This window comes from Bosea vestrisii (assembly GCF_030144325.1).
In the GTDB taxonomy this organism is placed as follows: Bacteria; Pseudomonadota; Alphaproteobacteria; order Rhizobiales; family Beijerinckiaceae; genus Allobosea; species Allobosea vestrisii_A.
Genome location: NZ_CP126307.1, coordinates 2,360,932 through 2,416,417, shown reverse-complemented (window position 1 = coordinate 2,416,417; position 55,486 = coordinate 2,360,932). Strand labels below are relative to the sequence as shown.

General features: G+C 66.7%; 54 protein-coding genes, 2 tRNA genes and 2 pseudogenes (2 of these 58 running past the window's edge). 33 read left to right on the top strand and 25 right to left on the bottom strand.

Annotated elements, in window-relative coordinates; all coding sequences use genetic code 11:
- On the bottom strand, positions 1-433 hold the 5' portion of the coding sequence (locus QO058_RS12025; protein ID WP_284172874.1) for an SDR family NAD(P)-dependent oxidoreductase. It extends 290 nt beyond the left edge of the window; only the first 433 of its 723 coding nucleotides appear in the window; its start codon is at positions 431-433; the stop codon falls past the left edge of the window.
- Between the two features lie 71 nt (positions 434-504).
- Positions 505-1,119, bottom strand: coding sequence for a pyridoxamine 5'-phosphate oxidase (gene pdxH / locus QO058_RS12020; RefSeq protein ID WP_284172261.1), 615 nt, complete (start codon positions 1,117-1,119; stop codon positions 505-507).
- A 236-nt stretch (positions 1,120-1,355) separates the two neighbouring features.
- On the opposite strand from pdxH, the gene QO058_RS12015 reads away from it, so the two are divergent.
- From QO058_RS12015 to fabI, 3 genes are all read left to right on the top strand, one after another.
- The gene (locus QO058_RS12015) at positions 1,356-1,709 is read left to right on the top strand and encodes an RT0821/Lpp0805 family surface protein (RefSeq protein ID WP_284172260.1); all 354 of its coding nucleotides are present in this window, start codon (positions 1,356-1,358) and stop codon (positions 1,707-1,709) included.
- A gap of 83 nt (positions 1,710-1,792) precedes the next feature.
- Positions 1,793-2,713, top strand: a complete 921-nt coding sequence (locus tag QO058_RS12010; RefSeq protein WP_284172259.1) for a DnaJ C-terminal domain-containing protein — start codon at positions 1,793-1,795, stop codon at positions 2,711-2,713.
- 106 nt (positions 2,714-2,819) lie between these two features.
- Entirely contained in the window at positions 2,820-3,659 is an 840-nt protein-coding gene (fabI, locus tag QO058_RS12005) for an enoyl-ACP reductase FabI (RefSeq protein WP_284172258.1), read from the top strand.
- A gap of 3 nt (positions 3,660-3,662) precedes the next feature.
- Here the strand turns inward: fabI and folK are convergent, their stop codons facing one another.
- From folK to folP, 3 genes are read right to left on the bottom strand one after another with little or no spacing between them, the layout of a single operon-like run.
- Positions 3,663-4,187, bottom strand: coding sequence for a 2-amino-4-hydroxy-6-hydroxymethyldihydropteridine diphosphokinase (gene folK, locus QO058_RS12000; RefSeq protein ID WP_284172256.1), 525 nt, complete (start codon positions 4,185-4,187; stop codon positions 3,663-3,665).
- The gene (gene folB, locus QO058_RS11995) at positions 4,177-4,551 is read right to left on the bottom strand and encodes a dihydroneopterin aldolase (protein ID WP_284172255.1); all 375 of its coding nucleotides are present in this window, start codon (positions 4,549-4,551) and stop codon (positions 4,177-4,179) included. The genes folK and folB overlap by 11 nt, the downstream gene beginning before the upstream one ends.
- Positions 4,548-5,381, bottom strand: a complete 834-nt coding sequence (gene folP / locus QO058_RS11990) for a dihydropteroate synthase (RefSeq protein ID WP_284172253.1) — start codon at positions 5,379-5,381, stop codon at positions 4,548-4,550. The genes folB and folP overlap by 4 nt, the downstream gene beginning before the upstream one ends.
- 135 nt (positions 5,382-5,516) lie before the next feature.
- Between folP and QO058_RS11985 the strand changes: the two genes are divergently transcribed.
- The 5 genes from QO058_RS11985 to ribB all read left to right on the top strand — a co-directional run bounded on the left by QO058_RS11985 (position 5,517) and on the right by ribB (position 13,460).
- Positions 5,517-6,113 (top strand): histidine phosphatase family protein, encoded by a 597-nt coding sequence (locus tag QO058_RS11985; RefSeq protein ID WP_284172251.1) that lies wholly within the window; start codon positions 5,517-5,519, stop codon positions 6,111-6,113.
- A gap of 222 nt (positions 6,114-6,335) precedes the next feature.
- A complete protein-coding gene (locus tag QO058_RS11980) occupies positions 6,336-10,346 on the top strand; it encodes a Pls/PosA family non-ribosomal peptide synthetase (protein WP_284172250.1) in 4,011 nt (1,336 codons plus the stop codon).
- A gap of 70 nt (positions 10,347-10,416) precedes the next feature.
- A complete protein-coding gene (locus QO058_RS11975) occupies positions 10,417-10,812 on the top strand; it encodes a hypothetical protein (protein ID WP_284172248.1) in 396 nt (131 codons plus the stop codon).
- Between the two features lie 74 nt (positions 10,813-10,886).
- Positions 10,887-12,005: a chorismate synthase gene (gene aroC / locus QO058_RS11970; RefSeq protein ID WP_284172247.1), complete on the top strand. Its 1,119-nt coding sequence runs from the start codon at positions 10,887-10,889 to the stop codon at positions 12,003-12,005.
- 168 nt (positions 12,006-12,173) lie between these two features.
- Positions 12,174-13,460: a 3,4-dihydroxy-2-butanone-4-phosphate synthase gene (gene ribB / locus QO058_RS11965; protein WP_284172246.1), complete on the top strand. Its 1,287-nt coding sequence runs from the start codon at positions 12,174-12,176 to the stop codon at positions 13,458-13,460.
- A gap of 3 nt (positions 13,461-13,463) precedes the next feature.
- On the opposite strand, the gene QO058_RS11960 is transcribed toward ribB, so the two are convergent.
- Entirely contained in the window at positions 13,464-14,393 is a 930-nt protein-coding gene (locus QO058_RS11960) for a histone deacetylase family protein (RefSeq protein WP_284172245.1), read from the bottom strand.
- Between the two features lie 232 nt (positions 14,394-14,625).
- Between QO058_RS11960 and QO058_RS11955 the strand changes: the two genes are divergently transcribed.
- The gene (locus QO058_RS11955; RefSeq protein ID WP_284172244.1) at positions 14,626-15,222 is read left to right on the top strand and encodes a L,D-transpeptidase; all 597 of its coding nucleotides are present in this window, start codon (positions 14,626-14,628) and stop codon (positions 15,220-15,222) included.
- A 24-nt stretch (positions 15,223-15,246) separates the two neighbouring features.
- Here QO058_RS11955 and QO058_RS11950 read toward each other — a convergent pair whose 3' ends face one another.
- Entirely contained in the window at positions 15,247-16,155 is a 909-nt protein-coding gene (locus QO058_RS11950; RefSeq protein ID WP_284172243.1) for a metallophosphoesterase, read from the bottom strand.
- A gap of 458 nt (positions 16,156-16,613) precedes the next feature.
- On the bottom strand, positions 16,614-17,996 hold the full coding sequence (locus tag QO058_RS11945; protein ID WP_284172242.1) for an aminotransferase: 1,383 nt from the start codon (positions 17,994-17,996) through the stop codon (positions 16,614-16,616).
- Between the two features lie 358 nt (positions 17,997-18,354).
- Here QO058_RS11945 and QO058_RS11940 point away from each other — a divergent pair, with 358 nt between their 5' ends.
- From QO058_RS11940 to QO058_RS11925, 4 genes are all read left to right on the top strand, one after another.
- Positions 18,355-18,885: a hypothetical protein gene (locus QO058_RS11940; RefSeq protein ID WP_284172241.1), complete on the top strand. Its 531-nt coding sequence runs from the start codon at positions 18,355-18,357 to the stop codon at positions 18,883-18,885.
- A gap of 17 nt (positions 18,886-18,902) precedes the next feature.
- Positions 18,903-19,301 carry a VOC family protein gene (locus tag QO058_RS11935; protein ID WP_284172873.1) on the top strand — a complete coding sequence of 133 codons (399 nt, stop codon included), beginning with the start codon at positions 18,903-18,905 and terminating at the stop codon, positions 19,299-19,301.
- Positions 19,302-19,325: 24 nt separating this feature from the next.
- Positions 19,326-20,354, top strand: coding sequence for a DmpA family aminopeptidase (locus QO058_RS11930; RefSeq protein WP_284172240.1), 1,029 nt, complete (start codon positions 19,326-19,328; stop codon positions 20,352-20,354).
- A gap of 120 nt (positions 20,355-20,474) precedes the next feature.
- Positions 20,475-21,647 carry a GAF domain-containing sensor histidine kinase gene (locus QO058_RS11925; RefSeq protein ID WP_284172239.1) on the top strand — a complete coding sequence of 391 codons (1,173 nt, stop codon included), beginning with the start codon at positions 20,475-20,477 and terminating at the stop codon, positions 21,645-21,647.
- An 11-nt stretch (positions 21,648-21,658) separates the two neighbouring features.
- Here the strand turns inward: QO058_RS11925 and QO058_RS11920 are convergent, their stop codons facing one another.
- The 4 genes and pseudogenes from QO058_RS11920 to QO058_RS11905 all read right to left on the bottom strand — a co-directional run bounded on the left by QO058_RS11920 (position 21,659) and on the right by QO058_RS11905 (position 24,481).
- Positions 21,659-22,327 (bottom strand): amidase family protein, encoded by a 669-nt coding sequence (locus tag QO058_RS11920; RefSeq protein ID WP_284172872.1) that lies wholly within the window; start codon positions 22,325-22,327, stop codon positions 21,659-21,661.
- A 67-nt stretch (positions 22,328-22,394) separates the two neighbouring features.
- A pseudogene (locus QO058_RS11915) lies at positions 22,395-23,114 on the bottom strand (amidase family protein); the annotation flags it as partial.
- A 33-nt stretch (positions 23,115-23,147) separates the two neighbouring features.
- Positions 23,148-23,999, bottom strand: a complete 852-nt coding sequence (locus tag QO058_RS11910; protein ID WP_284172237.1) for a patatin-like phospholipase family protein — start codon at positions 23,997-23,999, stop codon at positions 23,148-23,150.
- Positions 23,999-24,481: a MarR family winged helix-turn-helix transcriptional regulator gene (locus tag QO058_RS11905; RefSeq protein WP_284172235.1), complete on the bottom strand. Its 483-nt coding sequence runs from the start codon at positions 24,479-24,481 to the stop codon at positions 23,999-24,001. The genes QO058_RS11910 and QO058_RS11905 overlap by 1 nt, the downstream gene beginning before the upstream one ends.
- A 117-nt stretch (positions 24,482-24,598) precedes the next feature.
- Between QO058_RS11905 and QO058_RS11900 the strand changes: the two genes are divergently transcribed.
- The 3 genes from QO058_RS11900 (at position 24,599) to QO058_RS11890 (ending at position 27,947) form a co-directional block, all read left to right on the top strand.
- The gene (locus tag QO058_RS11900) at positions 24,599-26,221 is read left to right on the top strand and encodes a long-chain-fatty-acid--CoA ligase (RefSeq protein ID WP_284172234.1); all 1,623 of its coding nucleotides are present in this window, start codon (positions 24,599-24,601) and stop codon (positions 26,219-26,221) included.
- 97 nt (positions 26,222-26,318) lie between these two features.
- The gene (locus tag QO058_RS11895) at positions 26,319-27,068 is read left to right on the top strand and encodes an SDR family NAD(P)-dependent oxidoreductase (RefSeq protein WP_284172232.1); all 750 of its coding nucleotides are present in this window, start codon (positions 26,319-26,321) and stop codon (positions 27,066-27,068) included.
- 93 nt (positions 27,069-27,161) lie between these two features.
- Positions 27,162-27,947: a bestrophin-like domain gene (locus tag QO058_RS11890; RefSeq protein ID WP_284172231.1), complete on the top strand. Its 786-nt coding sequence runs from the start codon at positions 27,162-27,164 to the stop codon at positions 27,945-27,947.
- Between the two features lie 49 nt (positions 27,948-27,996).
- Here QO058_RS11890 and QO058_RS11885 read toward each other — a convergent pair.
- A pseudogene (locus QO058_RS11885) lies at positions 27,997-28,853 on the bottom strand (LysR substrate-binding domain-containing protein).
- Positions 28,854-28,988: 135 nt separating this feature from the next.
- On the opposite strand from QO058_RS11885, the gene ilvD reads away from it, so the two are divergent.
- From ilvD to QO058_RS11870, 3 genes are read left to right on the top strand one after another with little or no spacing between them, the layout of a single operon-like run.
- The gene (gene ilvD / locus QO058_RS11880) at positions 28,989-30,830 is read left to right on the top strand and encodes a dihydroxy-acid dehydratase (protein WP_284172230.1); all 1,842 of its coding nucleotides are present in this window, start codon (positions 28,989-28,991) and stop codon (positions 30,828-30,830) included.
- Between the two features lie 26 nt (positions 30,831-30,856).
- Positions 30,857-31,762, top strand: coding sequence for a DMT family transporter (locus QO058_RS11875; protein ID WP_284172229.1), 906 nt, complete (start codon positions 30,857-30,859; stop codon positions 31,760-31,762).
- A gap of 5 nt (positions 31,763-31,767) precedes the next feature.
- A complete protein-coding gene (locus QO058_RS11870; RefSeq protein WP_284172228.1) occupies positions 31,768-32,544 on the top strand; it encodes a DUF1499 domain-containing protein in 777 nt (258 codons plus the stop codon).
- 3 nt (positions 32,545-32,547) lie between these two features.
- On the opposite strand, the gene QO058_RS11865 is transcribed toward QO058_RS11870, so the two are convergent.
- Positions 32,548-33,489, bottom strand: a complete 942-nt coding sequence (locus tag QO058_RS11865; RefSeq protein WP_284172227.1) for an MBL fold metallo-hydrolase — start codon at positions 33,487-33,489, stop codon at positions 32,548-32,550.
- A gap of 107 nt (positions 33,490-33,596) precedes the next feature.
- Here QO058_RS11865 and QO058_RS11860 point away from each other — a divergent pair, with 107 nt between their 5' ends.
- Complete coding sequence (locus tag QO058_RS11860; protein WP_284172226.1) at positions 33,597-34,223, top strand: biotin transporter BioY; 627 nt, start codon at positions 33,597-33,599, stop codon at positions 34,221-34,223.
- A gap of 79 nt (positions 34,224-34,302) precedes the next feature.
- Here QO058_RS11860 and QO058_RS11855 read toward each other — a convergent pair whose 3' ends face one another.
- The gene (locus tag QO058_RS11855) at positions 34,303-34,446 is read right to left on the bottom strand and encodes a hypothetical protein (protein WP_284172225.1); all 144 of its coding nucleotides are present in this window, start codon (positions 34,444-34,446) and stop codon (positions 34,303-34,305) included.
- Between the two features lie 311 nt (positions 34,447-34,757).
- On the opposite strand from QO058_RS11855, the gene QO058_RS11850 reads away from it, so the two are divergent.
- Positions 34,758-35,075, top strand: a complete 318-nt coding sequence (locus QO058_RS11850) for a hypothetical protein (protein WP_284172223.1) — start codon at positions 34,758-34,760, stop codon at positions 35,073-35,075.
- Positions 35,068-36,528 carry a methyl-accepting chemotaxis protein gene (locus tag QO058_RS11845; RefSeq protein ID WP_284172222.1) on the top strand — a complete coding sequence of 487 codons (1,461 nt, stop codon included), beginning with the start codon at positions 35,068-35,070 and terminating at the stop codon, positions 36,526-36,528. Before QO058_RS11850 ends, QO058_RS11845 begins: the two co-directional genes overlap by 8 nt.
- 135 nt (positions 36,529-36,663) lie before the next feature.
- Here the strand turns inward: QO058_RS11845 and QO058_RS11840 are convergent.
- Positions 36,664-36,740: transfer RNA gene (locus tag QO058_RS11840), tRNA-Pro, on the bottom strand.
- A gap of 182 nt (positions 36,741-36,922) precedes the next feature.
- On the opposite strand from QO058_RS11840, the gene QO058_RS11835 reads away from it, so the two are divergent.
- Positions 36,923-36,997, top strand: a tRNA-Gln gene (locus QO058_RS11835).
- 5 nt (positions 36,998-37,002) lie between these two features.
- Here QO058_RS11835 and QO058_RS11830 read toward each other — a convergent pair.
- The 8 genes from QO058_RS11830 to QO058_RS11795 all read right to left on the bottom strand — a co-directional run bounded on the left by QO058_RS11830 (position 37,003) and on the right by QO058_RS11795 (position 43,931).
- Complete coding sequence (locus QO058_RS11830; RefSeq protein ID WP_284172221.1) at positions 37,003-37,296, bottom strand: hypothetical protein; 294 nt, start codon at positions 37,294-37,296, stop codon at positions 37,003-37,005.
- A gap of 128 nt (positions 37,297-37,424) precedes the next feature.
- On the bottom strand, positions 37,425-38,438 hold the full coding sequence (locus QO058_RS11825) for a hydroxyacid dehydrogenase (protein WP_284172219.1): 1,014 nt from the start codon (positions 38,436-38,438) through the stop codon (positions 37,425-37,427).
- Positions 38,435-39,301 (bottom strand): sugar phosphate isomerase/epimerase family protein, encoded by an 867-nt coding sequence (locus QO058_RS11820; RefSeq protein WP_284172217.1) that lies wholly within the window; start codon positions 39,299-39,301, stop codon positions 38,435-38,437. The genes QO058_RS11825 and QO058_RS11820 overlap by 4 nt, the downstream gene beginning before the upstream one ends.
- A gap of 9 nt (positions 39,302-39,310) precedes the next feature.
- On the bottom strand, positions 39,311-40,279 hold the full coding sequence (locus tag QO058_RS11815; RefSeq protein WP_284172215.1) for a Gfo/Idh/MocA family protein: 969 nt from the start codon (positions 40,277-40,279) through the stop codon (positions 39,311-39,313).
- Between the two features lie 11 nt (positions 40,280-40,290).
- Entirely contained in the window at positions 40,291-41,145 is an 855-nt protein-coding gene (locus QO058_RS11810; protein WP_284172213.1) for a carbohydrate ABC transporter permease, read from the bottom strand.
- Positions 41,138-42,028, bottom strand: a complete 891-nt coding sequence (locus tag QO058_RS11805; protein WP_284172212.1) for a carbohydrate ABC transporter permease — start codon at positions 42,026-42,028, stop codon at positions 41,138-41,140. The genes QO058_RS11810 and QO058_RS11805 overlap by 8 nt, the downstream gene beginning before the upstream one ends.
- A gap of 148 nt (positions 42,029-42,176) precedes the next feature.
- The gene (locus tag QO058_RS11800; protein ID WP_284172210.1) at positions 42,177-43,112 is read right to left on the bottom strand and encodes a dihydrodipicolinate synthase family protein; all 936 of its coding nucleotides are present in this window, start codon (positions 43,110-43,112) and stop codon (positions 42,177-42,179) included.
- A 15-nt stretch (positions 43,113-43,127) separates the two neighbouring features.
- Positions 43,128-43,931 (bottom strand): IclR family transcriptional regulator, encoded by an 804-nt coding sequence (locus QO058_RS11795; protein ID WP_284172209.1) that lies wholly within the window; start codon positions 43,929-43,931, stop codon positions 43,128-43,130.
- 340 nt (positions 43,932-44,271) lie between these two features.
- On the opposite strand from QO058_RS11795, the gene QO058_RS11790 reads away from it, so the two are divergent.
- The 10 genes from QO058_RS11790 (at position 44,272) to QO058_RS11745 (ending at position 54,812) form a co-directional block, all read left to right on the top strand.
- On the top strand, positions 44,272-45,438 hold the full coding sequence (locus tag QO058_RS11790; RefSeq protein WP_284172208.1) for an ABC transporter substrate-binding protein: 1,167 nt from the start codon (positions 44,272-44,274) through the stop codon (positions 45,436-45,438).
- A gap of 16 nt (positions 45,439-45,454) precedes the next feature.
- Positions 45,455-47,062, top strand: a complete 1,608-nt coding sequence (locus tag QO058_RS11785) for a GMC family oxidoreductase (RefSeq protein WP_284172206.1) — start codon at positions 45,455-45,457, stop codon at positions 47,060-47,062.
- 17 nt (positions 47,063-47,079) lie between these two features.
- Positions 47,080-47,823: an SDR family NAD(P)-dependent oxidoreductase gene (locus QO058_RS11780; protein ID WP_284172205.1), complete on the top strand. Its 744-nt coding sequence runs from the start codon at positions 47,080-47,082 to the stop codon at positions 47,821-47,823.
- Positions 47,824-48,170: 347 nt separating this feature from the next.
- Positions 48,171-48,878, top strand: a complete 708-nt coding sequence (locus QO058_RS11775) for a cupin domain-containing protein (RefSeq protein WP_284172203.1) — start codon at positions 48,171-48,173, stop codon at positions 48,876-48,878.
- Positions 48,879-48,914: 36 nt separating this feature from the next.
- Positions 48,915-49,775, top strand: a complete 861-nt coding sequence (locus QO058_RS11770; protein ID WP_284172202.1) for a GNAT family N-acetyltransferase — start codon at positions 48,915-48,917, stop codon at positions 49,773-49,775.
- A gap of 19 nt (positions 49,776-49,794) precedes the next feature.
- On the top strand, positions 49,795-50,721 hold the full coding sequence (locus tag QO058_RS11765; protein WP_284172201.1) for a 2-hydroxyacid dehydrogenase: 927 nt from the start codon (positions 49,795-49,797) through the stop codon (positions 50,719-50,721).
- Positions 50,722-50,733: 12 nt separating this feature from the next.
- Complete coding sequence (locus tag QO058_RS11760) at positions 50,734-52,203, top strand: NAD-dependent succinate-semialdehyde dehydrogenase (RefSeq protein ID WP_284172199.1); 1,470 nt, start codon at positions 50,734-50,736, stop codon at positions 52,201-52,203.
- Positions 52,204-52,353: 150 nt separating this feature from the next.
- Positions 52,354-52,797: a helix-turn-helix domain-containing protein gene (locus QO058_RS11755; protein WP_284172198.1), complete on the top strand. Its 444-nt coding sequence runs from the start codon at positions 52,354-52,356 to the stop codon at positions 52,795-52,797.
- A 9-nt stretch (positions 52,798-52,806) separates the two neighbouring features.
- Entirely contained in the window at positions 52,807-54,201 is a 1,395-nt protein-coding gene (locus QO058_RS11750) for an aminotransferase class III-fold pyridoxal phosphate-dependent enzyme (protein ID WP_284172196.1), read from the top strand.
- 134 nt (positions 54,202-54,335) lie between these two features.
- Positions 54,336-54,812: an Lrp/AsnC family transcriptional regulator gene (locus tag QO058_RS11745; RefSeq protein ID WP_210215008.1), complete on the top strand. Its 477-nt coding sequence runs from the start codon at positions 54,336-54,338 to the stop codon at positions 54,810-54,812.
- Positions 54,813-54,815: 3 nt separating this feature from the next.
- Here the strand turns inward: QO058_RS11745 and QO058_RS11740 are convergent, their stop codons facing one another.
- On the bottom strand, positions 54,816-55,486 hold the 3' portion of the coding sequence (locus QO058_RS11740; RefSeq protein WP_284172194.1) for a GNAT family N-acetyltransferase. The gene runs 193 nt beyond the window's last position; only the last 671 of its 864 coding nucleotides appear in the window; its start codon lies off the right edge, out of view; its stop codon occupies positions 54,816-54,818.

Here is a 55,486-nt window from a genome sequence, read left to right as displayed (position 1 = left end):
GGACGCGCGAGCCGGCGATCGAGGTGACATTGACGATAGCGCCCTTCGCCACGGTCAATTCATCGAGCAGGCCGCGCGCCAGCATGATCGGCGCGAAGAAATTGACCTGGAAGACCTGGTGCCAGTCGTTGAAGGAGGTCGTCGCTGCGCCGAGCCGGCCGCCCTTGGACCCTTTCGGTGAGATGCCGGCATTGTTGACCAACGCGTTGAGCTTGCCGCCCTCGGCGGCGAGGCGCTTCTTGATCTCGGCGATGCCGCGCATCGTGTCCTCGGGGTCGCCGAGATCGATCTGGACATGGTCGTCGGCACCCGACGGCCAGGGGCATTTGTCGGAGAAGGCCTGGCGCGAGCAGGACAGGATGCGCCAGCCGGCCATGGCGAATTGCATCACCGTGGCATGGCCGATTCCGCGACTGGCGCCGGTCAGCAGCATGACCGGACGCTTGCCGGCTTCCGTTTTCGGAAAGTCGAATGTGGGCATGGCCATTGGCGTTGTGACTTTCCTCAGGGGTAGAGCCGCGCCTTCGTCCAGGCTTCGCCCGGGGCGGCGCGGCGGAAGACGATGCGGTCGTGGAGGCGGAAGGCGCCGTCGCGCCAGAATTCGATATACACCGGGGCGATGCGGAAACCGGTCCAATGCGGCGGACGCGGCACCTCGCCGACGCCGAATTTCAACGCATAGCTCGCCACCGCCTTCTCGAGCGCGAACCTGCTCTCGAGCGGCCGCGACTGCTGCGAGGCCCAGGCGCCGATGCGGCTGTCGCGCGGGCGCGACTGGAAATAGGCATCGGCTTCGGCGTCGCTGACGCGGCTGACCGGGCCGCGGATGCGAATCTGCCGGCGCAGGCTCTTCCAGTGGAACAGCGCAGCCGCCTTGGGCTGGCCGTCGAGTTCCTCGCCCTTCTGGCTTTGCGTGTTGGTGTAGAAGACGAAGCCGTCGGGGCTGCGGCCATTCAGCAGGACCATGCGGACATTGGGCAGGCCGTCGGCGTCGACGGTCGAGAGCGCCATGCCGTTGGGGTCGTTCGGCTCGGAGGCCTTGGCCTCTTCCAACCAGCTTTCGAACAGGGCGAAAGGCTCGCCGGCCTCGGTGAAGTCACCGCTCGTTAACGCATTCACGTGCTTAGTCCTCGATAGGTTCAGGAAGCGTTGGGCGAGCGCGATCCGTAATGCGATTTGAGTTGCGAGACATATATAGAGCGTGCGGGCGAGGGAGCCAGAGGCCGTGTGAGCGCAGACCCCTTGCGCGCGCGGTATCGCTCGCCGGTGCGCTGCTGGTCGGGCTCGCAGCGTCGGGCTGTTCGATCTCCTTCCCGATCATGGGCCTGTCGAGCAAGGCTGAGGACGAGGTCGCGATGACGACGGCCTCCGTGCTCCCGGCCAGCCCCAGCGAGGGCAAGAGCCTGCTTGCTGCGCTCGCGCCTGACCTCGGCCCCGAGGATTGGCGCCGGGCCGAGGGCGCGCTGGCGATGGCGCTCGATCCGCAGGGCAATGGCGCGCCGGTCTCCTGGGATAATGCTCAAAGCGGCATGAAGGGAATGTTCACCCCCGTTGGCGGACCGTTCCTGAGATCGGACGAGATCTGCCGCGCCTTCCTGGCTTCGATGAGCCTGCAGACCGGCCCGGTGAAGCTGCAGGGCACCGCCTGCCGGCCGTCAGGCGGCGAATGGGCGGTCAAGGATGCCAAGACCTGGAAAGGCACGGCCTGAGCCTGTTGCCAAGACGCCACAGTCTTCCCATGTAGGAGGCGGTTCCGGTAGGTCGGAACACGAATCCTCCAGGGTGTTTTTGAATGCGTGATCCGTATCAGGTTCTGGGCGTGGCGAAATCGGCCGATGAAGCCGAGATCAAGAAGGCTTATCGCCGCCGCGCCAAGGATCTGCACCCCGACCGCAATCAGAGCGACCCGAAGGCGCAGGAGCGCTTCTCGGAGCTGAACACCGCCTACGAGGTCCTCGGCGATCCCGACAAACGCAAGCAGTTCGATCGCGGCGAGATCGACGCCGAGGGCAAGCCGCGCTTCACCGGCTTCGAGGGCATGGGTGCCGGCCGAGGCGGCGCGCATCAGGGCGGTTTCGAGTTCCATTCCAGCGGCGGCGGGGGGCCATTCGGCCGTGGTGGTGCCGATCCGGGCTTCGACCCCGCCGATATCTTCGGTTCGCTTTTCGGCGACGCTGCCAGGCGCGGCGGACGTGGCCGGGCGAGCCAGCCGCAAAAGCCGCCGGAGCAGAGCTTCACGCTCGAGGTCAACCTGGCCGAAGCGGTCAATGGCGCGATGCGCCGGGTCAAGCTGCCGGGCGGGCGCGAAGTCGAGGTGACGATCCCCGAAGGCGTCGCCGACGGCAAGATCATGCGCCTGCGCGGTCTCGGCCAGACGCATCCGCTCACCGGCGAGACCGGCGACGTGCTGATGACGATCAAGGTCCGGCCCGATCCGCGCTTCACCGTCGACGGCAACAACCTGCGCGCGCGCGTCGCGGTACCGCTGGCGACGGCGGTGCTCGGCGGGCCGATCCATGTGCCGACGCTGGGAGGCGCCGTCGAGATGAATGTGCCGCCGCTGACCGGCACGGCGCGCCAGTTCCGCCTGCGCGGCAAGGGACTGCCGGGCGAGAAGAAGGGCGAGCGCGGGGACCTGTTCGTTTCGATCGACATCGAGATGCCGGCCGAAGACACCGAGCTGACCGCGCTGATGAAAGCACGGGCCGGCTAGAGACCGGCTGAACAGGAATTCGGCAAAGGACGCTTCCACCCTTCGACGGCCTCGGTTATGAGACGACCCGTTCTACTCGCCGGTTCGTCCAGTTCGAAGGTCCCAGATGCCTGAATCCAGCAGCGCCGCCCCGACCGCCAATCTGCTCCGGGGTAAGCGCGGTCTCGTCATGGGTGTCGCCAACAACCGCTCGATCGCCTGGGGCATTGCCAAGGCGGCCGCGGATGCCGGCGCCGAACTGGCCTTTACCTATCAGGGCGATGCGCTGAAGAAGCGGGTCGAGCCGCTGGCGAAACAGCTCGGCGGCCACGTCGTCGGCCATTGCGACGTCACTGACCCCGCTACGATCGATGCGGTCTTCGCCGAGATCGAGACGCTCTGGGGCAAGCTCGACTTCGTCGTCCACTGCATCGCCTTCTCCGACAAGGACGAGCTCACCGGCCGCTATGTCGATACGACCGAGGCGAATTTCTCCAAGTCGCTGCTGATCTCCTGCTATTCCTTCACGGCGATCACCCAGCGCGCCGAGAAGCTGATGCCGGATGGCGGCTCGCTGCTGACGCTGACCTATTACGGCGCCGAGAAATGGATGCCGCATTACAACGTCATGGGCGTCGCCAAGGCGGCGCTGGAATCGAGCGTGCAGTATCTCGCCGCCGACCTCGGCCCCTCGAAGATCAGGGTCAACGCGATCTCGGCCGGGCCGATCAAGACGCTGGCCGCCTCGGGTATCGGAGACTTCCGCTATATCCTGCGCTGGAACGAGTACAACTCGCCGCTGCGCCGCACCGTGACCATCGAGGAAGTCGGCGAGACCGCGGTCTTCCTGGTCTCCGACATGTCGCGCGGCATCACCGGCGAGATCATGCATGTCGATGCCGGCTATCATGTCGTCGGCATGAAGGTGCCGACCGCGCCGGACATCTCGCTCGACAAGGGCGAGTGAGTCTCAGCCCGGCCGAGCTGCCAGCATATCCTTCAGGCGCTGGCTTCCATCAGCGTCACGGCTGACGTCCTGGCTCGCGATCGCCGCCAGGAGCGCCGCTATGCTGCGCGCCCCGATCGTGATCGTCGGTGCAATCTCCGCGAGCGGAGCCAGCACGAAGGCGCGCTCGGCGATGCGTGGATGCGGAACCTGAAGGCCGGGCCGCTCGATCGTCTGCCCGCCATAAGTCAGGATGTCGATGTCGAGTGTGCGCGGCCCCCAGCGCTCGCGCCGCTCGCGGCCGCTCTCGCGCTCGATCGACAGGCAGAGCGCGAGCAGGTCGTCGGCTGACACAGAGGTCTCGATCAGCACCGCCATGTTGCGGAATTCGGGTTGGTCGAGCTTGCCCCAGGGCGCCGTGCGCCAGACCGAGGAGGCGGCCTTCAGCTCCACGGCGGCGTGAGCGCGCAGCCGCGCCAATGCTGCCGCGAAGGCCGCGACCGGATCGCCGAGATTGCCGCCGAGGCCGAGCGTCGCCTCAACGCTCACGCGTGAAATCCAGCTTGATGCCGACCGATTCCATCCGGCCTGGAATCGGCGGAGCGGGCTTTCGCAAAGTGACCGCGACCTTGGTCACCGCCGGATATTCCGCCAGGATCGCCTCGGCCAGCGCCCGCGCGGCCGCTTCCAGCAGCTTGAAGCGCTTGCCGGAGAAGGTCCGTGTGACCAGGCCGACGACCTCGCCATAGTCGACGGTGTCGGCGAGGCTGTCGCTGAGCGAGGAAGCGCGCAGGTCGCAGTCGAGGACGAGGTCCATCGAGAAGCGCTGGCCGAGCCGGCCCTCTTCGGCGAAATGCCCGTGATAGGCGTAGAGGTCGAGCGCCTCGATGAAGATCTGCCCCGTCGCGCTCATCGTGCTTCTCCGATCGCTGCCCAGATTTTCAGCGCGTCGACATGCTCGTCGACGTCATGGGCGCGGATGATGGCGGCGCCTTGGGTGACGCCATAGAGATGCGCGGCGATGCTGGCGGCGACGCGCTCGGCCGGAACCGCCTTGCCGACGACATGGCCGAGCACCGATTTGCGCGAGGCGCCGAGCAGGACCGGGCAGCCGAGCTCGGCGAGCCGGCCGAGCTCCTTCATCAGCAGCAGCGATTGCTCGGCGGTCTTGCCGAAGCGGCCGATGCCGGGATCGACGACGATCTGGCTGCGCGGCACACCGGCTTCAACCGCGATCGCGATCGAGCGTTCGAGGAAGCGCATGACCTCGGCGAGGATGTCGAGCCCCGGATCGACCTCTTCGCGGTTGTGCATCAGGATGATCGGCGCGCCATGGCGGGCCGCGATGCCGGCGATGGAGGGATCGCGCTGCGCACCCCAGACATCGTTGACGATGGAGGCGCCGGCCTTCAGCGCCGCGTCGGCGACCTCGGCCTTGTAGGTGTCGATCGAGATCGGAACATCGCTTTGGGCGGCGATGCCAGTGATCACCGGCAGGACCCGGGCGAGCTCGCTGTCCGCATCGAGGCGGATGTGGTCCGGCCTCGTCGACTCGCCGCCGATATCAACGATGTCGGCGCCCTGCTGCGCCAGTTCCAGCCCGTGCGCGACCGCGACCGCCGGGTCGGCGAAGAGGCCGCCATCGGAAAAGGAATCCGGGGTGACGTTGACCACGCCCATCAGCAGGGGCCTGGCGCCGAGGCTGAGCCTGCGGCCATCGGGCAATGTCAGCGTGGCGTTCATGCGGCGATCGAGCGATGCGAGAGCCTGCCTCTTACACAGGGCGTCGGCGCGCGGCCACCACAAAGCTCACAAGGCAACTCCTGCGGCGCTTTCGTCGCTTTGACGTCGGTGCCGCCAGCGTGCATGAGGCGGGACATGACCGCCTTGACGATTCCCGGCCGCCTCTTCCTCGTCCGCCACGGCGAAACCGACTGGAATCGCGAGGGCCGGTTGCAGGGCGGGAAGGACATCCCGCTCAACGCGCTCGGCCGCATGCAGGCCGAGGAGGCGGCTCGGCGGCTGAAAGAGCTGACGCCGGACTACGCGACGGTGGACTATCTCTGCTCGCCGATGGAGCGGGCGCGGGAGACGATGAGGATCCTGCGCCGCGAGCTCGAGCTGCCGCCGGAGGAGTTCCGCCTCGACGAGCGCCTGCGCGAACTGACCTTCGGTGACTGGGAAGGCTTCACCTGGCGCGAGGTCCGCAAGAGCGAGCGCGAGCTCGCCCAGGCGCGCGAGCGCGACAAATGGGGTTTCGTGCCGCCGGGCGGCGAGAGCTACCGGATGCTGGCCGAGCGGATTCGGCCCGTGCTCGAAGGGCTTGCGCCCGATACGGTGATGGTCAGCCATGGTGGTGTGGCGCGGGCTGTGCTGGCGCTGGTCGGAGCGGTCGGTACAGCGGATGCGGCGCGCGTCGAGATCTGGCAGGGCAAGATCCTGGTGGTCGAGGGCGACAAGGCGACGTGGATGTGACAGTCGGGCGCAAAAGCACGCCGGCGCTTAACCGCATCCCGTCTTCTCGCTTGCCGTTCAGGCGAGGTTCAGCCACATCTTCGATGGTACAGTCGGCTGGTGAGTGCTCGCGCGGCTGCGAGCGTCCGGCCGGAAGACAGGCGGGCGCGTCGTCACGGGGAGACGGCCGGCCGGCATGAAGTGCAGTCCGGGCGCAATCGCCAGGACCTGCGGCGGGGCAGGATGAACGACATCACTACAGTGTCGGCGGGTACCGCCGGTCCAGGCGCGACGGCGCTTGCGATGCTGGCGGGCGAGAAGCGGCCAGAGCTGCTGCGCGACGAGGTGCTCGCCGAGATTTTCGCGGCGAGCGTGTCGGCGCGTCCCGATCACATCGCGATGATCTCCGGCGAACGCCGGCTTAGCTATGCGCAAGTCTGGGCAGAGGCGCAGGCGCAGGCTCGCGGCCTTGCGCTTGCTGGCGTCGGCCCGGGCGACATGGTCGGCCTGTGGATGCCACGCGGCATCGACCTGCTCGTGGCACAGATCGCGATCACGCTGTCTGGCGCAGCCTGGCTGCCCTTCGATGCCGAGGCGCCGGTCGAGCGCATCGCCATCTGCCTGGAGGACGCCAGCGCCAAAGGACTGGTGACGCAGACCGACTGGAAAGTGCGCGCCGCGGCGACGGGCCGCACCGTCTGGTGCCCGCAGCAACTTGCCGAAGCGAGCGACGGCCAGGCGCTGCCGGCGCGGGCGCCGGGCCTCACATCAGATCACCCCGCTTATCTGATCTACACTTCGGGCTCGACCGGCACGCCCAAGGCGATCGTCATCAGCCAGCGCAACATCTGCCATTTCCTGCGCTCGGGGAACGCGCTCTACGGCATGGGGCCGGACGACGTCGTCTTCCAGGGCGCCTCGGTCGCCTTCGACCTGTCGATGGAGGAGATCTGGACGCCTTATCTCGTCGGCGCGACGTTGTTCGTCGCGACACCGCAGATGATGGGCGACGCCGAGAAGCTGCCGTCGATCCTGAACGAGGCCGGAGTCACCGTAATCGACACGGTGCCGACGCTGCTCGGCATCCTGCCGGACGATATCCCGTCGCTGAAGCTGATCCTGCTCGGCGGTGAGGCGCTGCCGCCCGCGATCGTGCAGAAATGGTCGAAGCCGGGCCGGCGCATCTTCAACACCTATGGGCCGACGGAAGCGACGGTGGTCGCGACCGCCGCCTCGGTCGAGCCGGGCGATACGGTGACGATCGGCAGGCCGATCCCGAATTACACCGCCTATATCGTCGACGAGGCGATGACGCTGACCGGCGTCGGCCAGCAGGGCGAATTGCTGATCGGCGGCCCGGGCGTCGCCAAGGGCTACCACCTGCGGCCGGAGCTCACGGCCGAGAAGTTCATCGCCAATCCGTTCGGCGGCTCGGACGATCCGATCCTCTACCGCTCCGGCGATGCCGTCAGCCTCGATGGCGACGGCAACATCGTCTTCCACGGCCGCATCGACGACCAGGTCAAGATCCGCGGCTTCCGCGTCGAGCTCGGCGAGATCGAAACGGCGCTTTCGGACGAGGCCGGCATCGGCCAGGCGGCGGTGGTGCTGCGGACCGATGACGGCATCGAGCGGCTCGTCGCCTTCCTGGTCGGCGAGCCCGGCGTGCAGATCGAGGGCACGGTGCTGCGCGCCTCGCTGCGCGAGAAGCTGCCGCCCTACATGATCCCGGCGCATTTCGAGCCGATAGGCTCGCTGCCGCGCATGGTTTCCGGCAAGGTCGACCGCAAGATGCTGAAGGCGGCGCCCTTGACGGCGCCGGCCGCGACCGGTGAGCAGGAGCCGCCGCGCAACGAGACCGAGGGCGCCCTGCTCGACGCGGCCAAGCGCGTGCTCGGCGCGCAGGCGCTGCCGCTGGAAGCGGACTTCTTCGTCGATCTCGGCGGCCATTCGCTGCTGGCGGCGCGCTTCATTTCGATCGTGCGCGAGACGCCGGCCTATGCCGGCATCACGCTGCAGGACGTCTATGGCGCGCGCACTCTGCGGGCGATGGCGGAACTGCTCGATGCGCGCGGCGTGCGGGCCGAGGAGGATCTCTCCTTCACGCCGCCGCCGCTGCTGCGCCGCTTCCTCTGCGGGCTGGCGCAGGCTGTGGCGCTGCCGATCATTATCAGCCTGTCGACGGCGCAATGGCTCGGCATCTTCGTCAGCTACATGCTGCTCTCCGGCGAAGAATTGTCGGCGATGGCGCAGGTCTTCGCGCTGCTCGGCATCTATGTCGCGATCACCATCATCACCGGGCTCATCTCGATCGGCCTGAAATGGCTGGTGCTCGGCCGGACCAAGCCCGGAACCTACCCGCTCTGGGGCGCCTACTATTTCCGCTGGTGGTTCGCCTCGCGCGTTGCCGGGCTCGTGCACATCAAATGGTTGCAGGGCACGCCGGTGATGCGCTTCTACTGGCGCCTGCTCGGCGCCAGGGTGGGGCGCGACGTCATCATCTCGGATTATGAGGCTGGCGCGATCGACCTCGTCGAGCTCGGCGACGGTACGACGCTGGGCTCGAAGACCACCTTCGCCAATGCCGAGGCAATCGGCGCCGATTTCATCATCGGTCGGATCACGATCGGCAAGGACGTCTATGCCGGCTCCTCGGTCGTGTTTGGCCATGGCTGCACTGTCGGCGACCATGCCGAGATCGGCGATCTGACCGCGATCGGGCCGGGCGCCAAGATCGGCGCGGCCGAGATATGGGACGGCTCGCCGGCGCGCAAGACCGGCATGGTCGATCTCGAGGCGCTGCCGGAGCAGGCACAGGCGAGCGGGCGGCGGCGAACGGCGATGACGCTGTTCTACATCGTCATGTTGATCGCGCTGCCGCCGATCAGCCTTCTGCCGATCTTCCCGGCCTTCTGGCTGTTCGACAAGATCGACGACTGGGTCTCGACCTGGTCCGACATCAGCTATCTCTGGTATCTGCCGATCCTGACCTGGCCGACGGCGATCGGCCTCATCACCATCACCGTCTTCCTGATCGCGGCGCTGCGCTGGGCGATCCTGCCGCGCGTCTCCTCCGGCTCATATTCGATCCATTCCGGCTTCTACGCCCGCAAATGGACGGTGGCGCTGGCGACCGAGGTGACTCTGGAGACACTGTCGTCGCTGTTCGCAACGATCTACATGCGCTTCTGGTACCGGATGATGGGTGCGCGCATTGGCTCCGGCGCCGAGATCTCGACCAATCTGTCGGGGCGCTATGACATCACCGGCATTGGCGCCGGCAACTTCATCGCCGACGAGGTGATCTTCGGCGACGAGGACATGCGGCGCGGCTATATGCGCCTCGACATGACCCGCACCGGCGAGCAGGTCTTCGTCGGCAACGATGCGGTCGTTCCGCCCGGCGCCGTCATCCCCGACCGGGTGCTGATCGGCATCAAGTCGAAACCGCCGGCGAACGAACTGATGAGCGCCGGCGACACCTGGTTCGGCTCGCCGCCGATCAAGCTGCCGACGCGGCAGAAGGTCGATCTCGGTGCCGACTGGACCTACAAGCCCTCGCTCGGCAAGAAGCTGGCGCGCGCCGGCTTCGAGGCGCTGCACACCTCCTTCCCGGCGATGCTGTTCATCACCTTCGGCACCATCGCCGTCGATCTTGTGCTGCAGCAGAAGATATTCGATCGCGACTGGATGGGCTTAGGCCTCGCCTTCATGGGCTGCGCCGTCGTCATCGCCATCACCCAGGCGCTGATCTGCGCGCTGATGAAATGGCTGCTGATGGGCGTCTACAAGCCGGTGATGAAGCCGATGTGGTCGTTCTGGGCGATGCGCACGGAGGCGGTCTCGGTGCTCTACTGGGGCCTCGGCGGCAAGGTGCTGTTCGACTATCTGCGCGGGACGCCGTTCCTGCCCTGGTTCCTGCGCCTGTTCGGCGCGCAATACGGCCAGGGCGTTTGGCTGGATTCAACGGATATCACCGAGTTCGACTGCATCAAGGTCGGCGATTTCTGCACGGTCAACGCCCATTCGGCCCTGCAGACCCATCTCTATGAGGACCGGGTGATGAAGGTCGGCCGCGTCCATCTCGGCAAGGGCGTCTGCGTCGGCGCCGGCGCGACCGTGCTCTACGACACCCATGTCGGCGACTACGCGCAGGTCGGCCTGCTCACGGTGATCATGAAGGGCGAGAACCTGCCGGCGAACACGCGCTGGGAAGGCGCACCCGCGGTGCCGGCAGCGGCCCCGCAGCACTGAACGAAATGCACTTGTACTGCAACCCTTGAGTGCATTAGGTGTCCCGGCCCATCTTGGGCCGGGGGATACCATGACGATCAAGATTTTCGCCGCGCTCGGCATTGCGGCAATTGTGTTAGGCGGTTGCAACGCTGCTCATACGACAACAACGAAGGTCAATACGCCTGTTCTGGCCTACGCATTTACGATGTACACGGACGGATCGTGCTGGGCGTGGGAGCCCCCTGAGGTTTCGATTGAGACGGCGCCGACGCATGGGCGGGTGACCCATGCGCTGGTCAAGCACCCGCTCAAGCTGCCCGGCGACAAATGCGATGGCAAGATCGTCGACTATCGCGTGTCGCTCTACACGCCAAATTCCGGCTTTCGCGGTCAAGATCGTCTGACTTTAAAGTATGACGGCATCCGCAACGATGGCGGTGGACGCTTTGTCACGAGCAAGGACGTCGTCATCGACGTGAAGTGAGCCGGAGCACGGCGGGTTCCGCCATTGCCGAAATGCGGCTAAGAGCCTGACGCGTCATTCGCGTCAGGCTGCTCATGTCTCACAACACCTTCGGCCATCTCTTCCGCGTCACCACCTTCGGCGAGAGCCATGGGCCTGCGATCGGCTGTGTCGTCGATGGCTGCCCGCCGCTGATCCCGCTGAGCGAGGCCGAAATTCAGCGCGACCTCGACAAGCGCCGGCCCGGCCAGTCGCGCTATACGACGCAGCGCCAGGAGCCGGACGCTGTCCGCATCGTCTCCGGCGTCTTCGCCGACGAGACAAGCGGCGAGCAGGTCACCACGGGCACCTCGATCGGGCTGATGATCGACAATGTCGACCAGCGCTCGAAGGACTATTCCGAGATCAAGGACAAGTACCGGCCCGGCCATGCCGATTTCACCTATGACGTGAAATACGGCATCCGCGACTATCGCGGCGGCGGGCGCTCTTCGGCGCGCGAGACGGCGATGCGGGTTGCGGCCGGAGCGATCGCGCGCAAGGTCGTTCCTGGCATGGTGGTTCGCGGTGCGCTGGTCCAGATGGGCCCGCACAAGGTCGATCGCGGCAACTGGGATTGGGATGAGATTTCCCGCAACCCGTTCTTCTGCCCCGATGCCAAGGCAGCCGAGCGCTTCGCCGATTATCTCGATGGCATCCGCAAGTCCGGCTCCTCGATCGGGGCCGTGCTGGAGATCGTCGCCGAAGGCGTGCCGGCGGGCCTGGGCGCGCCGATCTACGGCAAGCTCGACGCCGAGATCGCCGCGGCGCTAATGAGCATCAATGCGGTCAAAGGCGTCGAGATCGGCGAGGGCTTCGCCGCCGCCGAGCTGTCAGGCGAGGAGAATGCCGACGAGATGCGCGCCGGCAATGACGGCAAGCCACTCTTCCTCTCCAACCATGCCGGCGGCATCCTCGGCGGTATCTCGACCGGCCAGCCGATCGTCGCCCGCTTCGCGGTCAAGCCGACCTCGTCGATCCTCTCGCCGCGCGCCACGGTGAACCGCACCGGCGGTGAGACCGAGATGTTCACCAAGGGCCGGCATGACCCCTGCGTCGGCATCCGCGCCGTGCCGGTCGGCGAAGCCATGGTCGCCTGCGTGCTGGCGGATCAGTTCCTGCGCCACCGCGCGCAGGTCGGTGTGGTCGAGCCGCGCTGGCCGTTCGGGCAGTAACAAAAGCGTCATTCTGCGGCTTGTCCCGAGAATCTCGTGACCAGATTGCTGGTTTCCGAGATGGTCGGGTCAAGCCCGACCATGACGAGGCGGGGCACGATTTCAGTCTTACTGAAAAACTTGATCTCCTTCATTGCGAATGAAGCAAGGGCGTATTAGCTTCGCCTCATGAAGCTCGACGCCTGGCTCCAGCAAACCAAGACCGGCCGCAGTGCCTTTGCGCGGCAGGTCGACCTGTCGCCGGCGAGCGTCACAGCGCTCTGCAACGATCCATCCGCCTGGATCTCGCGCGAGAGCGCCGAGCGCATCACTGCCGCGACCGGCGGCGCCGTCACCCCCAACGACTTTCTGGGCCTGCAGAGCCCACGCGAGGCCGCCATGATCGCCAGCAATGTCGCCGAGACCGTCGAAGCCTTCGCTCGTGGCGAGATCGTCATCGTCACCGATGACGACGATCGCGAGAACGAGGGCGATCTCATCGTCGCTGCCTCGCTGTGCACGCCCGAGAAGATGGCCTTCATCATCCGCAACACCTGCGGCATCGTCTGCGCGCCGCTGACGACGGGCGAAGCCCGCCGCCTGCGGCTCGACCCGATGGTTTCGTCCAATGACGCCCCGCTCGGCACCGCCTTCACCATCACGGTCGACGTCAAGCACGGGCTGACCACCGGCATCTCGGCCGAGCAGCGCACCAACACCGTGCGGGCGCTCGCCAACGGCAACATGGGCGCCGCCGATTTCGTCCGGCCGGGCCATGTTTTCCCGCTGATCGCCAAGGATGGCGGCGTGCTGATGCGCTCCGGCCATACCGAGGCCGCTGTCGATCTCTGCAAGCTCGCCAATCTGCCGGCGGTCGGCGTCATCTGCGAACTCGCCAACGATGACGGCACGGTGATGAAGGGCGCGCAGATCACCGCCTTCGCGCAGAAGCACGGGCTCAAGCAGATCACTGTCGCCGACCTGATCGCCTATCGCCAGGCGCGCGAGAAGCTGGTCGAGCGCGTGCATTCCTTCCCGGTCAAGACCGAGTTCGGCGAGATGACCGGGCATGTCTACATCACGCCTTTCGACGACACGCAGCATTTCGCCTTCGTCATGGGCAAGCTCGGCGACGGCGAGAAAATCCCTGCCCGGCTGCACCGCGCCAATGTCGTCGCCGACGTGCTCGGTGGCGCCTCCTCGATCCAGTGCGTGCTGCGCCGCTTCCAGCAGGAGGGCAAAGGCGTGCTGGTCTATCTGCGCGACGGCTCGGCCGGCGTGCCGATCAAGAGTGTCGAGGACGAGGAGGGCTCGGACGCACTGCGCTCGCAGCAATGGCGCGAGGTCGGCCTCGGCGCCCAGATCCTGCGCGATCTCGGCGTCGCCTCGATCGTCAACCTGGCGTCCTCGACCCGCGCCTTCGTCGGCCTCTCCGGCTTCGGCATCGAGATCGCCGAAACCGCGCCGCTGGAGTGAGGCTCAGCCGCGCATCAGCGCGTTGACATGCGCTGCAGCCGATTTCGATAGGCCCTCGAGATCGTAGCCGCCTTCCAGGATCGAGACGACGCGGCCGCCGGCATGGCGGTCGGCGATCTCCATCAGCTTCTGGGTTGCCCAGGCGAAGTCGGTTTCCTTCAGATTGAGGTTGGCGAGCGGGTCGCGCCAATGGGCGTCGAAGCCGGCCGAGATGATGACGAGATCCGGCTGGAAAGCCTCGAGCCGCGGCATGATCGCGCTCTCGAACGCGTCGCGGAAGGCATCGGTCCCGTCACCGGCCCGGAGGGCCGCATTGACGATGGTGCCATGCTCGCCGCGCTCGGAGGGGGCGCCGGTGCCGGGGTAGAGCGGCATCTCATGGGTCGAGGCGTAGAGCACGCTGGCGTCGCCCCAGAAGATTTCCTGCGTACCGTTGCCGTGATGGACGTCCCAGTCGACGATGGCGACGCGCTCGGCGCCATGCTCCCGTTGCGCATGGCGCGCGGCGATGGCGGCGTTGTTGAAGAAGCAGAAGCCCATCGCCCTGTCGGTTTCGGCATGGTGCCCGGGCGGGCGCATGGCGCTGAAGGCGTTGGTCGCACGCCGGGTCATCACCTCGTCGACGGCATGCACGGCAGCGCCGACGCCGTGCATGACTGCAGAGAGCGTGCCCGGCGACATGATCGTGTCGGCGTCGATCTGCACAAGACCCTCCTGCGGAGCGGCCGCAAAGATCGCATCGGCATAAGCGGCGGGGTGGCAGAGCAAGACCTGTGCGAGCGTCCCCTCCGGCGCTTCGACGCGCTGCAGGGCCGTGAAGCGCTCCTCCTCCAGAGCCTGCTCGACGGCGCGGATCCGGTCGGCGCGCTCGGGATGGCCCGGCGGCGTGGCGTGGCGAAGACTGGACGGATGGCTGATCAGAAGCGTGGTCACACCCAGGTCTCCGAAGTCGGGAAGCAAGCCGGATCGTATAGGCTTCAAGCGTGACCATATTGTCACTGCAATGCAGCAAGACGCCAGAGCAAGGTGGGAACTTCATTGCCTCCGAATCATTTGAGCCGTAAGACCGGGTTGCGTTCGATCCGGGCCGTGCCTTGTCGGGTCACCGTTTTTTAACGATGCATTCATCATAACGAGCGTCGTTTCGGCGTCGGCGGTGGAAATCATGAAGCAGACTTTCGTTGCGGTGCTCGGCCTGTCGGTGCTTCTCGGCGCCTGCCAGTACAAGACGGTCCATGCGCCGTCGCTATCGGCACGCGATGCCGAATACATGGCGCTCGTCCCGAATTTCGAGACGCAGATCACGCATCTGCCTTACGAGATCAACGATCCGACCGGCGAGGAGCCCGGCACGATCATCGTCGATACCACCGAGAAGTTCCTCTACTTCGTGCTGCCCAACAAGAAGGCGATCCGCTACGGCGTCGCGACCGGCGACGAGGCCTTCGGCTGGACCGGCACGGCGGTGATGCAGCGCAAGGCGGAATGGCCGCGCTGGACGCCGCCCGCCGAGATGATCGCGCGCTGGCCGCATCTGGCGCCGCGCGCCGGCGGCATGGAGGGCGGGCCGGAGAACCCGCTCGGTGCCCGCGCCCTCTATCTCTACCAGAATGGCAAGGACACGCTCTACCGCATCCACGGCACCAACGAGCCGGAGACGATCGGCCGCTCGGCCTCGTCCGGCTGCATCCGGATGCGCAATATCGACGCGATCGACCTCTACAACCGCGCTGCGGTCGGCGGGAAGGTCATCGTTCGTTGATCGGGTGACGCTGCGGCGTCGCCCTCAGCCCAGTTCGACCAGGACGATTTCCGGCGGCGCGCCCAGCCGGATTGGCATCTTGCTGCTGACGCCGAGCCCGGCCGTGACGATCAGGTTGCGGCCGTTCTCGACAATGTGGCCATAGGCATAGCGGTTGCCGTAGCGCGAGGGCACCACGGGCGACCAGCCGAACAGCCTGACCTGGCCGCCATGGGTGTGCCCCGATAGCGTCAACGCGATACGCGCCGGCGCATGGGCGAAGATGTCCGGCTCGTGCGCCATCAGGATCAGCGGCGCATCGTCGGTGACCATGGCGAGCGTGCTTGCGAGGTCGTCGATGCCGCGGTGCGGGCCACGCATTCCCCGGGGCTGCAGCCAGCGCGGAAAGGCCCACTGATCGCCGAGCCCGGCGAGCCAGATCGGCCCCGCTGCGGTCTCAAGCTTGAGCGCCTTGTTCTCCAGTACCGGAATACCGACGGCGCTCAGCGCCGCGCCGGCCGTGGTCGGGCCGCGGCGCGCGCGCTGGGCGCGCTCGTCATGCCACCAATCGTGATTGCCAAGCACGGCGAAGCAGCCGTTCGGTGCCTGCAAGCGGGCGAGTTCGGTCGCCCATTCGGCCGGCCGCGGATCGCCTGGGCGCCAGTCGCGGCTGGCGACGAAATCGCCGAGTAGCAGGATGAGGTCCGGTTTCAGCAGGTTGGTCTGATCGACGATCTCGCCGACACGCGAAACCGGCATATGCCCACTGCCGACATGGATATCGCTGAGAACGGCGAGCCGCAGCCGCTTGCCCTCCGGCCAGCCGGCCGGCCTGAGCCTGTAGCGGGTCACCCCCTGACGGGTCGGCTCCCAGGCATAGGCGTAGCCGCCGAGCCCGACACTGGACAGAAAAAGACCGGCGAGAGTTTTAAGAACTCTGCGCCGGTCAAGCATGGAGGGTCTCAGTAGGAGGTCGTCGTATCAATCTTCGAAACCATTGCGCAGGAGCGCCGGAACGTCCCTGTGCTGCGAGGTCAACGCGGCTGGGGCCCAGCGGGTTCCCGCCAGGATGGCAGGAATCGCAATCGGGCGAAAGCGCGATGCATAGGCCTCACGTGCGCTGGCATCATGGAAGCTGGCGGAACGGTGCACCTGGTGGCGCGGCTTATGCGTCGACATGATCCTCGGTTTCCAGTTCATCGGGCCGGCGGTTCCTGGCCGCCAGCACCTGCAATGTCGCTGCCGATCGGGTCGGGCCGGCGGCGGCATCATGAAATTCTCGTGACGTTTTCGTCGTCACACCGAGGCTTTGGTCAGCTTTGGCACAGTTTCGCGGGAGGCGGCTGGAAATAGAGGAGCGGGGAACCCTTCTCCCGTGTGGGAGGTGGGATCCCGCGCTCAATTGTTTTCCGTCAGCCCGCGAGCAGGCCTTCCGCCTTGACCCAGTCGAGGGTCCGGCTCAGTGCCCGCTCGTAGCGGTCGAAGAGCTCGTCGATCTCGGCCTCGGTAATCACCAGCGGCGGGCAGAAGGCGACGCGATCGCCGCCAAGCGCGCGCAGGATCAGGCCTTCCTCCTGGGCGAAGCTGGTCGACTTCAGGGCGACGCCCTTCTTGGCCTCGAACTGGGCCTTGCTCGCCTTGTCCTTGACGAACTCGATGCCGCCGATCAGGCCGACGCCGCGCGCCTCGCCGATCAGCGGATGCTCGCCAAGCTTCGTCAGGCGCTGCAGGAATTTCGGCGCGACCTTGCGGACATGCTCGATGATCCTGTCGCGCTGGTAGATTTCCAGTGTCTTGACCGCGACCGCGCAGCCGACCGGATGGCCGGCATAGGTGTTGCCGTGGCCGAAGGTGCCGATCTTCTTGCTCTGGTCGACGAGCACCTCATAGACGGGCTCGTTGATCAGCACGGCGCTGAGCGGGAAATAGGCCGAGGTCAGCGCCTTGGCGCAGGAGAGTGTGTCGGCCTTCATCTTGTAGGTGGTGGTGCCGAACATCTCGCCGGTGCGGCCGAAGCCGGTGATGACCTCGTCGGCGATGAACAGGACGTCGTATTTGGCGAGGACGGCATTGATCGCTTCGAAATAGCCCTCCGGCGGGGTCACCGCACCGCCTGCGCCCATCACCGGCTCGGCGATGAAGGCGGCGACCGTGTCCGGCCCCTCGCGCTGGATCATCTCGTCGAGCTCGGCGGCAAGGCGCGCCGAGAAGTCGAGCTCGCTCTCGCCCGGTTGCGCAAAGCGATAATGATGCGGGCAGGAGGTGTGCAGAATGCCGGGGAGCGGCAGGTCGAAATCGGTGTGGTTGGCTGGCAGGCCGGTCAACGAGGCCGAGGCGACGGTGACGCCGTGGTAGCCCTTCAGCCGGGAGATGATCTTCTTCTTCTTGGGACGGCCGAGCGCATTGTTCATGTACCAGACCAGCTTGACCTGGGTGTCGTTGGCGTCGGAGCCGGAGGCGCCATAGAACACCTTGGAGATCGGCACCGGGGCGATCTCCTTCAGCTTCTCGGCGAGCTCGATCGCCGGGTCGTGGCTGCGGCCGGAGAAGAGATGGGTGAAGGGCAGCTTCTTCAGCTGCTCATAGGCGACCTCGGCCAGCTCCTGGTTGGAATAGCCGAGCGAGGTGCACCAGAGCCCGGCCATGCCCTCGATATAGTCCTTGCCGGTGGTGTCGTAGACGAAGACCCCCTTGCCGCGCTCCAGCACCAGCGGGCCGACTTCGCGATGCGTCGCCAGGTTTGTGTAGGGGTGGACGAGCGTCTCGATATCGCGGACGGCGAGGTTGGTCAGCATTCCCGGCTCCTGCTTTTTATGCGTCGTTTATGCGAGCATAGACCGCGACCTACGCAAGCGCTGAGCGATTTTCCTGCAGATCGGGGCAGAGTCTGGCGCGGGACGGGGCCGGCGCGTCGGAATCTTGAGGCGGCTTTTTTCAGATCCAGTTCTTATCCTGAGGAGCGATCTGCAGGATCGCGTCTCGAAGGATGTTCCAGATGTCTCCGGAGCCTCCTGAACTATCCTTCGAGACGCCGCTTCGCGGCTCCTCAGGATGAGGGCCGATGAAGGATATTCCGCCTGGAACGATTCCAATCATGGCTTGTCAGTCGCGCATCCGATGCGCATGGTGCCGCGCCTTTTCGTGGGGAGCTGCATGATCGATCCCGCCCGCATGGTGAACCAGCCGGCGCCCGGCCGCGATTGCGGCAGCTGCACGCTGTGCTGCAAGGTCTATGACGTGCCAGCGGTGGAGAGCGTCGCCGGCACCTGGTGCAAGCACTGCCTGCCGGGCCGGGGCTGCGGTATCCATGCGACCCGCCCCGATCATTGCCGCGCCTTCTTCTGCCTCTGGATGACGCAAAGCTTCCTCGGACCCGAGTGGAAGCCGGACAAGGCGCGCTTCGTCTTGACCATGGATCCGGCGACCAGCTGGCTGTTCGTCCAGCTTGATCCCGGCGCACCGCAGGCCTGGCGCAAGGAGCCCTATCTCACCCAGCTGCGCCGCTGGGCCGCCGCCGGCAACCGCCCGGTGATCGTCTTCCTCAACAAGTCCGCGACCGCCGTCCTGCCGACGCATGACGTGCAGCTCGGCACGATCGCAGCGGACGAGCGCCTGGTGCTGCGCGAGGAATTAGCCGGCGGGCGACCGCGCCTGACGGTGGCCAAGGTCAGGGCGGCGGCGTGAGCGAGCCGGACCGGCCGATGCTGCACCATCTCTCCCTCGGCGTCGGCGATATCGAACGCGCCGCCGCCTTCTACGATGCCGTGCTTGCGCCGCTCGGTTATGCCCGCGTCTGGAGCGATCTCCGGCCCGGAGAGGCCAATCAGGCCGTCGGTTACGGCGCTCCGGGCGGTGGCGATGGCCTGGCGCTGAAGCATCGCCCGGAGGGGCAGCGGCCGCCGGGACCGGGGTTCCATCTCGCTTTCGCGGCGCCGGGCCGGGGAGCCGTGGACCTATTCCACCGCGCCGCGCTTCAGCATGGCGGGCGCGACAATGGTGTGCCCGGCCTGCGGGCGCATTACGGCTCGCACTATTATGCGGCCTTCATCGTCGATCCCGATGGCCATCACATTGAAGCCGTGTTCAACGCGGCGATCTGATCGGCACCAAGACAGGAGATCATCTTGGGCAAGCGGGCACGCGATTACGGCCTGGTCTGCGGTTCGCTGCCGCCGGGGCCGCTCAACGCGATCACCGATGTCGCCGGCGTCGCCGTGGGCCATCGCACGTTACGCGAGGGCGATGTCCTGACCGGCTTCACCGCGGTGCTGCCGCATCAGGGCGATCTCTTCCGCGAGAAGCTGCGGGCTGGCGTCGAGGTGATCAACGGCTTCGGCAAGAGCGCCGGGGTGATGCAGCTCGCCGAGCTCGGCCAGATCGAGACCCCGCTCCTGCTCGGCAACACCTTCTCCGTCGCTGTAGGTATCGAGGCGCTGGTCGGGCGCGCGCTTGCCAACAATCCGGAGATCGGCCGCACGACCGGAACCGTGAATTCGCTCGTGCTCGAATGCAATGACGGCTTTCTCTCCGACATCCGCGCCCGGCGCCTGACCGTCGCCGATGCGGAAGCGGCGCTCGATACGGCCAGTGGCGGGCCGGTCGAGGAGGGCGCGGTCGGCGCCGGCACCGGCATGAGCGCCTTCGGCTTCAAGGGCGGTATCGGCACGGCATCGCGTCTGATCGCGCTCGACGGCCGCCGCTTCACGCTCGGCGTGCTGGTGCAGGCGAATTTCGGCAATGCCGGCGATCTCATCCTGCCGGATGGCCGCCGTCCGCTGCCGCCAGCTGCGAACCCGGTCCAGCCGCCGGAGCGGGGCTCGATCATCATCGTCCTGGCGACCGATCTGCCGCTGGAGAGCCGTCAGCTCGCGCGCATCGCCCGACGCTGCGGCGCGGGCCTGGCCCGGCTCGGCGCCTTCTGGGGCAATGGCAGCGGCGACATCGCCATCGCCTTTTCGACCGCGAGCCGGATCGCCCATCATGAGGAGGCCGACCTCGCCCCCCTCACCGTGCTCAACGAGAACCGGATCGACCTGCCGTTCCGTGCTGCGGCTGAGGCGACGCAGGAGGCGGTGCTGAACGCGATGCTCGCCGCGCCGGAAACAATGGGGCGAGACGGCAATCGCCGGTCTTCGCTGGCCAATTGTCTTTGACTTGTCCGCACTTCGCCAGAGCCGTCGGTCAGCATATCGTGTAGCCAGGTTGGACCGGGTGTTGTCTTTTGACATAGACGTAAGATCGCCCGTGGGCCGATTGCTGTTTCAATGAGCTCCATGCCGCAGGATTTCTCAGAAGACGTCGCGGCCATCGCATCGATCGCCGCGGTGCCGACCATCCTCGACGTCGTCTGCCGGACGACCGGGATGGGTTTTGCCGCCGTGGCGCGCGTCACCGAGGATCGCTGGGTCGCTTGCGGTGTCCGTGACGAGATCGGGTTCGGGCTTCAGCCCGGCGGCGAGCTCAAGGTCGAAACGACCATCTGTCATGAAATCCGGGAGCATCGCGAAGTCGTCGTCATCGACAATGTCGCGGAAGACCCGATCTATCGCACGCACCACACGCCGCAAATGTACGGCCTCGAGAGCTATATCTCGATGCCGATCATCCTGCCGGATGGCCGGTTCTTCGGCACGTTGTGCGCGATCGATCCCAAGCCCCGCTCGCTCAACAATCCAGCGACGCTGGGCATGTTCAAGCTCTTTGCCGAGCTGATCGCCTTCCATCTCGACGCGCACCAGCAACTGGCAGCGAGCCAGGCGAGCCTGGCCGGCGAGGTCCACAACAGCGAAATCCGCGAGCAGTTCATCGCGGTGCTCGGTCATGATCTGCGCAACCCGGTAGCCTCGGTCTCCGCCGGGTTGAGCATGCTCGACCGTACCGAGGACATCGCGAAAATCCGGTCGCTGACCGGGATGATGCGAAGCAGCCTCATGCGGATGTCCGCGCTGATCGGCGACGTCCTCGACTTCGCACGGGGACGGCTCGGCGGTGGCATCCTGCTCGATCGCAGCGACGAGCCCGGGCTGAAGGCGATGCTCGAGCAGATCGTCGGCGAATTGCGGTCCTCGCATCCTGATCGTGAGGTGCTGAGCGAGTTCGATCTGTCGGGACCGATTGATTGCGACGGCGCACGGATCGCGCAGATGTTGTCGAATCTGGTCGCTAATGGCCTGACGCATGGAGCCGACGATCGCCCCGTCATCGTGCGAGCCCACAACACGCGCAACTCGTTCGAGCTGTCGGTCGCCAATGCCGGCGAGCCGATTCCGCTCGCAATCAGGAAAGAGCTGTTCAAGCCATTCGTCCGCGCCTCGGCCAAGCCGAGCCAGCAGGGACTTGGCCTTGGGCTCTACATCTCCTCTGAAATCGCGAGGGCCCATGGCGGGACGCTCGAGGTCTCCTCTGATGCGGACGAGACCCGGTTCACGTTCCGAATGCCGCTCTGAACGGGCAGCTACTATTTCCCCGGCGACCGGTAGCCAGCGCCGGTTTTCTCCAGCATCGCGCCGACCGCGATCGCCGTCCGATCCTCGCCGAAGGGGGCGATGATCTGCACGCCGATCGGTAGCCCCGCCTGTGACAGCCCGATCGGGGCGGCGAGCGCCGGCAGGTCGGCGCCGGTGGCGAGGCTCGCCCAGCACAGGAAGTCGAGATAGGGGCGTTCCAACCCGTCGATGTCGAGCCGGCGGGCGTGGAAATCGGGCAGATGATCGTGCTTTTGCGCCGCGACCGGCGCGGGCGGGCAGAGCAGCACGTCGTAGTTCTGGAAGAAGCGGGCCCATTGCCGCTTGAGCGCGAGGCGGCGCTGGTGGATCTGCTGATAGAGACCGGGCGTCATTCGGGCGCCGCGGGCCTGCAGCGCCTGATGCGAGAGGTCGCCGGGCGCATATTTCGCCGCTTGCGCCTGGATGCGGGCGCGTACCTTGGGTGGCAGGCCATAGGCGACGACGGCGTGGTTCAGCAACGCATAGACCTCATAGGCTTCGGTGAAACGGAAGCCCGGGCGTGCCGCCTCGTCGATGGTCGCGCCGGCTTCGGCAAGGCGCCGCCCGGCTTCGCGCACCGCGTCCGAGACCTCGCCGGTGACCGGCGCGAACGGCTCCTGCGCCCAGAGCGCGACGCGCAGGCCCTTTGCCTCGGTCTTGCGCGGAGCGGCTAGGGCCCGCGCCAGCGACGTTCGGATCGCGCGGGCCGGTAAGCACCGGCAGGATCAGCGCGAGATCCTCGGCCGCACGGGCGATCGGGCCGGCGACGACGAGATCGGCATTGCGCAAGGTGCGTCGCTCCGGCGGCGGCGGGACCAGCCCCCAGGTCGAGACCAGGCCCCAGCTGGTCTTGAGGCCGAAGACGCCGCAGGCCTGGGCCGGCCAGCGGATCGAGGAGCCGAGATCCGAGCCGAGCTCGAAGGCGCTCATCCCGGTCGCGACCGCGACCGCAGCGCCGCCCGAAGAACCACCAGGCGAATACGCGGCATTCCACGGGTTGTTGGTGATGCCATGGGCCGGGTTGTAGCTCTGGAAGTCGCCGGAGAAGACCGGAACCATGGTCTTGCCGAGGATGATCGCGCCGGCCGCGCGCAGGCGGGCGACGGCGGCCGCGTCCTCGGCCGGAATGCGCTCCTTATAGGCCGGCAGGCCGCCCGAGGAGGGCAGGCCGGCGACGTCGAAGGCGTCCTTGATCGTGATCGGCAGGCCTTCGAGCGGGCGCGCCTCGCCGGCAGCGATGCGCCGGTCCGACTCCGCGGCAAACGCCCGCGCCGCCTCGCGATCCTGCGCGACGATGGCGTTGAGGGACGGGTTCAGTGCATCGATGCGGGCGAAGGTCGCTTCGAGCAGATCGCGGGCGCTGAAGCGACGGGCCAGCAGGTCGGTGCGCAGGCGCGTGGCGGAGGCGGTGAGGTCGATCGAGGGCATGCGCGATCCCGGGTACAGGCGGAGCGTTCCTCCCTAACCCGCCAGACGCTCCCGATCCATCCGCCGCAAGAAATCCTCGCCGTCCCTGACGCCGAGCTCGTAGGCGAAGCGGATGCCGTCCCAGTTGCGGATGGTGAACTGGCTGACCGGGATCACCTGCGAGGGCCGGACATAGGTGCGGTTTTCGACCTGGGGCACCTCGGCGAAGGGGCGCGTCAGCACCACGAGGGTTTGCTCGCCCGCCGCCTCCATCTCGGCGAGCGCCCAGGCCGGGGCGCTGTCGACCAGGCCGCCATCGAGGGCGGCGCGGGCGCCGATCTTGCCCGCCGGCATGAAGGGCGGCACGGCCGCGCTCGCCATCAGCGCATCGACCAGCTGTTCGGGATCGGCGCAGTCGGCGATGCGGATCAGGTCCGGCCGGAAGCCGAGCCTGCGCCCGGCGGTCGGGTGCACCGGGCGACGCAGGCGCTTCTCGAGCTGGTAGGCGCCGATGCCGATGGTGGTTATGACAGGCAGTGGCCAGAAGCGCGGCGGCCGCGAGATCGCGATCAGGAAATCGGCCTGGGCTTTGAGCGCCGCCAGCCGCTCGGGCGTGAACAGCGCCGTGAGCATCTCGCGATACATCTCGGCGACCGGGAACAGCCTGCCACCGCGGCGGAAGGCGGTCCAGTCGACCTCGGAGGTGCGGCCGGCGCAGGCTTCGCGCAGCATGGCGCGCACGGTCGGCCCCAGCCCCAGCGCATTGTAGAGCATGGCCCCGGCGCCGGCGCTGGCGCCGACGATGCGACGGGGCGCAAGGCCGATGCGGGGCGCGACCGTCTCGTAGAAGCCGCCCTGCCAGTAACAGCGGTTGCCGCCGCCGGCATAAGCCAGGCCTGCGAACATCAGCCCTGATCCGCGTCAAGGGCGCGGGCGCGCTCGCGCCAGGCCAGGACCAGCCGGTCGAGTTCGGCGAGATCCGCCGCCGGCAGCTTGCCGAGCGTCTGCGCGACGTAATCGTGCTGCGTCGTCATCCCGGCCTCGGCGAGGCGGCGGCCTTCGGCGGTGAGGTGCATGGCGTAGGAGCGCCGGTCGCCGACGATGGCGCGGCGCTCGACCAGGCCGGCCTGGACGAGGCGGTCGACCAGGCCGGAGACATTGCCCTTGGTGACGTAGAGCCGCTCGGCGAGCTCGCTCTGGCTGATGCCCTCGCGCTCGGTCAGCGTCGAGAGCAGGTCGAATTGCGGGATCGAAAGGCCGAGCTCGCGGATGCGCGCCGTCATCTGGCCGAGCATGCGTTGATGCAGCCGCATGAAGCGGAACCAGACGCGGTCCGGCTCAATGGGCTCCGGGGCGGGGGCTGGGCGCGGCACGGACAAGGCGTTCATCCCTAGATCGTTTAGCTGTAAACTAACTCATCTCCCGATCGGACGCGAGGGCTTTCGCCGCAGGGCGCCCGCTGGCTATGCTGCCAAAAACCGAAGCAGGACGACAGGGAGAAACGCATGCTCGGGCTGATGCAGAATTGGCCGCTGCTGATCCACCGGATCATCGACCACGCGGCGATCCAGCACGGCACCCGCGAGGTCGTCTCCCGCAGCGTCGAAGGGCCGATCCGCCGCACCACCTATGCCGAGATCCGGCAGAGCGCGCTGACGATCGCAAAGCGGCTGACGCGCGAGGGCATCCGCCTCGGCGACCGCGTCGCGACCCTGGCCTGGAACACCGACCGGCATCTGGCGCTCTGGTACGGGATCAGCGGCATCGGCGCGATCACCCACACCGTCAATCCGCGGCTCTTCCCCGAGCAGATCGCCCAGCTGATCAACCATGCCGAGGATCGGTTGCTCTTCCTCGACCTGACCTTCGTTGGGCTGGTCGAGGGCCTGCAGGACAAGCTGCCGACGATCGAGCGCTACATCGTCATGACCGACGCCGCGCATATGCCGGAGACCTCGCTGAGGAACGCCGTCGCCTACGAGGACTGGCTGGCCGAGGCCGACGCCGATTTCGCCTGGGCCGATCTCGACGAGAACACCGCGGCCGGGCTCTGCTACACCTCGGGCACGACCGGCGGGCCCAAGGGCGTGCTCTATTCGCACCGCTCGAACGTGCTGCACGCCATGGCCTGTGCCCAGCCCGACTATATGGGCCTATCGGCGCAGACCGTCGTCTTGCCGGTGGTGCCGCTCTTCCACGCCAATAGCTGGTCGCTGGCTTTTTCGGCACCGATGACCGGGGCGAAGCTGGTCATGCCCGGTGCCAAGCTCGATGGCGCCTCGCTGCTCGATTTGCTCAACGGCGAAGGAGTGACGCTCACCGCGGCGGTGCCGACGGTCTGGCTCGGCCTGCTCCAGCATCTCGAGGCATCAGGCGGCAAGCTCGACACGCTGAAGCGCGTGGTGATCGGCGGCTCGGCCTGCCCGCGGGCGATGACCGAGGCGTTCGAGACGAAATATGGCGTCACCGTCGATCATGCCTGGGGCATGACCGAGATGAGCCCGATCGGCTCGTTCTGCTCGATCAAGCCGGTCTATTCCGAGCTCCAGGGTGACGCGCTCTACGACCTCAAGGTCAAGCAGGGCCATCCGCAGTTCGGCGTCGAGTTTCGCCTGACCGACGATCACGGCACGGAGCTGCCCTGGGATGGCAAGACCTTCGGGCGGCTGAAAGTGCGCGGGCCGGCCGTCGCTGGCGCCTATTACCGCCACGACCAGCCGATCCTCGACGAGCACGGCTTCTTCGACACCGGCGACGTCGCGACCATCGATCCCCATGGCTACATGCAGGTCACCGACCGCTCCAAGGACGTGATCAAGTCCGGCGGCGAATGGATCTCGTCGATCGAGCTCGAAAACCTCGCCATCGGCCATCCCGATGTTGCGGAAGCCGCGGTGATCGGCGTCGCCCATCCGAAATGGGACGAACGGCCGTTGCTGGTGATCGTGCCCAAGCCGGGACGTTCGCCCAGCCGCGAGGAGATGCTCGCCTTCATGACCGGCAAGGTCGCGAAATGGTGGCTGCCTGATGATGTCGTGCTGGTCGAGGCGATCCCGCACACGGCGACGGGCAAGATCCAGAAGACGGCGCTGCGCGAGATGTTCAAGGAGTATCGGCTGCCGGGGTGAGGGGCTGCCATGCGCGGGCAGCGGGCGACGGAACTTGAAGCGAAGCCTTGCGCCGCAGCTATATTGGCTCCGATACATCAATGGGGGAATCGTCCGCATGGCCAAGGAATTCGCCGGCAAGCGCGTGATCGTCATGGGCGGCAGCCGCGGCATCGGGCGTTCGATCGCGCTGGGGTTCGCCGCGCAGGGCGCCGCGGTTTCGATCTGTGCGCGGAGTGCGGGTCCGCTCGAGGCGGCGCGCCGGGAGATCGAGGCACTCGGTGCAACCGCTCATGCGGCCAGCGTCGATCTCGCCGATGCAAAGGCGATCGAGGCCTATGTGCCCGAGGCGGTCAAAGCTCTTGGAGGTCTGGACGTCCTCGTCAACAATGCCTCCGGCTTCGGCCATTCGGATGACGAGGAGGGGTGGGCCGCCTCGCTTACCATCGACATGATGGCGATCGTCCGCGGCAGCCATGCGGCGATCCCCCATATGAAGCCTGGCTCGTCGATCGTAAACATCTCCTCGATCTCGGCTCTGCGGGCTTCATCGCGTTCGGCGCCCTATGGCGCCATCAAGGCGGCGGTGATGCACTACACCGCGAGCCAGGCGAAGATGCTGGCGAAGAAGGGCATAAGGGTGAATGGTGTCGCGCCCGGCTCGATCGAGTTCGCCGGCGGGACGTGGGAAGACCGGAAGACGTCGAACCCCGACCTCTATCAGGCGACCCTGGCTAGCATTCCCTTCGGTCGGATGGGCAAGCCGGAGGAGGTCGCCGAGGTCGTGCTCTTCCTCGCTTCCGACAAGGCCAGCTGGGTCACCGCCCAGACCATTGTCGTTGACGGTGGGCAACTCGTCGGACCCTGACTCCAGTCATCCAGGCAGAGGCAACGATTTGCGTCGCAAAAGCTGAGGCTCACACCGACCGGACCTCACGATAGGCAGAGCCAAGGAGATCCCATGGAATTTCTCCTGGTCTTCGCGTTTCTCGCGCTGTTCAGCGTCAGTGCGCTCGCCGGCATGGCATTGCGGAAGCGTCTGCACGAGCATCACCTGACCAGCGAGAACATGGATTCGATCAGGTTGGTGACCGGCCTGATGGTCACCTTCGCCGCGCTCATCCTCAGCCTGCAACTGTCGACGACGCGGGCGCGTTTCGACGTCACGAGCGGCAACCGCTCCACCTATGCCGCGCGCCTTGCCAATCTCGATCAGTGCCTGCGCCTTTTCAAAGTCGCGGCCGATCCGACCAGGCTGAAACTCCAGCAATACACGGCCGCGGTGATCGCAAGCACATGGCCCCGTGAGGCGGTGCCTGTCGTCGCAGGCATGCCCGATACGCGAGGCATGACCGTTCGCGGCGAGGATCGGAGCCTATCGCGATTGATCAGCGATATCGGCGCGGACGTGGACGCCCTGCCAAACACTGGCCTCGAACATTCCGCGACCCGCTGTCGTGCAGCCTATGCGGATGCCTCATCCGCAAGATGGAACGTCATCGAGGATGCGAACGCGCCATCCGGCGGCTTTTTCGTCGGCATCCTGAGCTTCTGGCTCAGCCTGGTCTTCCTGAGCTTCGGCCTGCAGATCCCGCGCCGCGCTCTCAGCGCCGCCGTCCTGGCGATCGGCGTCTTGTCGGTCTCGAGCATCATGTTCGTGATCGTCGACCTCGACCTGCCGTATCAGGGGGTGTTCCACATCTCCAGCGCAGCGATGCACGAGGCACTCGCCGACATGCTGCGATAGGGGAGATCGTCCAAGAGAGCGTCCCTCCTCCCGTCGCGAGAAGGAGGCTCTATCCCTCCGCTTTGAGCGCTTCGGCCAGAAATCCGGCCAGCGCCCGCACTGCGGGCATCGGGCGCCCCGGCGCCAGGTGCAGCGCGATCTCGGAGGCCGGCAGGGCAGGCAGTTCCTCCGCCGCGCCGAGCAGGCGAAGGCCCTCGCGCGCGGTTCCGGCCTTGACCACGGTCAGCGCCGCGCCGGCGGCCGCGACGGCCTCGACCGCGCCGATGCTGGAGGAGGAGAACAGGATGCGCCAGGGCCGGCCGGCCTCGTTCAGCGCCGCGAGCGCCCATTCGCGATACATGTTCGGCGCCTTGAGCAGCGCGAGCGGCAAGGGGCCGGCCGGGGGAAATCATGCCGGTCGGACCAGGCCCAGGCGGTGCGCTCGGTGCGCAGGACTTCGCCAGTGCCGTCGCCGGCCTTCTGCGTCGCGAGCACGATGTCGAAGGCCTCGCCGAGACTGGCGAGCAGGTCCCGGGTGAAGCCGGTGGTGACCTCGAGCTCGACTTCCGGATGCGAGCGGGCGAAACGAGCCAGAGTCTCGGGCAGGACGATGGTGGCGTAATCGTCCATCACCGCGAGCCGGACCCGGCCGGAGACGCTCTGGGCGCGGACGACGTCGAGCGCCTCGTCATGCAGCGCTACGATGCGGCGGGCGTAGCCGAGGAAATCTTCGCCGGCCCGGGTCAAAAGCACCTCCTGCGGCGAGCGCTGCAGCAGGGTCTGGCCGGCGATCTCCTCGAGCTTTCGCACCTGTGTCGAGATCGTCGACTGGGTGCGGTTCAGGGCCGCTGCAGCGCGGGTGAAGGAGCGCAGCTCGGCGATGGTGACGAAGGAGCGCAGCAGGTCGATGTCGATATTGCGCAGCATTGGCAGGCCTTTCGCGCCCGCAGCATGGACGGCGTCGATCATCAAAATCGAATAATTCAATTTTGGCTGGTCGCGCGCCGCCGCTAGCTATAGGGCGAACCCTTCTGTTCGGACGCCCTGTCGACGAGGTCAAGCATGCCGAGGCTGAGATCCGCCACCACCACCCATGGCCGCAACATGGCCGGCGCCCGCGGCCTCTGGCGCGCCACCGGCATGAAGGATTCCGATTTCGGCAAGCCGATCATCGCGGTGGTGAACTCGTTCACCCAGTTCGTGCCGGGCCATGTCCACCTCAAGGACCTCGGGCAACTGGTGGCGCGCGAGATCGAAAAGGCCGGCGGCGTCGCCAAGGAGTTCAACACCATCGCGGTCGATGACGGCATCGCCATGGGCCATGACGGCATGCTCTATTCGCTGCCGTCGCGCGAGCTGATCGCTGACAGCGTCGAATACATGGTCAACGCCCATTGCGCTGACGCGATGGTCTGCATCTCCAATTGCGACAAGATCACGCCCGGCATGCTGATGGCGGCGATGCGGCTGAACATCCCGGTCGTGTTCGTCTCCGGCGGGCCGATGGAGGCCGGCAAGTACATCGCCGAGGGCGTGCTGAAGAAGGTCGACCTGGTCGACGCCATGGTCGCCGCTGCCGACAGCAAGTACTCGGACAGCGAAGTCGAGGTGATCGAGCGCTCGGCCTGCCCGACCTGCGGCTCGTGCTCGGGCATGTTCACCGCCAATTCGATGAACTGCCTGACCGAGGCGCTGGGCCTGGCGCTGCCCGGCAACGGCTCGACGCTGGCGACCCATGCCGATCGCAAGCGCCTCTTTGTCGAGGCCGGCCATCTCATCGTCGACATTGCCAAGCGCTACTATGAGCAGAACGACGAGAGCGTGCTGCCGCGCAATGTCTCGAGCTTCAAGGCGTTCGAGAACGCGATGACGCTCGATATCTCGATGGGCGGCTCGACCAACACGGTGCTCCACCTGTTGGCGGCGGCGCACGAGGCCGAGATCGACTTCACCATGGCCGATATCGACCGGCTGTCGCGCAACGTGCCGGTGCTGTGCAAGGTCGCGCCCGCCGTCGCCAATGTGCACATGGAGGACGTCCACCGCGCCGGCGGCATCATGGCGATTTTGGGCGAGCTCGACCGCGCGGGGCTGCTCGACACCTCGCTCCCGACCGTGCATAGCGCCACGCTGGCCGAGGCGCTGGAGCGCTGGGACATCAGGCAGACGCAGAGCGAGGCGGTGCGCTCCTTCTACAGCGCCGCCCCTGGCGGCGTGCCGACGCAAGTCGCCTTCAGCCAGGACCGGCGCTATGAGGAACTCGACCTCGATCGCGAGACCGGTGTCATCCGCGAAAAGGCGCATGCGCATTCGCAGGATGGCGGCCTTGCCGTGCTCTACGGCAACATCGCGCTCGACGGCTGCATCGTGAAGACGGCCGGTGTCGACGCCTCGATCCTGACCTTCTCGGGCAAGGCGGTGATCTTCGAGAGCCAGGATGCGGCGGTCGAGGGCATCCTCAACAACAAGGTCAAGGCCGGCGAGATCGTGCTGATCCGCTATGAGGGGCCGCGCGGCGGGCCGGGCATGCAGGAGATGCTCTATCCGACGAGCTATCTGAAATCGAAGGGGCTCGGAAAGGCCTGCGCGCTGATCACCGACGGGCGCTTCTCGGGCGGCTCTTCGGGCCTCTCGATCGGCCATGTCTCGCCCGAGGCGGCCGAGGGCGGCGCGATCGGCCTGGTCGAGAGCGGCGACGTGATCGAGATCGATATCCCGAATCGCGGCATCAGCCTCAAGGTCTCCGACGAGGAGATGGCGCGCCGGCGTGCGGCGATGGAAGCCAAGGGCAAGGATGCCTGGAAGCCAGCGGCGCCGCGCAAGCGCAAGGTCACGACCGCGCTGAAAGCCTATGCGGCGCTCGCGACCAGCGCGGCCAAGGGGGCGGTTCGGGCGATCGACTGAGCTGGCAAGCCAGCGAAGGCCCCGGCATGAGCGAGCTCTGGGGTGTGGTGGCTGCTGCGGCTTCAAGTGCGCTCGGAGGAACTTCCATCGCCGCGACCCGCTATCTCGTCGGCCATCTCGATCCTCTTGCGATCGGCTCCTTCCGCTTCGGCATCGGTTGCCTGTTGCTCGCGCCGGTCGCCCTGCTTGGCGACCGGCGCTGGCCGGATCGCAGCGACTGGCTCCAGACCGCCGGGCTGGGGCTGCTCTTCTTCGCGATCTTCCCGATCCTGTTCAACGCGTCGCTGATCTATACGAGTAGTGCGCGTGGTGCGCTCGCACTCTCGACCTTGCCGCTGCTGTCGCTGGTCGTCGGCGCGGCGCTCGGCCGTGAGCGGTTGACGGCGCGCAAGACCATCGGCGTGCTGATCGCCATGGTGGGCGTCGGCTTCGCGCTTCTCTCAGGCCTCAGTCACGCACCGCCGCAGGCCTGGCGCGGCGATCTCCTGATGATCGCGGCGGCTTTGTGCATGGCGCTGTACGGCATCTGGTCGAAGCGGGTGATCAGCCGCTGCGGGCCGATCCCGTTCACGACGGTCGCGATGACCGTGGGCGCTGCGGCCCTGGTTCTGATCTCGGCGCTGCGCGGCAGCTTCGATGCGGTCGCACAATTCGCAGTCCCGCAATGGTCGGCGGCGCTTTATCTTGGCGTGATCGGCGCCGCCCTGACCTTCTATCTCTGGGCTTTCGCCCTCGGTCGGGCGTCGGCGACCAGCGTCGCGGTCACCGTCACCGTCAACCCGGTCACGGCCTCGCTCATGGCCGCTCTCCTGCTGAACGAACCGATCGGCTGGAATCTGGTGGTCGGAATCATCGTCGTCGGGGTCGGCATCTGGCTCGCGACCACCGATGGAACTCGCGGCTTGCCTTCCGCCGGGCGCTCCGCCACCTAAGAGAGATGCATCGTCGTCTCGTCTTCGAGGAGCCGATTTCGCGCGCGGCGATCTGGAGCCGGCGCCTGGCCCTGTTCGGGTTGACGGTCGTTGCGCTCAGCGTGCTGATCTTCCGCTTCGGGCAGCCCTCGCTCGAGCGGCTGGCGCCGATCGCCGGCGCCTATCTCTTCGTTGCGCTCGCCTTCCTGCTGACGCTCGCTGCCTTCATCAGGATCTGGCAGGACGGGCATCGCGGCATCGGCATCGCCGTGCAGGCCTTCGTGCTCTGCCTGCTTCTGCTGGCGCCGGTCGCCTATGGCGGCTTCCAGCTCGCGACCCTGCCGCTGATCGCCGAGGTCTCGACCGATATCGCCGAGCCGCCGGCTTTCAGCCGTTCGCGCGTGGCGCTGGCGGCGCGCGAGGGCCGCGTGCCGCCTGATGTTCCGGCCGAGCGGCGCGCGGCGCAGCGCCAGGGCTATCCGAAGGCGCTGCCGATCGTGCTCGAATTGCCGGCCGAGGTCGCCTACGACATTGCCCGCAAGGCCTCAGTCAATCTCGGCTGGCAGGTGCTGGAAGGCGCGGCGCCCGGCGGGCGCAGCGGAGCAGGGCGGCTCGACGCGGTGGCACGCTCGCGCGTGCTGCGCCTCGTCGACGACATCACCATTCGCATCCGGCCGCGCGCCGATGGCAGCCGCATCGACATCCGCTCTGCCTCGCGGCTGGGCGGCTTCGATTTCGGTGCCAATGCCAAGCGCATCGCCGCCTTCGAGGAAGAGGTGAAGCTCCTAGTCGAGCTGCGCTGAGCTTCAAGCCAGCCGATAGCGGCTCGTCAGCATCGGCGCCTCGTCATCGCAGAGCACGACGCCCCGCGCGACCAGGTCCTCGAGCTGCGCCAGCACCGAGAGCGAGGCGGCACCGCGCAGGGCCGTCGGCAGCTCCTGATAGATCGGCGGCACCATCTCGGCAATCGTCTCGTCTCCAGCTTGCATCCGGCTGAGGATCGCCGCCTCGCGCAGGCGTCGATGCTGCACCAGCCCGCGCAGGAAGCGCTGCGGCTCGCGCACCGGGCCGCCATGGCCGGGCCAGTAGAGTCGGTCGTCGCGGCCGCGCAATTTCTCGATCGAGGCCATGTAGGCGACCATCGAGCCGTCGGGCGGGGCGACGATCGAGGTCGACCAGGCCATGACATGGTCGCCGGAGAACAAGGTGTTCTCCTCCGGCAGGGCGAAGGCGAGATGGTTGGCGGTGTGGCCGGGCGTCTCCAGCGCCTGGAGTGTCCAGCCCGGGCCGGAGACGGCATCGTTCTCGGCCATGACGAGATCGGGGGCGTAATCCTTGTCGGCGGCGGCGTCGAGCGGGTTGATCTCGCCGAGGACAAGCTCGCGCGCCGGTCGATGCAGCCCGCAGCCGACGATGCGCGCGCCGGTCGCGGCCTTGAGCGCGCGCGAGGCCGGGGAATGGTCGCGATGGGTGTGGGTAATCACGATGTCGGTGACGGTCTCGCCGGCGATGGCGGCGAGCAGGCGCTCGACATGGGCGGGATCGTCAGGGCCGGGATCGATGATCGCGATCCGGCCACGGCCGACGATATAGCTGCAGGTGCCGGTGAAGGTCATCGGCCCGCCATTGCCGGCGATCAGGCGACGCACCAGCGGCGAGAGCCGGACGAGTTCGCCGGAGGCCGCGCCGGGGTCGCGGTCGAAGTCGAGGGGCTGGTCGGTGGCGGCGTCTCGGGTGGAACTGGTCATCTGCACATCTGCAAGCGGGCATGATCGCCGGCTTGTGAGCCGGTGGGCCATTCCCTATAGACGAACGAGCCGGGCGTCGACGGCCCGAAGAAGAAGGACGAGATCCTATGGCCGAGACATTGCCTTTGTCTGCCACCACCATGGTCAACGCGGCCCTGCCGGTCCTGTCGGATCCGCGCACGCGCGTCCTGCGCAATATCGCGCTCGCCGTCGTCGGCAGCCTGCTGATCATCGCCGCCGCCAAGGTCAAGGTGCCGTTCTGGCCGGTGCCGATGACGCTGCAGACGCTGGCCGTCCTCGGTCTCGGCGCCGCTTATGGCGCGCGCCTCGGTGCTGCGACGGTCGCGCTCTACATCGCCTACGGCCTTTTCGGCCTGCCGGTGTTCACCAATACCCCGCCGGTCGCGGCCGGCCCGCTCTATCTGCTCGGACCGACGGGTGGCTTCCTGATCGGCTTCGTCGCTGCGGCCGCTATCGCCGGTTGGGCCGGCTCACGCGGAGCCTCGCTCTGGCGCCTCGCCGGCGGCGTGGTGCTGGCCGAGATCGCGCTGATGACGCTGGGCTTCGCCTGGCTGGCGCTCGGCGCACAGATGGCGAGCGGGGCGACCGGCCTCGGTTTCGCCAAGGCCTGGGCGGCCGGCGTGCAGCCCTTCCTGCTCGGCGACCTGATCAAGGCGGCGCTGGCGGCGAGCCTGGTCGGGGCCGGCTGGTCGGTGCTGAAGCGCCGCGCCTGAGCCGAACGGCAGCTACAGAATCAGAAAGCCGGGGCCCAGCCCCGGCTTTTTTGTTGCCCGCTGTGTTATCCTGAGGACGTCAACCCTGTGGCCTCTGGTCGGTGCAGGCCTTCTTGACCGGCTGGAGGAACATATCGAGCTCCATCATGTTGCCGCAGCGGTCGCAGCCGGCGAGCAATGTCGTGAGGCCGAGAACGGCGATGAGGCGAAAAACGGATTTCATGCAAGCGCGGCTCCAGATTGCGGTGCGAGCATAGCGAAGCCGTCGCCGCCGCGCCATGTGGTGCTGAGGAATCATCATGGCGGCAGGTAGGCTGTGCCGACCCCATCTTGGCAGGCGCGGTCCTGTACATGTTTTCAACTCCAACATGTATCGTGAGGGGCAATTGAGAATCATTACGTTACGGAATGTTGACGCGATCACGAAATCGAACCTACGGAAATAGTAATCGGCGGCGTTTACCAGTTCGAAAGCTGACTAACCGCATTCTTGAGAAGTTGTCTCGACAACGGATCTGATGCCGGGGGCACGCGATGCGTGAAGTCGGCTTTGGCTTGATTATCGGCCTGGTCATGGCGCTGGGCGCCTTTTTCATCGCAGCCTGGCCGGTTCCAGGACAGCCCATCGCCGCGTTCTTTCCTACGGGAACCTCTTCGCCCGAGATGGCGCGCGCCGTCTCGCAGGCCGGAGGCAGCATCCTGCAGCTGGATGCCGACGCCGCGGTCGCGATCAGCATCGGCGATGGCAGCGACTATGCGATCTCTCTCTATCGCTCGGGGGCCTGGCTCGTGGTGGACGGCTCCTTCGCCCAATCATGCATCCGTCAGGTGAGGAGCCTTACTCGTGGGTGAGGTCGAACGTCTCCGCATACGCTTCGCCAGGCTCCTGATCGCGATTCTGTGGGCGAATGCGGCCTTGCTCCTGATCGGCACCCCGTCCGACGGGGCGCCACATGCGACGACGATCTCGGCGGCAGGGGCCGCGCTCGCGATCCTGGGGACGCTCGCCTGGCGGCTCGATCGCATCGGTTGGGTCACACGGCAGATCACCAGCATCGCTTTGGTCGGCCAGGTCATGTTGCTGGTCTATGGCTTCGCCGGCCACCCCTATCAGGCCGACCTGCACATGTACTTCTTCGCCATGCTGGCCGTGCTGGCCGGCTGGCTCGACTGGCGCATCTTCCTGCCGGCGACGATGGCGATCAGCGCCCATCACCTCACGCTGAGCTTTGTCTATTCGGCCGGTGTGTTTCCCGGCGGCGGCGACATCAAGCGTGCCTTCCTGCACGGCGCCATCGTCGCGGTTCAGGCTGGGGCACTGAGCTGGATCGTCTGGTCGCTCCGGCAGGCGGTCGAGGCGTCCGAACGCGAGCGAGCCGAGGCGGACGCGGCCAGGGCGATCGCTGACGAAGCACGCCAGGATGTCGCGACGACGACGGCGCGGGCGGCGCGTGAACGGCGGCGCATCCTGCACGACCTCGCCAACGAGTTCGAGCGGAAGATCGCAGGCATCGCACGCGCCGTCATCGCATCGATCGCGTCTCTGCGGGCCGCGTCCGAGCAGATGCGCATGGGTGCCGCCGAGGTTTCGCAGCGTTCGGGCGCGGCATTGGTCGCGTCGCGTCAGTCGTCCTCCAACGTCATCGCCATCACCGAGGCGACGTCGGAGCTCGCTACCTCTTTTACCGAGGTCGATCGCCAGGTGAACGAGGCGGCGCGCCTTGTCGGAGACACGACGCAGCAGGCCCTCACCGTGCTCGACAGGGTCGGCGACCTCTCGCGCAAGGTGCACGAGATCGGCAACGTCACCCAGGTGATCTCGACCATCGCCCGGCACACCAACCTGCTGGCGCTCAATGCTTCGATCGAGGCTGCGCGGATCGGCAATATGGGCGGCGGCTTCGCCGTCGTCGCGCATGAGATCAAGGGCCTCGCAGACGAGACCTGGCGGGCGACCGAGCAGATCCAGGGCCAGATCGACGCGATTAGTCTCTCGGGGGCCGATGCGATCAAGGCGATCGATGCGATGACGGCAACGATCGATACACTCAACCAAATCTCGGGCGCGGTCGCCGCGGTGGTCGAGAAGCAGAATGTGGCGACGGCGGGGATCGCCGAGAACGTCAGGCGCGCGGCGACCGAGACGGTCACCGCCGGCAGTCATATCGACATCGTCAGCCGCGTCGCCGACGAAACCGGCGAAGCGGCGAATCACGTCGCCGATTCCGCGGACGTGCTCTCGAGCCAGTCGTCCGATCTCGACACCGAAGTCGCCGACTTCCTCGGCCGGATCCGGGCCGCCTGACAGCAATTTAAGGCTGGTACGAAGCAGGCGTGACCGAAACGGCGCGGGCGGACGCGGAACCGCCGGCAGTCCGTCAAGCACGTAGGAAGCCCCGAAGGGCTGGTCTCGCTAGACCTTGGACAATGCGGGAAATTTTGGTCGGAGTGGCAGGATTTGAACCTGCGACCCCCTCGTCCCGAACGAGGTGCTCTACCAGGCTGAGCCACACTCCGATCAACTGGTGGCCGGCTTATAGCCAGCCGGCCATCGCAGCGCAACACCCAAGGCCATGGCGATGAGCAATCTTTTCGGGATGGGCCGGATCGATGCGGGCCACGCGCATCACGATCGAAACCGGACGTGCGCGATCCGATGTTGCACGCGCCCGCGACGCGCTCTAGAAGGCAGCGCAGATTGGGGCGTCGCCAAGCGGTAAGGCAGCGGTTTTTGGTACCGCCATTCGGAGGTTCGAATCCTCCCGCCCCAGCCATTTTCTCATAAACCATTGAATTGTAAGCGATTTTTTTGCCATCTCCGGGCCGGCCCGCCGGCGGCGGGCGGCTGTTCTTCCCCGAGGGTGAGCCTGACGCGGGCGGCGAAGCGGGGACCAGATACGACCAGCGCCTCGTTTTCGAAAGGAGGCGCCACACCTGCGACGAATGGCTCGGACGGATAGGTTGCTGGTCGGCTGGCCTCGACTTTCTCGACGAAGACGGAATAGACGACGCCGGAATTGCTACTCAGCGGGTTCTCGTCGAGGTCGAATGCCGTGGTCCAGGTCAGGGCCAAGTGCGGATGATCGGCATCAAAAAGCTTGGCTGTGCAGAGCTTGGAGCCCGAGACGAGGGCAGTAGATCAAGACGTCGATCTCTGAGGAACGCGGCTTCGATATGAGTCTGATTGAACCAGCCTGGCGATCATCCAAACCGCTCGGCATGGCGTTGCAGGACTTCGTGCAGCAGTGGCTCGCCAAGGTGAAAGCGCAAGGTTTCGCTGATCGCCAGGTTTGCAAGGCGCCGAGTTTCATACCCGGCGGCACCCGCGACATGCGGGCTCACGAAGGCGTTCGGTAGCGACAGGAGCGGTGAATCGGGTGGCAGGGGTTCCGGCTCCGTGACATCGAGGATCGCGAATATCCCGCCGCCTCTCAGACCGGTGACGAGCGCGTCCTGATCGACCAGGCCGCCGCGCCCCGTGTTCACCAGCGTCGCGCCCTGCTTCATTCGTGCCAGAAACGCCGCGTCGATCATGCCGCGCGTCTCATCCGTCAACGGCGCATGCAGGCTGACCACGTCAGAAAGCGCCGCCAACTCCTCACGGTCGACGAGACGTATATTTGCATCCGATAACGCGGCGGCGTCCGCATACGGGTCGGCAAGCAGCACCGTCATGTCGAAATGCGACAGCAGGTTCATCAGGTGCCGCCCCGTGCGCGACGCGCCCACGATGCCGATGGTCGGGCCGCAGTTTCCGGGCGTATCGGGCGCCGTCCATGGGTATCGTTGCGGCCGGCCCTTGTCGCGATAGAATTCCCTGGCCGCCAGAACCTGCTTGTTGGCCCAGAGAATAGCCGCGAGCGCGTACTCCGCGACCGGCCGCGCATTTGCCGCCGCTGCCGAGGATATGCGAATTCCCCGCGACCAGAAGGACGGCGAGACGATCGGCTTCACGGCCGACCCCGTATGCGCGACGAAGCGGAGCTTCGGCATACGTTCGAGAAGCGGTTCGTCGAGACACGGGCAGCCCCAGCCCGAAATGACGAGCTCGATCTCGGCCAGGACGGAGTCCGGAAGATTCGTGGGCGCGGCAACCGGCTCATGCGTCAGGAGGCGGAAGGGTGCGAGCCCGTCCCGCTGTGCGTCGCCCATCAGATCGGGCGCGCGCCCCCGATCGTAGAAGAGCGCCAGCCCGGGCGGTGTCGCGGACCTCATGCCGCAGCGGCTTTCAGCATCGCCCGCAGAGCGTCGCGCGAGCGCGTCAGCCCCTCCTCGGCCGGCGGAAGCTGGTCAGGAAACCAGCGCCGTTCGTATTCCAGGCTGAGGCAGCCCTGATAACCGTCGCGCACCAGGACGCCGATGATATCGGGCCAGGGCACGAGGCCGTCGCCTACCGGTGCGGCGTAGCGTTCACCGGCTTCGCCAAATCGGAAATCCTTGACGTGCACGTGGCGTATCGGTCGCTGCAGGGCATAGCCATCTGGAAAGGCCTCAGCCTTCATGAAGTCGAGGTTGGCCTGGTCGTAGAGGATACCGAAAGCCGGATGGTCGATCGTCCGCAGGGCCCGCATCGTGAGGCTCGCCGACAGCGCCATCGTGTCCATGTGATTTTCGAGGCAAAGCGCAATGCCTTGCCGCGCCGCGACGTCGCCGAGTTGCCGGCACGGCTCCACCATCCGCGCAAGGGCCGCGTCGACATCTTCCAGCGGCACTTCGGCGCCGGCGAAGATGCGGACCACCTCGCAGCCGAGCTCGGCGGCGAGCGCGATAACATGGCTCAGTTCCGCGACAGCCTGCCGCCGCGCGTCGGCGTCGACTGCGTTCATGCCCTTCGCATAAGGTGTCAGCGCTAGGATTTTCGTGCCGACCGCACGCGCTTGCGCGGCGAGCCGGCGCGCATCTGCGAATGTTGCCTCAGGCGGCAAGGCACAGCGATAGCCGGCCTGGCAGATCAACTCGACGCCGTCGAGGCCGAGTTCCTCGGCGAGTGCCAGCGCGCCCTCCGGACTGCGGTCCGGACACGCCATGGAATGCATGAGGATGCGCATCGCGTTGCCCATTTCACCGAAAGCGGCCATGCCGGCCAGTCAATGCCATCGGGGGATGCGCGCCTCGGCGCCGCCGGCCGCGGCCGAACGCTCTGCCGCATCGATCATGGCCTGGGCACGCAGCCCGTCGCGGCCTGTCACCGGGGGCAGTTCGCGAGCCGCGAGGGCATCCGTGAAGGCCTTCAGCTCCGCTGCAAAGGCGTCGATCGGTGCAAGCGCGTGCGTCCGCGACCCATCAGCTGTGACGGCGAGGAGGAGATCGGGGCGCTTGCCGAGAACGTATCCGCGCTCGCCGACGATCTGGAATACGATGTCCTCCCGGCCCGCCACATCGGGATAGTCAGCGAGATAACCGCCCTGGATGCGGGCCTCGACGCGCTCGCCGAAATCGATGTCGATGAAGGCCTTGTCCTCGCCGGCGCGGCCGATCTCGCGATCGGTCCGGGCGCGCACGGCGCTCGGGCCGGCATCCAGCAGCCAGCCTGCGAGATCGATCATGTGCACGAGCATGTCCCGCAGCACGCCGATGTCGGCGTACCAGATCCGCTCGCCTGGTGGGGTGGGCTGGTAGAACGAGAACGTGGCGTAGCGCGGCCGCCCGATCGTGCCTTCCGCGACCAGCCGGCGCGCCTCAGCGAACACCGCCTCGAAGCGCATCTTGAAGCCGAAGCCGAGCGCCAGGCCCGCGGCCTCCATGGCGGCGGCCATCTCGCGACCCTCATCGAGTGTCACCGACATCGGCTTCTCGAGGAAGACGTGCACGCCCGCAGCCGCGCAATCCATGACCGCGCCGTGGTGATGTGGCGTGGGGCTGCAGACGCAAGCGACGTCGATACCGCCCTCGCGCAGTAGATCGCGATGATCCTGGTATGCTCTTCCGCCCGCCGCCACGGCGCGCGCGCGTTCGAGATCGGGATCGCTCGCTGCGACGATCGCATGGCCGAGCCCGGCCAGGCGGTCGGCGTGGATGCGCCCGATCATGCCGCACCCGATGATCGCGATCCGCAACGGAACCATGGTCACCCTTTCACGGCACCAGCCGTCAGACCGGCCGCCATGCGGTTCTGCACCGCGAGGAAGAGCAGGAGCGTGGGGATGATCGCGAGCGTCGTCGCTGCCATCGCGGTTCCCCATTGGGCGAACTCGCCACCAACGAGGCTGTAGAGACCGACCGAGAGCGTGCGCTGGTCGCCAGCGCCCAGGATGATCAGCGACAGCAGGAATTCATTCCACGATGAGATGAAGGCGAATACCGCGACGGTCACGAGTCCCGGTGCGACGAGCGGCAGAGTGATCCGGAAGAACATCGTCAGGTTGCTGGCGCCGTCGATTCGCGCTGCCTCCTCGAGTTCGACGGGCACGCGTCGAAAGAAGGAGATCAGCATCCAGGTCGAGAACGGGAACGTGTAGGCGATGTGCACGAGCACGAGCCCGGCCTGCGTGTTCGCCAGCCCGACGTGATTGACGACCAGGAAGAGCGGGATCGCGACCAGAATGGGCGGAAAGATGTAGGCGATGAGGAGCAGCTTGGTCAGCGCGCCCGAACCGCGGACCAGCCGGCGCGCCAGCACATAGGCCGCCATGGCGGCGATCGTCGTGCCGAGGATCGTGCTGGCCAGCGCGACGATGGTGCTGCTCTTGAGGAAACTGAGGAACGGCGTGGAGACGATGACGTCGCGGTAGTTGTGAAAACCGAGATCGCGGAGCGAGAAGCTTGGCGGAAAGCGATAGAGCTCCGCATAGCTCTTCAGGGACGAGAAGATCATCCAGGCGAGCGGAAACAACGCCCAAGCGGCGAGCACGGCGAGAATAATGTAGGGCACGGCCAGCTTCAGCAACGACCCGGCGCGGGGGCGGGCAACGATGTCAGGCATCGTCCTCCTCCCTGAGCAGCCGCAGGTAAAGCACCGTCGTGACGGTAAGGATGGCCAGCATCAGCACGGAGACGGCCGCCATCCGGCCGAGTTCATACTGCGTCCAGCCGACCTTGAAGGCGTAGATCGGCAAAGTCGTCGTGGCGTCGATGGGGCCGCCGCCGGTCGTCAGGTACGGGAACTCGAAATTGTTGAAGATCCAGATCGTACGCAGCGTCGCGAGCGTGGCGACGATGCCCTTCAGCCCCGGCAGCGTCACGTACAGGAACTCCTGCCAGGGCGAAGCGCCGTCCATGCGAGCTGCCTCGTACAGCTCCCGCGGAATGGTCTGCAGGCCTGCGATCATGGCGACCATCATGAAAGGGAAGCCGAACCAGACGTTCATGGCGATCAGCGCCGCCATCGCCGTCCCGGTCTCGCCGAGCCAGGCGTGCGGCATCCCGATCAGCCCGAGGATCATCATGAAATAGTTGGCGACGCCGTAGCTCGCATCGAGCATGTAGCGCCAGGCGAACGCCATGATGATCGCCGGAAAGGCCCAAGGCACGATCAACGCCATGCGCAGGAGCGATCGCCCGGCCGTGACCTTCTCGAGACACAGTGCCGCGACGAGCCCGACGAAAAGCTGGAGCACGACCGACACGAAGGTCCAGACCAGCGTGCGAAACGTCGAGGTCACGAATTCCGCGTCGGCCAGAACGAGGCGGAAATTGTCGAGCCCCGTGAACCGCCAACCCTCGTAAATCAGATTGGCATTGGTAAAGGCGGCGACGAGGTTCCAGACGACCGGATAGGCGACGATGCCGACGAGGCATAGCAGGCCGGGCAGGATGAACAGCAATTGGAAGTGTCGGTCGAACGCCGCGAAGAGGCGGGTCGTCATGCGCTGGCGGGACGCCGACGCGGGATGTCCGGAGGACCAGGCAGTCACCACTGCCGCCTCCCGCTTCGCGCTTTCGGCTGGCACCGGTCCGACGACCATGTTCGGTCGGGCATTGGGGGCCATTGCCCGCTGCTGGTGTCGTGCACCCTCATGAAATGAGGCCAGCCTCGCGCCCGAGGCGCGCGATGACGTTGCGCTCCTCGCTCGAAATGCCAAGCTGTGGCCTGCGCACCGCCGCGTGATCGATCACTCCCTGCATCACCAGGAGCTCCTTCATGCGTGGGCGGAAGTCGCGGATAGGCGGGCGCCAGCAATAGCGGGCGAGCGGTGCCAGCCGCGACCAGATCGCAAAGCCCTTCGCAGTGTCGCCGGCGCGATGGGCGCGCTGCATGTCGACCAACTCGGCGACTGCCGTACCGGCAAAGCCGATCAGCGCGCCGCCACAGCCCATCAACATCGCCTCATAGATGAATGTATCGCTGCCCGTGAGAATGCCGATCGGTCTTTCCAGGCGCGCAATGCTTTCCACGGCCTGGATCGTCTGATTGGCGTCGAACGACGATTCCTTGATCGCGATGACCTCGTCGATGCTGGCGAGTGCCGTCAGCATGTCGCCGGAATAGTCCGGCCCCCATCCGCGCGGGAACTGGAACGCGATCAGCGGCACGCGAAGCGCCTGCGCGATGTCGCCGTGGAAGCGGCGGATCATCTCCGCCGGGATCGGCGAGCCGATGAAGACCGGCATGGGCGGGAAGACGCAGAAGCCTTCGGCGCCGGCCGCGAGCAGATCGCGACCATGGGCGATCATCCCCTCGGTCGAGCCGCCGATCAGCCCGCTCAGCAGCGGCACACGGCCGGCATTGACATCGGCGCAGACGCGCATCACCTCGACGCGCTCTTCGGCAGTCAGAGCCGGTCCCTCGGCCGCATCCATATTGACCGCGACCGCATCGGGCTTCTGCGAGACGATCCAGTCCGTATAGCGGCGTAGCGAGGCCCAATCGATCGCACCGTCCGGAAGCATCGGCATGAACGGCGCCGAAATCAGGCCGCTGAACGGGCGCGCGAGGGGATTGGCGACCATCGATATCTCCAATGTTCAGGCAGTGGCCGCGCGGGCCAACGGAGAGAAGAAGTCCGAGCCGATGCTGGTCTGTGAAAGCTCTCGCGCCGCGCCCACAAGGCTCTGAGACAGCTGGCGCATGCGCGTTTCGTTCAGGCGGAAGCTCGGGCCCGCGATGCTGACCGTGCCGATCGCCTGTCCGCTGGCCGGCGACATGATCGCGCAGGCCATCGCCGAAGCGCCGACCGCGGCGCTTTCCACCACCATCGCGTAGCCATCGGCCCTGGTCTTGTTCAGTCTCCGCTGCAGAACGGCCACGGTGCGCGGTGCGTTGGGACCGTATTCGGCCGCATGCTCCAGCCCCGACGCAATCGCGATACCTACCGCTTGCCGATCATCGAGCGTCGCGAGCCAGGCCTGCCCCGTCGCCGTGCAGAACAGGGTCGGATGCCCGCCCATCTCCGGATCGTAACGCATGCCGGATCGCGCACCCTGCGACTTTGCAACCCAGGTCAGCGTGTTGCCGTCCACGACAGCCAGGCGCACGAGCTCGCCGCTTTCCCGGGCCAACTGGTCGAGCACGGGCTGCGCGACGTCCACGACGCCGCTCGCCGCCAAATAGGAGAAACCAAGCGACAGCAGCTTGGTGGTCAGCATGTAGTGCCCGGTCACAGGCTCCTGCCGCGTCAGGCCGAGTCGGCCGAGCTCGGAAAGCAGGCGATGCACCGCGCTTTTCGGGACCTCGAGTTCATCCGCCAACTGCTGCAGCGGCAGGCCGCTGCGCGCCGCGCTCAGCAATGCGAGCATGTTGAAGGTGCGTTCCAAAAGGCTGCCAGCCATTGATCAATTCCTGAACTGAGTTCTAAAAATTCAGAGCCTAAGCCAGCTGTCAAGCAGGCTTGTATCAGATTTTTCAATTTTGTCAGATCTGTATGGAATCTCACTTATTGACATCGAACCAGCCTTGAATTTAATTTTGGAACTAAGTTCAAAAAATGAAGAGATGTCGACCGGCATCCAGTGAGGGAGAAACAGGACATGCGTCTGCAGGTTTCACGACGGGCCTTGCTCAAGGGGGGCGGCTGCGGCCACCATACTCGCCGCTCCGGCAGTTCACGCGCAGGGCGAGCGCAAGGTCGTCTTCTGGCACAGCTACACGCAGAAGGTCCGCTCCGACTTCATGCGCGGCGTCGCGGACCGCTTCCAGACGGCCAATCCCGGCATCAAGGTCGAGATCGAAGTGATGTCCTGGGCCGCCTTTGGGCAGCGCTGGCCGGCAGCGCGCGCCGCCAACGCCCTGCCCGACGTCGCCATCACGCTCGGACGCAATGCCATCCCGATGTCGATCGCTGGCGCACTCCATTCCACGGAGCCGGTGCTGAAGACGCTTGGCGGACCGGAGACCTTCATTCCCGGCCTCATCGAGAAGTCGTGCAAGTTCAACGGCGCCTATGTCAGCCTGCCGCACTACGTGCACAGCTTCATCAGCGTCTACCGGAAGGATCGACTCGCGGCTGCGGGCCTGCCCGTCCCTGTGACCTGGGAGGACAATCTCAAGGCCGCGATCGCGATGACGAAGCCACCGGAGTATTACGGGAACATCCTGAAGCTCGCGAAGGACGACTATGCGGGCGCCGAATTCCTGTGGTGCATGACCCAGTCGGCCGGTGGCCATTTCTACGACGCCAAGGGCGAGATGCTGTTCGACAGCGAACCCGTCCGCCAGGCGACCGAATGGCTTGCCGAGGTCGGCCGCAAAACGAGCGGCCCCGGCATCGCCAATCTTCGCCTCGCCGATACGTTCAGCCTGGTGAACAGCGGCAAGCAGTCGATGTGCAACGACAGCGCCGCGATCATCGGCGTCGCCGCCCAGGACGCGCCGGAGGTCGCCAAGAACCTCGACGCGACGCTGATGCCGAGCAAGGTGACGCCGGGCTATCAGACGAACCTGATCGCCGCTGTATTGCCGAAGGGCAGGAACAGCGAGGACGCGCAAAAATTCCTCGCCTACCTGTTCGCCGAGGACAGCTACATGCCGTTCCTCACGACGATCCCGCTCTTCATGTTCCCGGCCTATCGCAAGGCGGACATGAAGCGCTTCACCGACAATCCGGTGATCGCCGCCTATCCGAACGTGGTGAAATCGACGCTCGACAGCGTCGAGCGCGGTGTCATGGCCGGCATGGATTTCGGCCTGAATCCGTTTGCGGCACCGGTGCTGACCAGCGGCCTCATCGAGGATATGTTGCAGCGGATCATCCTCAACGACCGGCCGGTCAAGCAGGAAGTCGCCGCGACGGCGGAGAAGATGGACCGGCTGCTGCAGTCGATCCGCTCTCGTCTCTGACGCGGCCGAGCCAGTCGTGGAGATAGAGTCCTTCGACTACATCGTCGTGGGTGCCGGGTCGGCGGGCTGCGTGCTCGCCGCCCGCCTTTCGGAGGCCGGGCGTCACAGCGTGCTGCTCGTGGAGGCCGGCGGCGCCGACACCAATCCTTTCATCCACATTCCCATGGGCTATCCGCGTCTCTTCGCGGATACCCGGATCAACTGGGCCTACGAGAGCGAGCCGGAACCCGGGCTTGGGAACCGCACGCTCTTCCAGCCGCGCGGGAAGGTGCTCGGCGGCACGAGCTCGATCAACGGCATGGTCTATATCCGCGGTCAGCGGGAAGACTACGACGAGTGGGCGGAACAGGGCTGCGTCGGATGGGACTGGCAGTCCGTGTTGCCGTATTTCCGCAAGGCGGAGGATCAGGTTCGCGGCGCCGACGATGCGCATGGTGTCGGCGGGCCTGTCCCGGTCACGGAGCCAGCCTATGTCTGGCCCATCGCCAAGACCTTCCTCGAGGCCTGCCGGCAGTCAGGGCTGTCACACAACGCGGACTTCAATGGCCCCAGTCAGGAAGGCTATGGGTTCTATCAGTCGACGATCCGCCGTGGACGGCGGATGAGCGCGGCGGCAAGCTACCTCGCGCCTGCGCGCCATCGGCACAACCTGAAGATTCGCACCCGAGCCCTGGTCACGCGTGTCGTGGTCGAGAATCGGCGGGCGCGCGGCATCGAGTATCGTCTGGGTACCGAACCGCGCCTGGCGAATGCGCTGCGCGAGGTGATCCTTGCGGGAGGCGCCTTCAACTCGCCTCAGCTCCTGCTGCTTTCCGGCATCGGCCCGGCGGGCGAGATCAGATCCCACGACCTGCCGGTGGTCTGCGATCTTCCAGACGTCGGACGAAACCTCCAGGACCATTTCCAGACATCGCTGGTCTACCGCTGCGGACACGGGCGGACCCTGAACGACTTTGCCCGAAGCCCGATACGGCAGGGCATCGCCCTCGCCCGCTACCTGGCGACCGGCGGCGGACCGCTCGCGGCCAACGGTCTGGCAACTGCTGCCTTCGTCCGCAGCAGCCCGGACCTGCCGCGTCCGGATCTCAATCTCTACATCAACCCCGGCAGTGCCGCTCAGCGGGGGAGGGATGGTGTAGCGCCCGACACTTTCTCCGGCTTCACCATGAGCCCCGTCCATATGACGCCGAAAGCGCGCGGAAGCGTGCGCCTTCGCAGCCCCGAGCCGCATGACGCCCCCAGCATCAGCTTCGGCTTCCTACAGCACGAGGACGATGTCGCCGCATTGATCTCAGGCATGCGCTGGATCCGGCGTCTGGCCGCCCAACCCTGCTGGGCACCTTGGCGAATCGAAGAGGTCACGCCGGGGCTGCCTGTCGAAAGCGAGCGGGATCTCGTGTCCGATCTCCGCAGGCGTGCCTTCTCGAACATGCATGCCGCCGGCACCTGCCGAATGGGCGCGGATTCCGGTTCCGTCGTCGACCTCGCGCTTCGGGTTCGAGGGATTGAGGCGCTGCGTGTTGTGGACGCATCGGTCATGCCGCGCCTCATCAACGGCAACACCAATGCGCCGACGATCATGATTGCCGAGAAGGCCGCGGACATGATCCGCAACAGCGTCTGACAATTCAGGGAAGAGAGATGTCCGAGCGGTTCGACGGCAAGCGCATCCTGGTTACGGGGGGCACGTCCGGTATCGGCTTCGCGGCGGCCAAGGCGTTCGGTGCCCTGGGCGCAGCGGTGACAGTGGCCGCGCGTTCCAGGGCGGGACTGGATCACGCACTTGGCGCTCTTGTTCTCGATGGTGTGGCGGCAGAAGCGCTTTGCTTCGATGTCTGTAACGAGGAGGAGGTCATCGGGGCCATTGCCGGGCGGACGTTCGACGTTCTGGTGAACAATGCCGGGACCCATGCCCCCGGTAACATTCTCGACATTGCCTCGGAAACCTTCGACACGATCATGGCAGTCAATGTGCGAGGCGCTTTCCTCGTGGCCCGAACTGTCGCGCAATCGATGGTCTCGGCCGGCATCAAGGGCGTGATCATCCAGACATCGTCGCAGCTCGGCCATGTCGGCGCCGCCGGGCGGGCCAGCTACACGGCAAGCAAGCACGCGCTCGAGGGGCTGAACAAGTGCATGGCCCTCGACCTGGCGCCGTATGGGATCCGTTGCGTCTGTGTGTCGCCGACCTTCACGCGGACTGAGATGACCGAGCGGGCGTCGGCAACGTCGAAGGAATTCTCCGCACAGGTTTCCCGCATGCCGCTGGCTCGACTCGCGGAGCCCGAAGAAATCGCAAGCGTGATGGTCTTCGTCGCCAGTTCCGGGGCCGCAATGATTACGGGTTCGTCGATCATGGCCGACGGCGGATGGACCTGCCTTTAGATGGGCTGAAGATCAGATAGCGTCCCCATTGCCGTGAAGGTGGCCTGGCATCAACGGACCGATCGCAACGCCCCTCGCGCATGGCTGCGCGGGCTCGTGCGCGAAACCATCGCTCGGACATGCGGAGCAGCGACTCTTTACCCGGGTAAAAGCTCCCGCGAGCCGTCGTGCCGGCGCGACCTGGTTAGGAACGTCTCCTGATCGGGAGCCTGCCGCGCATCGGCGCAGCAGAAAAGTAATTCAGCGTCGCCCCGTGCGCGGCGACGACATGTCATCCTGAGAATTTCCTCCAATCCGCCGGGGACGAAACGTCCTAGCTCAGCACCATCATGCTGGGAGAGGCTTCCATGTCGACTGCTCCGATCGTACTCGCCAATCGTGCCGGCACCTCCGGCGCCAAGTCGTTCTCCGAACAGGATCCATTCGCCGCCGGCCGGGAGGTCGTCTGGAGTGGTGCGCAGGATCTGGCAGTGGGGAGCGCCGCGTTCTCGGGCGCGACGGAGATTGCGGCCTTCCCGCACACAGAGGTACTCGTCGTTACGGCCGGGCGTCTCGACTTGTCGCTCACGGAGGGCAGCAAGCGCCCGATCCAGGCCGGCGAGAGCATCGTGATCGCGCGTGGCACGGCCCTGCGCGTCGAGGCGGCGCCCGGCACCCGCTGGGCCTTCTGCGCCAGCACCGGCGATGCTTCCGCAGCGCCCGGCGTGACGGAGCTGCCGGCCGATGCGCCGCTGTCGGCCTCCTCGCCGCCTCCATCCAACCTTATCGAAGGGCCGGTGCCACAGTGCCGCAGCTTCAACGCCTTCACCGACGAGGCATCGCGTTTGCGTGCCGGCATCTGGGATTCGACGCCGTATCGACGTGTTCTGCGCCCGCAGCCGGTCAACGAGCTGATGCATATCCTCGTTGGCAGCGTCACCCTCACCGGGGAGGACGGACGTCCGGTTCAGGTCAGGGCGGGCGAGAGCGTCTTCGTCCCCTACGGCACGCCATGCGCCTGGGACAGCAATGAGCATCTCGCCAAGGTCTACGTCGTCCAGGAGGTCGGATCGTGAGCGCCACGGGACCCGGCGCCATGGCAGGAATCGCCAATGGCTGAGATCGCAGCCCCGGAGGCGTTGACGCTGCGTCCGATCGCTGCCGGCGACGCGGGGCTCGGCGCGGAGCTGTCACGGCGTGTCGGCTGGCCGTATCGCCGCGAGGACTGGGAGTTCGCGATCGGACTCGGCGGCGGCGTCGTCGGCGTGCGAGATGGAAAGCTCGTCGCCTCGGCTCTGTGGTGGCCCTATGGCAAGAGCCATGCGACGCTCGGGATGATCATCGTCGCGCCCGAGGCGCAAGGGGGCGGCATCGGCCGGCGCCTCATGCAGGCCCTGCTCGTGCAGGCCGAAGGGCGCTCGCTGATGCTGAATGCCACAGCCGCCGGTGAGCCGCTCTATGCCAAAAGCGGCTTCCGGCCCTGCGGTGGCGTACGCCAGCAGCACGGGCACGTGCTCGCCGTTGCCGCGCCGCAACTTGGCGCTGGCGAGCGGCTGCGTCCGGCAAGCTCCGCCGACCTTCCCATTCTGGAGCGTCTCGACCGCGCCGCGACCGGCCTGGAGCGCGGGCCGAGCCTTGCGGCCCTGCTGGAATGTGGCCAGTGCCTGGTGTTGGAGAAGGCCGGCCAGCCCGTCGGCTTCAGCATCCTGCGGGCCTTCGGCCGTGGCCATGTGATCGGCCCGGTCGTGGCGGCTGACGAAGCTGACGCGCGCACGCTGATCGCCTGCTGGCTGCATGGCCGGACCGGCCAGTTCATCCGGGTCGATCTGCGGCTTGGCTCAGGGCTCGGCGATTGGCTGGCACAGCATGGTCTTGCGCCGGCCGGGGACGTTGTCGCAATGGTGCGCGGCGATCTGCCGGCCGCGCCCGGCCCGGCGCGCCTCCACGCCCTGATCAACCAGGCGCTCGGCTGATGTCCGCGAGGTCGACACGATGACGCTGCTGCTCAAGTCCGATGCCGCCCGCGCCGAGGAGTGGACGCGGCTGCTTGCGGACAAGGCGCCCGAGCTGCCGTTTCGGATCTGGCCGGATATCGGCGACCCCGCCGACATCCGCTATCTCGCCGCCTGGCTTCCGCCCGACAACCTGCTCGGCCAGTTTCCCAATCTCGAACTGCTCGTCTCGGTCGGCGCCGGTGTCGACCAGTTGAACCTGGCGGACATACCGGCGCACCTGCCGATCGTGCGGATGATCGAGCCCGGGCTCGTCGACAGCATGGTCGAATACGTCACCATGTCGGTGCTGGCCCTGCATCGTGATCTCGTGCCCTACATCGCCGCGCAACGGGAACAGGCCTGGAAGCCGCTCCGAATCAGGCCGACCACAGAGCGTCGCGTCGGCGTTCTGGGCCTCGGCATGCTCGGCAAGGCCTGCGCGCTGAAGCTCGCCGAATTCGGCTTCGGGGTCGCCGGCTGGAGCCGCTCGCGGCATGAGGTCGACGGGATCGTGACCTTCGCCGGCGATGACGAACTGCCGGACTTCCTCGCCCGCAGCGACATCCTGATCTGCCTGCTGCCGCTGACCGACGCGACGCGCGGCCTGCTCGGGGCCGAGCTCTTCGCCCGGCTGCCGCAGGGCGCGATGCTGGTCAATGCCGGCCGGGGCGGCCATCTCGATCAGGACGCCCTGCTGGCCGCGCTGGACAGCGACCATCTCGCAGCAGCGGTGCTGGACGTCTGCGAGCCGGAGCCGCTGCCCGCCGGGCATCCGCTCTGGAACCACCCCAAGGTCCTGCTCACGCCACACATCGCCAGCCGCTCGCGTTCCGAGGCCTCGCTCGACATCGTCCTTGAGAATCTGCGGCGCCACCAGGCAGGCGAACCCCTGCTCGGCCTGATCGACCGCGATCGCGGCTACTGAACGAGGTCCTCCATGTCGATTGTCGCTCTCGAAGACCGCACGCTTCTCGTCGGCCGCGCCCTGATCGGTGGCGAGTGGGTGGGCGCCGCTTCTGGCGAGGAGCTGCCGGTGCGCGATCCGGCGACGGGCATCGAGATCGGCACGATTCCGGCCTGTGATGAGGCGGAAACCAACGCGGCCATCGCCGCAGCGGAGGCTGCGTTTCCGGCCTGGAAGGCGCGGCCGGCGGCCGAGCGCGCCACTCTGCTGGAGCGCTGGCACGACCTTTTGCTGGAACACCGCAAGGACCTCGCCCGCATCATGACGGCCGAGCAGGGCAAGCCGCTGGCGGAGGCCGAGGGCGAGGTGCTCTACGGTGCAGGCTTCATCAAATGGTTCGCCGAGGAGGCGTGGCGCGTCTATGGCAGTACCGTGCCGGCGCCGACCGCCGACCGGCGCATCCTCGTCCTGAAGGAGCCGGTCGGCGTCTCCGCCGCGATCGCGCCTTGGAATTTCCCCAATGCGATGATCACCCGCAAATGCGCGCCGGCGCTGGCCGCCGGCTGCCCGATCGTGGTGAAGCCCTCGGAGTTGACGCCCTTTTCGGCGCTGGCGCTCGGCGTGTTGGCTGAGCGCGTCGGTTTCCCGCCCGGTGTGATCAACATCGTCACCGGCCTGCCGCAAGGGATTGGCGCAGCGCTGACGGGAAATCCCGTGGTCCGCAAGCTCTCCTTCACCGGCTCGACCCGGGTCGGCGCACTGCTGATGCGGCAATGCTCCGATACGCTGAAGCGGCTGAGCCTGGAGCTCGGCGGCAACGCGCCCTTCATCGTCTTCGACGACGCTGATCTCGACGCAGCCGTCGCCGGAGCCATCGCCAGCAAGTTCCGCAATGCCGGCCAGACCTGCGTCTGCGCCAACCGCATCCTGGTGCAGGACGGCATCCACGACGCCTTCGCCGACCGCCTCGCTCAGGCGGTGGCGGCGATGCGGGTCGGCGACGGGCGGCAAGCCGGCGTCACCATCGGCCCGCTGATCAATGCGGCGGCCGTCGAGAAGGTTCACGCGCATCTCGACGATGCGCTCTCGCTCGGCGCGACGCGGTTGGCGGGGGCGCAAGGCGAGGTCGACGGCTCCCGTTTCGTCGTGCCGACGGTGCTGACCGGCGCGACCACGCGGATGCGCCTCGCCAATGAGGAGACCTTCGGCCCGGTGGCGCCACTGTTCCGCTTCAAGCACGAGGACGAGGCGATCGAGATCGCCAATGGCACGCCTTATGGGCTCGCCGCCTATTTCTACACGGAGAATCTGAAACGCTCCTGGCGCGTCGGCGAGCGGCTCGAATTCGGCATGGTCGGCCTCAATACCGGCTCGGTCTCGATGGAGGTGGCGCCGTTCGGCGGCGTCAAGCAGTCCGGCATCGGCCGCGAAGGTGGCGCGACCGGCATCGAGGAGTATCTCGAGCTGAAGAGCTTCCATATTGGCGGGCTGGCGTCCGCCTGACCAGCGAGCTCGAAGCACGATCTGCCGATCGTGCCCCCGAATAGGGCAGGGCATACCAAAGCGGTGCGCCAAAGCCGCCGCACAGTCCGGCCGTCCGCTCCTAGCCTTCCTGATAGCGCTATTCGCATTCAGCGGAGGACAAGGCGGTCCATGCTCCAGTCTGTTTCCCGTCCTGCCGCCCGAGTGGCGGAGCCGGCGAGCCCCGGTATCCGGCGGGCGCTGGTCCATATCGAGCGGCATTTCACCGAGGCTCTCTATCTCGACGACTTGGCGGCTGTGGCGGGGCTCAGCGTCTGCCGTTTCGTCACCGTCTTCCGCCGCCAGGTCGGGCTGACGCCGCATCGCTTCGTCTGCCGCCAGCGCGTGCGCTATGCGCGGGCGCTGCTCGCCGACGGCGTCCCGGCTGCGCAGGCGGCGCTGGACGCCGGCTTCTTCGATCAGAGCCATCTCTCGCGCCATTTCAAGAGCGTCTACGGCACGACTCCCGGCCGCTATCTGCGCGAGCAGGTGCAGTCCCCGCCGTCGCGGGCCGGCCGGCTCGGCTATCCGGCGCGCGCCGCCTTTTCTTCCGTTTCGTCTTCCCGTCCTGCCTGAGGTTCCGCCATGAGCGTCAACTCCCTCGAAGCCCTCGACCGCCGTCACTGGGTCCATCCGGTCGCCAACTGGGCCGGCCACGAGAAGCGCGGCGTCACCGTGATGAAGTCGGCCAAGGGCGCCTTCATCACCGATAGCGACGGCCATGAGCTGATCGACGGCTTCGCCGGGCTGTGGTGCGTCAATGTCGGCTATGGCCATGACAGCATCGTCGAGGCGGCTGCGCGCCAGATGCGCGAGCTGCCTTACGCCACCGGCTATTTCAGCTTCGGCAGCGAGCCGACGATCCGGCTCGCCGCCAAGCTCGCCGAGCTCACGCCCGGCGATCTCGACCACATCTATTTCTCGCTGGGCGGCTCGGATGCGGTCGACAGCGCGCTCCGGCTGATCCGCTTCTACTACAACGTCACCGGCCGGCCGCAGAAGAAGCGGATCATCTCGCTGGAACGCGGCTATCACGGTTCGAGCTCGACGGGGGCGGGCGTCACGGCGCTGCCGGCCTTCCATGCCGGCTTCGACCTGCCGGCGGAAGGCCAGCACTACATCGCCTCGCCCTATCCCTACCGCAACCCGACCGGAAGCGACGACGCGGCGGTGATCGCGGCGAGCGTCGCGGCGCTGCGCACCAAGGTCGAGGAACTCGGCGCGGACACTGTCGCGGCCTTCTTCTGCGAACCGGTGCAGGGTTCGGGCGGCGTTGTCGTGCCGCCGAAAGGCTGGCTCAAGGCGATGCGCGAGACCGCGGCCGAGCTCGACATCCTCTTCGTCGCCGACGAGGTCATCACCGGCTTCGGCCGCACCGGACCGATGTTCGCCTGCGAGGCCGAAGGCGTTGTGCCTGATATGATGACCATGGCCAAGGGACTGACCTCGGGCTATGCGCCACTTGGCGCGCTCGCCATCGGCGAGAAGGTCTACCGCGCCATTGCGGACAATGCGCCGGCCGGCGGGCCGATCGGCCATGGCTACACCTATTCGGGCCATCCGGTCAGCGCCGCCGTGGCGCTCGAGGTGCTGCGCCTCTACGAGGAGGGCGGCATCCTCGCCAACGGCCAGCGCGTCGGGGCCTATTTCGAGGAGCGCCTGGCGACGCTCGCCGACCATCCGCTTGTCGGCGAGGTCCGGGCGCGCGGCCTGCTCGCCGGCATCGAGCTGGTCGCTGACAAGGTGACCAAGCAGAAGCTTCCGCGCGAGGCGAAGCTGCCGGACCACCTCTTCGCGCGCGGCTACGCCAACGGCGTGATCTTCCGCGCCTTCGCCGACGACATCATCGGACTCGCGCCGCCGCTGTGCTGCAGCGAGGCGGAGATCGACCTGATCATCACGCGGCTGCGCAAGACGCTCGACGAGGTCATGGCGCTGCCGGAGGTGGCGGCGAGCCTGGCGATGGCGAAGGCGGCGTGAGATTTGCTTGTTCGGCCATGCTCCCTTCCTTGTCGGAAGGGCGCGACAGCCTTTAGGGTGGCGCGGCCGTGCGGTGTCCTCCGCCCGGCTGCGTAGGGCGGCTCTGGCATGAGGCTTTCGTCGTGACACCGGGCGTGCGGCTCGACCGCATCGACATGAAGATCCTGATCGAGCTGCAGAACAACGCCAGGATGACGAACGTCACCCTGGCCGATGCGGTGGGCCTCTCGCCGAGCCCGTGCCTGCTGCGGGTCAAGCGGCTGGAGCAGGCCGGTTTCATCTCCGGCTATGGCGCAACCATCAACCTGCAGAAGCTCGGCGAGACGATCACAGTCTTCACCGAGATCACCCTGGCCGACCACACCAAGGAATATTTCATCCGCTTCGAGACGGCGCTCAGGCGCGTCGACGAGGTGGTCGAGTGCCATATGGTCAGCGGCGGCTACGACTATCTCGTCAAGTTCGTCACGCGCGGACTGACCCATTACCAGTCGCTGATCGAGACGCTGCTCGACCGCAATATCGGCATCTCCAAATACTTCAGCTACATCGTGATCAAGTCGCCGATCCAGAAGCCGGGCTATCCGCTACCGGTGCTGTTCGGCCTGTAAAGTTCAGCCCAGCGCCTGAGTGACGAGGCCGAAGGTCCGCGCCTGACCGCTCGGGCCGTGATTGCGGCCGCGGATCATCGTCGTCACCGTGTCGAAGACGGTCATGCCGCAATCTTCGAGGAAACCGCCGAATTTGCCCTGCTCCTGGGCGGTGTCGACACGCAGGAACTGGCCGTCATGGGCAAGTACATGCGGCCGCACGAGCGCGATCGCGGCCTCGTCGCTCTCGGCAACGACCGGCCCGACGACATGGCCGCGGCCGAAGCGGCGGCAGAGGGCGAAGCCGACCAGCGCGCCCTCCCGCTCGATTACCGTGCCGGTCGCGAGCTTCATCAGCGCGGCCATCACGCGCGAGCGATCGGCGCCGTATGCGTCGGCGTCGAGCCGGGCGATCGCGTCGCCGTCCGCAGCGGTTGCTGGCCGGACCGCGAATTCGTCGGGCGCAGCGCCAGACGGCGCCTGGGCGCGGCCCTGATGCTGGAAGATGCGGCCGATCGGCTGGAAGTCGAGCGAACGGTAGAGACGGTAGCCGGCCCGCGTCGCGTTGAGCCTGAGGTCGCGATCGCCCGCCTGCTCGAAGATCGTGTCCATCAACCGCCGCCCGGCGCCCTGCATCTGCAAGCGCGGCGAGGTGATGACCATGCCCACCGTGGCGAAATGCGGCCCATATGGCC

Coding starts and splice junctions, on each gene's coding strand:
- QO058_RS12015 (WP_284172260.1), top strand. CDS start 1,356: ATGACGACGGCCTCCGTGCTCCCGGCCAGCCCCAGCGAGGGCAAGAGC.
- QO058_RS12010 (WP_284172259.1), top strand. CDS start 1,793: ATGCGTGATCCGTATCAGGTTCTGGGCGTGGCGAAATCGGCCGATGAA.
- fabI (WP_284172258.1), top strand. CDS start 2,820: ATGCCTGAATCCAGCAGCGCCGCCCCGACCGCCAATCTGCTCCGGGGT.
- folB (WP_284172255.1), bottom strand. CDS start 4,551: ATGAGCGCGACGGGGCAGATCTTCATCGAGGCGCTCGACCTCTACGCC.
- folP (WP_284172253.1), bottom strand. CDS start 5,381: ATGAACGCCACGCTGACATTGCCCGATGGCCGCAGGCTCAGCCTCGGC.
- QO058_RS11985 (WP_284172251.1), top strand. CDS start 5,517: ATGACCGCCTTGACGATTCCCGGCCGCCTCTTCCTCGTCCGCCACGGC.
- QO058_RS11980 (WP_284172250.1), top strand. CDS start 6,336: ATGAACGACATCACTACAGTGTCGGCGGGTACCGCCGGTCCAGGCGCG.
- QO058_RS11975 (WP_284172248.1), top strand. CDS start 10,417: ATGACGATCAAGATTTTCGCCGCGCTCGGCATTGCGGCAATTGTGTTA.
- aroC (WP_284172247.1), top strand. CDS start 10,887: ATGTCTCACAACACCTTCGGCCATCTCTTCCGCGTCACCACCTTCGGC.
- ribB (WP_284172246.1), top strand. CDS start 12,174: ATGAAGCTCGACGCCTGGCTCCAGCAAACCAAGACCGGCCGCAGTGCC.
- QO058_RS11955 (WP_284172244.1), top strand. CDS start 14,626: ATGAAGCAGACTTTCGTTGCGGTGCTCGGCCTGTCGGTGCTTCTCGGC.
- QO058_RS11950 (WP_284172243.1), bottom strand. CDS start 16,155: ATGCTTGACCGGCGCAGAGTTCTTAAAACTCTCGCCGGTCTTTTTCTG.
- QO058_RS11945 (WP_284172242.1), bottom strand. CDS start 17,996: ATGCTGACCAACCTCGCCGTCCGCGATATCGAGACGCTCGTCCACCCC.
- QO058_RS11940 (WP_284172241.1), top strand. CDS start 18,355: ATGATCGATCCCGCCCGCATGGTGAACCAGCCGGCGCCCGGCCGCGAT.
- QO058_RS11935 (WP_284172873.1), top strand. CDS start 18,903: ATGCTGCACCATCTCTCCCTCGGCGTCGGCGATATCGAACGCGCCGCC.
- QO058_RS11925 (WP_284172239.1), top strand. CDS start 20,475: ATGCCGCAGGATTTCTCAGAAGACGTCGCGGCCATCGCATCGATCGCC.
- QO058_RS11910 (WP_284172237.1), bottom strand. CDS start 23,999: ATGTTCGCAGGCCTGGCTTATGCCGGCGGCGGCAACCGCTGTTACTGG.
- QO058_RS11905 (WP_284172235.1), bottom strand. CDS start 24,481: ATGAACGCCTTGTCCGTGCCGCGCCCAGCCCCCGCCCCGGAGCCCATT.
- QO058_RS11900 (WP_284172234.1), top strand. CDS start 24,599: ATGCTCGGGCTGATGCAGAATTGGCCGCTGCTGATCCACCGGATCATC.
- QO058_RS11895 (WP_284172232.1), top strand. CDS start 26,319: ATGGCCAAGGAATTCGCCGGCAAGCGCGTGATCGTCATGGGCGGCAGC.
- QO058_RS11890 (WP_284172231.1), top strand. CDS start 27,162: ATGGAATTTCTCCTGGTCTTCGCGTTTCTCGCGCTGTTCAGCGTCAGT.
- ilvD (WP_284172230.1), top strand. CDS start 28,989: ATGCCGAGGCTGAGATCCGCCACCACCACCCATGGCCGCAACATGGCC.
- QO058_RS11875 (WP_284172229.1), top strand. CDS start 30,857: ATGAGCGAGCTCTGGGGTGTGGTGGCTGCTGCGGCTTCAAGTGCGCTC.
- QO058_RS11870 (WP_284172228.1), top strand. CDS start 31,768: ATGCATCGTCGTCTCGTCTTCGAGGAGCCGATTTCGCGCGCGGCGATC.
- QO058_RS11865 (WP_284172227.1), bottom strand. CDS start 33,489: ATGACCAGTTCCACCCGAGACGCCGCCACCGACCAGCCCCTCGACTTC.
- QO058_RS11860 (WP_284172226.1), top strand. CDS start 33,597: ATGGCCGAGACATTGCCTTTGTCTGCCACCACCATGGTCAACGCGGCC.
- QO058_RS11855 (WP_284172225.1), bottom strand. CDS start 34,446: ATGAAATCCGTTTTTCGCCTCATCGCCGTTCTCGGCCTCACGACATTG.
- QO058_RS11850 (WP_284172223.1), top strand. CDS start 34,758: ATGCGTGAAGTCGGCTTTGGCTTGATTATCGGCCTGGTCATGGCGCTG.
- QO058_RS11825 (WP_284172219.1), bottom strand. CDS start 38,438: ATGAGGTCCGCGACACCGCCCGGGCTGGCGCTCTTCTACGATCGGGGG.
- QO058_RS11820 (WP_284172217.1), bottom strand. CDS start 39,301: ATGGCCGCTTTCGGTGAAATGGGCAACGCGATGCGCATCCTCATGCAT.
- QO058_RS11810 (WP_284172213.1), bottom strand. CDS start 41,145: ATGCCTGACATCGTTGCCCGCCCCCGCGCCGGGTCGTTGCTGAAGCTG.
- QO058_RS11805 (WP_284172212.1), bottom strand. CDS start 42,028: ATGACGACCCGCCTCTTCGCGGCGTTCGACCGACACTTCCAATTGCTG.
- QO058_RS11800 (WP_284172210.1), bottom strand. CDS start 43,112: ATGGTCGCCAATCCCCTCGCGCGCCCGTTCAGCGGCCTGATTTCGGCG.
- QO058_RS11795 (WP_284172209.1), bottom strand. CDS start 43,931: ATGGCTGGCAGCCTTTTGGAACGCACCTTCAACATGCTCGCATTGCTG.
- QO058_RS11790 (WP_284172208.1), top strand. CDS start 44,272: ATGCGCGGCGTCGCGGACCGCTTCCAGACGGCCAATCCCGGCATCAAG.
- QO058_RS11780 (WP_284172205.1), top strand. CDS start 47,080: ATGTCCGAGCGGTTCGACGGCAAGCGCATCCTGGTTACGGGGGGCACG.
- QO058_RS11775 (WP_284172203.1), top strand. CDS start 48,171: ATGTCGACTGCTCCGATCGTACTCGCCAATCGTGCCGGCACCTCCGGC.
- QO058_RS11770 (WP_284172202.1), top strand. CDS start 48,915: ATGGCTGAGATCGCAGCCCCGGAGGCGTTGACGCTGCGTCCGATCGCT.
- QO058_RS11765 (WP_284172201.1), top strand. CDS start 49,795: ATGACGCTGCTGCTCAAGTCCGATGCCGCCCGCGCCGAGGAGTGGACG.
- QO058_RS11760 (WP_284172199.1), top strand. CDS start 50,734: ATGTCGATTGTCGCTCTCGAAGACCGCACGCTTCTCGTCGGCCGCGCC.
- QO058_RS11755 (WP_284172198.1), top strand. CDS start 52,354: ATGCTCCAGTCTGTTTCCCGTCCTGCCGCCCGAGTGGCGGAGCCGGCG.
- QO058_RS11750 (WP_284172196.1), top strand. CDS start 52,807: ATGAGCGTCAACTCCCTCGAAGCCCTCGACCGCCGTCACTGGGTCCAT.